This window comes from Rhodomicrobium lacus (assembly GCF_003992725.1).
In the GTDB taxonomy this organism is placed as follows: domain Bacteria; phylum Pseudomonadota; class Alphaproteobacteria; order Rhizobiales; family Rhodomicrobiaceae; genus Rhodomicrobium; species Rhodomicrobium lacus.
On record NZ_RZNF01000012.1, the window covers coordinates 742,656 to 798,535 of the forward strand.

The window sequence follows — 55,880 nt, forward strand, 5'->3', positions numbered from 1 at the left end:
TGACAGCGTGTATGGAACCTTGGCTAGAAACGGGGCGCGGACGGGCTTGCTGGTGCCCAAAGCGAGGCCACCGTTCTGAGAACTGAATACAAACTTGAAACGCGAGTTACACGAAAGCCCGATCTTCACGGACACAGACCCACTCTTCGAAAGGTCACCGAAATCGATAACCGGACTGGTGTTTGAAATCGAGCAGGAGGGCTTAACAGTGGTAACAACGGTGATCGCGATGTCTTGACTGCCGCCCTTCGCGTCTGAAACGGTCATCCCCGCGCAACTGACACCAACAAGGCCGACGGCCATCGCCACGCGAGGCGAACGAGCGGCTCGGCCACTGCGGCCGATTATCTTGCTCGATGGGCGTCGGCATCCCGACATAGCGACGCTGGCCTTTCTGCTTGAGCGAACCGATATCGCCAGGGAGCAGCTTGCTCCCTGACCAAGGTAGCTGAGCTGAAGGACATGTCAATGAGCGCTGTCGCCTCAGCAGGCGGTGCCTCAATCTGGCCTAAATTGAGATTGCCGACGTTTTCCACAGCCGCGCAATCCGCTTTTATAACAGCGCCTTACGCCGCAGGTGGCCGGATTTAGGCGAGAATGTGGCGACTTTCGGGCAAAAATTCGGTTGTCAGCATTTCGAAAAAAATTTAACGGTGTTGATAGCGACACACCGAAGGAGGGAGCAGTGAACAATGTAATCAAGCATTCGCAACGTTTTTCTTGCGTGAACCAACTGAGCATTTTCGACCTGGTTCTCGCCACCCGTTGCGCCCAGTGAAGCTATACGGACAGCCGTTAGCGTTGCTCTTCCTCACTACTTGACGAATACCCGCCATAACCCGCCATTTGCATCGTAATCTGCCACGTTCTCAGCGTAAAGGGAACGATAGGTCTTGCGTACGGAGTTGACATGAAGACCGAAGCCTCAATGTACACATCCGCCAGCTTCTTCGGACTCGCGACTGCGAGCGTGAAGGACGACAACCTGCTCACGTGGATCAAAGATGCAATCTCGTCCGACTGTGATCCTCATATGCAGCAGCAAGGTATGCTCTCCGAGGGGCTAGCGGGCGAATGGATATTCAAAGTGCGAAATGGAGAGGCCAGCCGAAATCTTGTCTCTTTATCAGAACATCTGTGGGATGAAGCATTCCTGATTCTGGAAGCCATGGGCCGTATCGAGTTTGCGGTTGGGCTGATGCCCTGGCACGGAAATTTGCTTCTTGACGACAGCTCCTCACGAGCGATTGCCTTAAGATTGCGGATCGCCCGCCGTATTCTACAAATTGACCCGGAGGTGTTTTATCGCTCCTGCGGTCTGGAGTCAAAGACGGCCGCTGCGTTGGAGCAAGGCGATGCGCCGTCTCTAGAACAGCTGTTTGCCGTTCTGGATGCAGTTTCCGAGAATTACGACATCCCGTCTGATTGGCTTATGTCTGGCGAGGCCTGCGAAATCGAAGCCTGAAACCTTCAGGCCGGGCGCCACGGCTCACGATTTGCGGCCCGGCGAATTGAGGCTGCGCCCCCCCACGGTGCGCAGCCTCCCCCCTCGTAAACTCATCACCCGAGCAGGCGGCTGAACGGGCAGCAGAGCCATTCGCTATGCCTCGGATCAGCCAATACTCGCGAAATACTGAACGCTTGGCGCCAAGGCTCACGATTTGCAGCCCGGCGAATTGAGGCTGCGCCCCCCCACGGTGCGCAGCCTCCCCCTCGTAAACTCATCACCCGAGCAGGCGGCTGAACGGGCAGCAGAGCCATTCGCTATGCCTCGGATCAGCCAATACTCGTGAATACTGAACGCTTGGCGCCACGGCTCGCGCGTTGCGGCCCGGCAAATTGAGGTTGCGCCGCCCTCGGCGCGCAGCCTCCGTCCCAATGGACACGTCCCCCGAATAGCAGGCCGAACGGGCAACAAAGCCTTTCGCTATGCCTCGGATCAGCCGTTACTCGGGGTTACTAGACGCTTGCTGCCACGGCTCGCGATTTGCGGCCCGGCGAATTGAGGTTGCGCCGCCCACGGCGCGCACCCTCGTCCTCGTCAACTCTTCTCCCGGAGAGCGACCCGGGTGGGCATTACAGCTCCTCCGCAATACCCCAGATCAGCCAGTGCTCGGGAATGCCCGCACGCTCGGCATATCTTTCCAGAAGCTCGATCATCAGTTCATCGAGCTCAAGTTTCCTGCTCGCCGCGCTTTTCGCCAGGCGGGCCTGAAGACTGGAAATATCGAGGGCCATTGCGGCCGGCTGCGCAGCAGCGGCGCGCAGAAGGCTGAGGCGCACGAGAACGGCTCCGGGCGAGAGAACATCCGGCAGAACGTCGCCGTTCCAGACCCTGAGGTCGGGCTGCGCCCTGACCAAGCCGCGCGAGCCCAACCCTATGAAGACATCGTCCCACAAGGCTTCCGGTATCGGGCCCGGATAGCTGACCGTGTTTGCGTTTTTCAGCGTAGCAATCTGCCATTCACCAGCGACATAGCCAGCCGAAAGCGGCCTCTGCCGCAAATGTGGCATCCATCCGGCAGCGGTGGCACCCTCTATCCATGCATCAGCGTCGATCGCGTATTTATTAACGCTGGAGCGAGTTGAGTGCACATGAAAGCCGACTTCATCGGCAAAAGCGGAAATGCGGAGAGACATGCTTTTTTTTCGCGTTTGAGTGACCAGAACTCGACATTGATAAGCTAGGTTGAACGCATTACTCGTCTGTTAGAAGTCGACAAATCTTCCATTAGTTTAGCGAGCACATTCACCAGTCGTTTACTTTTATTCCATTCTTGGGCGACACCGTTTCTCTCACTACTTGCTGCGGCAGTCCGTTGTGCTTTATGTTTTGCACAATCTGTGGTTCATTGGGGGTGGCAAAGAGGCAAGGATGACGAGTGCTCCATTTTCGGGAGTCGACGTTTTGCCCCTCACAGCAACGTTGACGAACCTCCCGTTCCAGTCGATCGCCCTGCTCGCGCTCGGTGCCTATATCGTTGTTGCCACTTTGAAGGTCCTTTGGGAGTGCCGAACGATCATTCTGATGATTACGGTCGTCGGGCTTCTGATGGCGAATGGTGATCGTGGGCAACTTCGTTTGAACGACTTGAGCCAACAAAGCCTTTCTCAGTTATGGGAGAAGCTAACGCGACCATGACGGTTCACCTCGTGGTTTGGCAACTGGTAATGCACGTATTGCACAACTTACGATTGATCCTAGTTGAACGAGCGAACGAGATTCCCGACCAGAAGATTCCAGCCGTCGATCAGGATGAAGAACAGGACCTTGAAAGGCAGCGAGACCGTAGTTGGAGCGACCATCATCATGCCCATGGCCATCAGCACTGTTGAAGCGATGAGGTCGATCACCAGGAACGGAAGCATGATCAGGAAGCCGATTTCGAAGCCGCGCCGAAGCTCGGAGATCATGAATGCGGGGATGAGCATCCTGAGGGTGGGCGTCCCCTCGGGGCTCGCTTGCCGAGACATTCCCGAGAAGAGATCGAGATCCTTCTGGCGCACATTCGCCATCATGAACTCCCGGAACGGATCGGTAATCTTGTAGAAAGCCTCATCCTCTGAAAGCTTCTTGTCCATGAAGGGCCTGACACCCGTTTCCCAAGCCTTTTCGAAGGTGGGCGACATCGTGAAAGCGGTCATGAACAGCGCAAGGCTCACGAGGATGATGTTGGCGGGGGTGGACGGCAAACCGAGACCGACCCGCAGGAAAGACAGCGCAATGACAAAGCGGGTGAAGCACGTCACCATGATGAGGATCCCGGGCGCCAGCGACAGCACCGTGATCACAAGCACCAGCTGAATGATGCGCGACGAGGTGCCGTCCGCTGTCTCCGGGAACAACGAAGCGAGACCACCGAGCGGACCGCCAGCTTGTTGAGCGCAAGCGCTGGCTGGCACCAGAATCAGCAGGATGAGAACGAGCGCCGCCGTTGCTCGCCTCCCTCGCCAGGTGGAGACGACGCCCGCACTTCCCCCAGTCAGAGGTGCTTCATGCGGATGCGGGCGCATGTCGCCCTCCGAATAGCCGATGACAGACGGTGCGATTGCGCCCTGCATCTCACTGCACCACGAAAGTCAGGATCAACAGATCCAGGGTTTTGCCGTTGCCGATCCGGGCGGCGCGCGACCGCAGATCGTTCTTGAGGAGTTGAAACCCGGTCGGCCCCTCTATCTCGCGGATCGAAACTGTTTTCAGAAATGTCACCAGATCGTCCGAAATCCTCGCGCTGATTTCCGCTGCCTCGGCCACGTCGGGCTTGAGAACGACCGCCGCCTCAAGCCGGACCGAGAGGTTCGAGCCGTTCGCCAGATTGGCGATGATGGGCGGAAGCACCTTGACCTCGCTTCTTGCTATCACCGGCTGCGGCGCGGGCGCAGGCGCGACCGGCGCCGACTGAAAAACTCCGGGCTCCATGAAGCCGAACGCGAACCCCGCCGCGGCAGCGACCAGCGCGCCGGTAACGGCTCCGAGCAGCATTTTTGGTCCACGTTCCGTCACGCCAGATCCTCTCGCGTCTTAAAAGGGCAGAAGCCAGTCGGTGACCTGCTGGCCCCAGGCCGGCTGTGCCACTTCCATGATGCGCCCGCGTCCGCCGTAGGAGATGCGGGCCTCCGCGATCTTGTCGTATGAAATGCTGTTGTCGGTCGCGATATCGCGCGGCCGGATGATCCCCGAAATCAGCAGTTCCCGCAGCTCGTAGTTCACGCGAACTTCCTGACGACCGGCGACAATAAGGTTGCCGTTCGGCAGCACCTCCGTCACGACCGCGCCGATCAGGAGGTTGATGCTTTCCGCACGAGAAATGCCGCCCTTCGCATCGGTGCTGGTCGTCGATTCCACCTTGGGGTCCAACTCGCCGCTGCTTTGCGTGTCCAGATGCTTGTTGAGCCCCGACCAACTCAGGTTGGCCTTGTTGGTGATATCCAGTTCCCGCGTCGAAGACCGCGAGCGACTGTTGTTGTTATCGATCGAGGCCTTGTCCTTGATGGAAATCCTGACGGTGATGACGTCGCCGACCTTGGTCGCGCGCGGATCCTTGAACAGGTCCGCTCCGTTGTCCTGCCACAGCGATGCTCGGGTTACATAAGACGCGGGTGTCGCCGGCATCGTGCCGATCGCCGTGTGAGACGGCACCAGCCCAGCGCCGACAGGCGTGAGCGTAGGCTCCCGACCGATCTCGTTCATCTTGTTGAGGCATCCGCCAAGCATCAAGGCAGTCCCCACTGCTGCCGCCGTGCAGATCTTCATGATTTTTCCTCGCTCTGCCGAGACGGGCTGGCCGACTTTGCGTTGTTCTTCCGGTTGGCATCGCCCAGAGCCGCAGCCGGGGCGGAACTATCCTGTTCCCTGACCGCGCCGATCATCACGGCCACGATCCGGGCCGCCTTTTCCGGCGGCATCTCATCCAGAATCGCGCTGGATTTCTTCGTGCTCAGTTTGATGAGCAGAGCCGAGGCCGCCTCCTCGTCCATGGCGGCAATCTGAGCGGCCGCCGCGTCCGGCTTCACCTTGGTGTAAAGCTCCACGAGGCTTTGCTCTGCCTTTTTCATGAACTCGTTACGGCGTTCGAGCCACACCTTGTATTCGGTCGTCTTCTCTTCGAGCAGAGCCGTGCGCCGCGCAAGCTCGTCATCGAGCTTCATCAATTCGGCTTTCTGGCTCAGATAGCGCGCATCCGCCGCCGCATCTGCGATATTCTCGCAGTAGGCCTGCGCAGCCCGCGAGTTGGGGGGCGGCACGGCCCCCGGCACCGGCGCAGCCTTTGCCGCATCAGACTCTTTCGCGCGAGCTTCACCCGCCTTTTTGGCGGCCTGATCGACGGAGGCGTCCCACTGGGGTTGCGGAGTGGCCCCGCGAGCCTTGCGCGCCGCTCCGCCCTCGTCTGGCCAGCCCCAAGCGTATTGCTGAGCTGCGGCCGGAGGCGTCGACATCTGCGCAACGGCGGCGAGCGCCATGAGGCAACTTGCGGATCGAACCATGCGCCTCATCATTGCACCACCAGTTCTGCCTGCAGCGCGCCCGCCGACTTGATGGCCTGAAGGATCGCGATAATGCCCTGGGGCTTGAGCCCCATCCGGTTGAGCCCCGTGACGAGAGACTGAAGGTTGGCACCGTTCAGCATGAAGAGCGTCCCATCGGGTTGCTCGGCGTTGACCGCCGTACGATCCTCGACTGCCGTCTCTCCACGCGAGAAGGGCGCGGGTTGGACGACCTTCGGCATCTCGGTGACGCGCACCGTTATGTTGCCGTGCGCAACCGCAACGGTGCTGATCTTCACGTCGCTCCCGATCACCACGGTTCCCGTGCGCTCGTCGATCACGATCCGCGCTGGCGCGTCCGGCTGAATGGGCAACTCGCTGATTTCACTGATAAAGCGTGCTGCATCGAGCCTTGGCGGACGGAGCAGTTCAATGGAGCGCAGGTCTTTCGCACGCGCGGACCGTCCGCCGTAGGTCGGCATGGTATACGCGTTGATCACATCGGCAGCTCGCGTCGCCGTCGAGAAGTCGGGGTTCAGAAGTTCGAGCGTGAATGACTTGAAGCGTTCGAGTTCGATTGGCAGGCGCCGCTCCACAAGCGCGCCATTCGCGATGCGGCCGGCGGTCGGAACGCCCTGCGTCAGCTTCTCCGCGCGACCGCCTGCAGCAAAGCCCGATACGCTGACCTGGCCCTGCGCGGCGGCGTAAATCACGCCATCCGCGCCCGAAAGCGGCGTCATAAGGAGCGTGCCCCCCTCAAGCGAGGTTGCGTTGCCGAGCGAAGAAACCGTGACATCAACCCGACCACCCTCACGGGCGAAGGCGGGCAATTCCCCCGTCACGATGACGGCCGCCGCGTTCTTTGTCTGAACCTGATTGTTGTTCGTGAGGTTGTTGCGGATGTTCACGCCCATTCGGTCCAGCATCGACTGGATCGACTGACTGGTGAAAGGCGAGCTTCTGAGATTGTCGCCGGTGCCATTCAATCCCACCACGATCCCGTAGCCCACGAGCTGGTTCGACCGGACATTCTGGATCACAGCAATGTCCTTGATGCGAGTCGTCGCATGCGCAGGCTGGACCATCAGAAGTGCGATCAGGAAACGTTTCACGGCTTAGTTCACCCGCACGCTGCCATCGGCCGCCACGACGCCGTGGATGACGACACCGGAGTCCGGATTGCGCGCGCTGATGGTTTCGCCGACGCTGCCGGATTGCAGCGCCATGGCGACGCCCGTAATGCGCACGGTGCCGGATTCATAAACGAGCGAAACCGCCTTGCCCTGGCGGACAACGACAGGCTCCCGGATCGCGACTTTCGGGATAGGCAGTCCCGGCAACAAGGTGCGTCGCGAAGTCTTGCCAATCAGGCCGCTCGCTTCGGTCACGAAAGAGCCCGCGTTCTCGCTCTCGGACAGTTGCTTCGAGGAGAGCATGTCCTCCGTAATGACGTCGCCGGGGTAGAGCGCGCGCTTCGGCACGGGCACGACCCGCCCCCCCTGCTCCGCCTGCGATGGGGTGGCGAGGAAAATCGGTGCGGCCAACGCCGCGGTGATCATGACGCCTTTCATGAAGCCACCCATCAGAGATTATTCTTCGTGAGAACCTGGAACATCTCGTCCGCAGCCTGAATGACTTTGGAGTTCATCTCGTAGTTTCTCTGCGCGGAGATCAGATTCGTGATCTCCTGCACCGGGTCTACATTCGAGCTTTCGACGTAGTACTGCTGAACCGTGGCGTAACCCTCGCTCCCCGGCACCTGAACCTGAGCGCTTCCCGAGGATAGCGTTTCCCGGAAGAGGTTGTTGCCGAGCGCCTCAAGTCCCGCTTCGTTTGCGAAATTGGCGATGGTGAGCTGTCCGACCTGCGTCATGACACCCGTGCCGGGGTCGACGTAGACTGTCCCATCGGTGTTGACCTGGATCGACGTTGCGTTCGTCGGGATCGTGATGCTCGGGATAACCGTGTAACCGTCCTGCGTCACGAGTTGGCCCGATGCGTTCTTGCTGAACGTGCCCGCACGCGTATAAAGCGTCTCGTTGTTCGCGCCGGTGATCTGGAACCACCCGCGCCCGCTGAGCGCAAGGTCGAGCGAATTGCCGGTCTTGGTGAGCGGGCCCTGCGTATGCAGACTTCTGATGGCGACCGGCTGCACGCCGAGACCGATCTGCGACGCCTCCGGTATCGGGTCGGCATCGCTTCGGTTGGGGACGCCCGCCGCACGCTCCGACTGGTAAAGCAGGTCGGCGAATTCCGCTCGCGACCGCTTGAAGGCAACCGTATTGGCATTCGCGATATTGTTCGCGATGACTTCGACATTCGTTTGCTGAGCAACCATGCCGGTCGCAGCGACGGAAAGGGCGCGCATGATGGCCTCGCTAGATCGTCATCCGGGTGAGTTCCTGATAGGCAGAGACGGCCTTGTCGCGCACGGCGAGGGCCGATTGCAGCGACAGCTCCGCCCTGGATACGGCTTGCACCACCTCCTGAGTGGAAGCACGCCCCTGGAGTCCGGCCGCAGCGACACTTTCGCCCGTCTTGATATCGGTCGCCGTCTGCTGCCCAAGCGCAGCCAGCACGCTGGAGAAATCCGCCGAAGCGATGCCCGCCGAGGCCGTCTTCTTTTGTAAAGCGGACGTCACCGAAGAGTCGGAAACGGCGAATGAGGCAAGCGAGGCAATCGTCATGATCAAACCTTGAGGATGTCGATGGTAAGGGTTTCGAGATGGCGCACCTGCTTGAGAACTTGCAGGTTCGCTTCGTAACTTCGCGCGCCTTCGCGGATGTCCGCGAGTTCCACGAGAACGTTCACATTTGGAAGCTTGACATTGCCTTGGGCGTCGGCCGCCGGATGTCCCGGAATGTTTTCGATGCGATAGGGAGACCGATCCGCCTCGACATCGCCGATGGTCACCAGTTCAGCCCCCGTTGCGGCATCGAGTTCCTGATCGAAGCTCAGGATCTTGCGTGTGTAAGGGAGCGCCCCCGGCGTCTTGCCGGTGGATTCGGAGTTCGCGAGGTTCTCGGTCGCGACGCGAATGCGCTGCGACTGCGCCGACAGGCCCGAACCCGCGATGGCAAGAGAGGCAGACAGATTGTCCATCGCCATCACCCCTTCGCCGCTTGAGAGATCATGCTGTGAAAGCTTTTCACGACCGCAGTGTTCAGCGCGTAATCGCGCATCACTTCCGAACTCTTGAGCATCTCCTGATCGAGGTTCACATCGCCGCCGGAATAGAACGTCGCTCCATCGGCGGCATCTTCCTGCGCAAAGGACGCAACCTGCGAAACCTCGGCCTGAAGGTGCGACGGGCTCGTCGAAGTCATCTGCAGCCCGATGTTATCCACAACGGCCTCGAACGGAACGACGTTAGCCGTCTTGTATCCAGGCGTATTCGCATTCGCGACGTTCTGAGCCAGAACCCGCTCCTTGGCGAAAAGCCATCGGCCTTGTAGAGATGCGATATCGAGCACGTTCGACATGTGCAAGCGTCCGTCCGTCGCGAGTTGGGTTCGACTCAAAACGCTTTACAACCTATTAATGGTTTAGGTTGCATTTCTTGCCTGAAGCTGTTCACGCTCGGCTCATGGCTCAACCATGAGCTAAATCGTTGAAAATTTTTAGATAATTTCTACTGCATGGGCGCTTGACGACTGGGGATCGCCCCGGATGCGCGCGGCCGCAGCGCAAGCGACTGCCCCTCTCAGGGCTGGTGCATGCCTCGACCGAAAGGGCCTCAGCGCCCCTTTTTGTTGATGTAGATGATAACCTCGGCCACCGCCTTGTAGAATTCCGGCGGGATAGGCTGATCCACGCGCACAGCGTCATGCAGCGATTTTGCGAGGGCCTTGTTTTCCACGACGGGAACGCCGTTGGCCTCCGCTATGCCGCGTATCCTCAGCGCGAGCTTGTTCTTGCCCTTGGCCAGCGTCTGCGGCGCCCGGTCCTGACCTCGAATATAGCGAAGCGCGACAGCATAATGGGTGGGGTTGGCGATCACGACCGTCGCGTTCGGCACGTTCGACATCATGTTGCGTCGCAAGCGCGCCCGAGCGATCGAGCGCGCGCGCGCCTTCAGCATTGGGTCGCCCTCGGACTGCTTGTGCTCGTCCTTCAGATCCTGTCGGCTCATCTTGAGCTTGCGGAGCCATCTTAAGCGCGTCCAGAAAACGTCGGCAGCAGCCAACACGCCGCATGCAAATGCGCAGATGAGGACGGCCTTGAAGGCAAGCCGCTTGACCAGTTCGAGCGTATTGGCGGCGTCCGTCTGAAGCACGAGCAGAGCGGCGGCGCCCCCTTCGAATGCAATATAGAACGCAACCGCAATGATTGCGAATTTGAGCAAGCTTTTCAGAAGGTCAACGAGACCGTCAAAGCCGAGAAGCCGCTTCAGCCCCTGCTGGGGTGAAATCCTCGACAAATCGGGCTTGATCTTGTTGAATATCAGCGTCGGCGGGTTCTGGGCGAAGGATGCCACCAGTGTGGCCACCAGCAGCATGAGAACAAGCGGCCATACGAAATTGAGGATCGTCAGACCCGCGAGCTTCAGAATAAAAAAAGCGTCGGCCCCGTTTTCGAGGCTGAAACCGGAGGGGTCCTCGATGAAGACAGACAGATTTTTCGCGGCGTCGCCGAAAAACGCCGGTGCGACTGTCATCAGGAAAAGCACAAGGGCAAACAGCGCCGCCGCGGAGTTCACCTCACGTGAAGACGGGCCGCCTTCCTTTTCGAGGCTGTCGCGGAGACGCTTTTCGCTCGGCGGCTCTGTCTTGTTGTCTGTTTCAGAGCTATCTGCCAAGAAACCGGCCTCCGCCCGTGGCGCGCCTCTTCAGCCCGAGGCGCATCGAGTTGAAGCGACACCTGCTTAATGCCGGAACGCTGGTTTAGAGCTTTGTGTTGTCGATCATTTCGGTGAGAGTGACGCCGAAACGGGAGCCTTCCTCGTCGAGCACCACGATCTCGCCCTTTGCAATGATTCGTCCGTTGATCATCACATCGACAGGATCGCCGACCTTGCGATCGAGAGGAATGACTGCGCCTCTACCCAACTTGGTCACCTGATAGATCGGCATGGATGCAGAGCCCAGCAGAACCTTGAGGGAAAGCGGGATCCGCAACACCCTCTCAAGGCCGCCGGGATCGCTCGCCTTGCCGAGACCAATCAGGTTCATCGCCGTCTTGCTGACTTCCTCAGCGACGTCATTTCCAGCCGCGAGAGCCTCACCCAAGACCATTTCTTGCGTCATCGATATCCCTTTCATTCGGTTGGTGTGAGACAAACGTCAGGTCACGCAGCCTTCGCCTCGGGCGCCGTCAGACTTTCCTCCACGCGATTGATGGTGGGGCGTTCATGGGCCGAGATCATTTTCCGCCCGTGTTCGACCGCGACCGAGGCCATCGCGCCATTCATGAAGGCAAGGAATGTCTGCTTTACGAGCATATAGAGGTGAAGCCGCTTTTCCCGAACGGTCTTGAGCTTTGTCGCGATGGGCGAAACCACCGCATACGATAGGAAGATACCGGCGAAAGTGCCAACCATGGCAGAGGCGATGAGCGCACCCAGCACTTCCGGCGGCTTGTCGAGCGCCGCCATGGCCTTGATGACGCCGAGAACTGCCGCGACGATACCGAGAGCGGGAAACGCTTCCGAGACAGCATGGAGCGCATGGTAGGGCTTCAGGCCGTCGTGTCGGATGGTCTGGATTTCCTCGTCCATCAGCGCCTCGATTTCTGCGGGACGCGCGTTACCCATGATGTGGAGCCGTGCATAGTCGCAGATGAACTGCGTCAACTCCGGATTCGCCAGCACCTCGGGATATCTCGCGAAGATCGCCGACTTCGATGGATCATCAATGTGCTTCTCCACCTCACTTTTCGGCTTGTTCTTGAACTCCCGCATAAGCGCATAGAGAAACCCGAGAACAGCAAGGTATTCCGCTTCCTTGGGCTCGGAGTTCCTGAGCGCCTCCACGATACCTTTGCCCGTATCCTTGATAACCTTCATGGGATTTGCCACGATGAAGGTACCGATGGCTGCACCGCAGATGATCAGATACTCTGCAGGCTGCCAGATGACGGCCACATGACCGCCCATCCAGACGTAGCCGGCGAGCATGCAACCCAAGGTGACGAATAATCCAAGAGCGATGACCACAATCTTAATCCTATCTAGGTTGCATCATGAGTGAGTCGCTTGTGCGGGGCTGACCCTTCGTTCGCTATCGCCAGGAACCGCCAAGCGAAAGTCCCTGCACGCTGGAAAGAAGGTCGACGCCGATCGACACCACGCCGCCGCTGCTGGACGATGTTCCGAAGAGCGCATTGACGTAGTCGCTGGCGGTGTCGTTATTCTTGGCGTCATACAGGGAGGCGAATTTTGCGATAAAGCTTGTCAGCTTCTGCGGATCCTGGAAGTCGCTGATATCGAGTGCCTTGGTAAGAAGCGCGGCCTGCCGGTCGATATCCATCGCCGCCGTGTATTCGGAAAGACCGAGCGCGGTGTAGACCGTTGTAAGAAGCTTCTTGTCGGCCAGAATGTCGTAGACACTGTCGATCTTCGATGCATTGCGATAGAAATAAAGCGCCAGCTGCGCGCCCTCGTTCGATTCGCCCTGCTTCTCTTCAAGCTTCTGAGCAATATACTGATCGACGACACCGGTCTGAACCGCCTCTGAAGTTGTGGTGGATGTGCCGTTTTCCTCGAAGTTGAAAGTCTTTGCTAGTTCAAGGGTTCCGAGGTTGCCAAGTTTGGCCCCCAAACTTTTGCTGTCGGCCCCTTCGGACAGCACTTGCTTGTAAAGTGCCTTTGCGTAAACCTGATCTCCGAGGCCGTAGGCCGTAAGCGCATAGGAAAACAACTTGTAGTCGTTGACGAGTTCATCCGGGGACGTGACGCTGGCGATGTTGGCCTTGTAATATTCGGTCTGGCTCGCCACGGTAGGGTCAGCCGCCGTCAGTTCGATCCATTTGCTGTAGTTGTTCGTGATCGAAAGGAACGTTGTAAGCGTGGAAGTCATGATGCAAGCCTCCTAAAAGAGCTGGACGTCGGCAAAGGTCTCGGCGGCTGGTTCCGTCGCGGTGCGTTCGATCGGGAGGCCGGTCGCATCGGCGAAGCGTTCGCGCATTTCGCTCAAGCTGAATGTCCCGGCGATCTCCTTGAGCAGAATCGTCGCGTGCGGAGGAGCGGCGGACATTCGCGTTTCGGCAAGCCCTTCCTTTACGAGGTCTGCGTTCCTGTCGGCGAGAAGAGCAAGCGCGCCGCAGATGTTCTGGATATGCTGGGTCACACGGTCCTGGAATTGGAGTTCCCTCACCGCGCAGGCAACCGCATCCTCAATGTAGCGCGACGAAACCCCGGTCGTGGAAAGACTGCTCGCAATTGCGGCGTTCTGATCGAGCAGCCGGTCGACCATGGCGCGAATGCGTTCCTGGGCCTTCTCCTTCTCGTGCGACATGTCGATGGAAGAAATTTCCTTGAGCAGCAAATCACCGCGCTGAACTCCCACCGCAACCTCGGACATCTGGCGCTTGATGGTGTCCGACAGCGTGTTGACGCTGCGCGCGAGATCCCCGATCTCTGTCGCTACGACCACGAAGCCGCGCCCGGCGCTGCCCGCCCGCGCTGCCTCGATCTTCGCATTGAGCGAAAGCAGGTTCGTCCGCTTGTTGATTTTTTCGATCTGCGCCAGCGACTTCTGCATCGACTGCACTTTTTGCTGCACATCGTCGAGCGCTGAGACAAGGGCCGTAGCCCCCGATGACAGGCGGATGATCTTTTCGAAGAGCTGGTTGAAGATCGAAGCGATGTTCGTTGCCAGTTCCGGAAGAGCGACGGTTGCCCCATTCAGTTCGATGGAGCTTTCAGCGTCGAGCATCTCCTGAACGGACTGGATCTGCCCCCGCGCTGTGGAGGCGATGTCCTGGAAGCGTCCGACGAGAGTTTGCACTGTCGTTTCGATGTCATGCGAGGTGTCGGACAGCTCACTGACCAGAGCTTTCAGCGACACACCCTGCACGGCGGCGGAGTCGAGCGCTTTTCGGAGGAAGCCGTCCTCGCGATCGTCGCTGGCAGCTTCGAACGAGACAAGCGTGGCGGGGCTGGTGCCATGTGATGTCGAAAGGGTCATTTCGCGTCTCTGCTGTTCGAGAAAATCTCATGAGAATGGCGAGAGGTGGCGGGCTTTCGACGGCCTTCGCCGCTCAAGAGCGCCATGATCTGCCCCGCCATATCGGCGAGCGCGATTTCGGCCTCGACCGCACCGCGTTGGAAAGCAACTTTAGGCATGCCGTAAACGACGCAGCTCGCTTCATCCTGGCCGAGCGTACGGGCGCCGTTTGTACGCATGGCAAGCAGGCCGTCCGCGCCATCCCGGCCCATTCCCGTGAGAATTACGCCAATCGCCTTAGGCCCCGCCTGCTCCGCAGCGGAGAAAAACAAGGCGTCGACCGAGGGGCAGTGACCGTTCACGCGGTCATTGCCTTCGACGATGCAGACATAGTTCGTCGCGGATCGCCTGATGCGCAGATGCGCGTGACCCGGAGCGATATAGGCGTGCCCTGGGAGCACCACATCGCCGCTCTGAGCCTCCTTCACTTTCACCGCGCAGACGTCGTCGAGCCGGCGTGCGAAGCTCGCTGTAAACTTGGGAGGCATATGCAGCGTGATGACGATGCCCGGGCTGTCTGCCGGCATCGCACGAAGGATATGGTTGAGGGCTTCCACGCCGCCGGTCGATGCCCCGATGGCGATGATTCTGTCGGGTGAGTAAGGGCCGCATCTGACCGCAGTCTTCGAGGGCAACGGCATCTGACGAACACGTGACCGAGCCGCCGCCTTCACTTTGGCGATGATTTCGGCCTGCCTCTCCGCGAGCCCGATCTGGAGCGCGCCGTCCGGCTTGGTCAGGAAGTCGACCGCTCCCAGTTCGAGCGCCCGAAGCGTTACGTCAGCCCCTTCGCGCGTGAGCGACGAGAACATCACAACGGGCATTGGGCGCAGCGACATGATCTTCTCAAGGAAGGCGATGCCATCCATGCGCGGCATTTCCACGTCGAGGGTGATCACGTCGGGGTTCAGTTCCTTGATTTTTTCCCGCGCGGCGAAGGGATCGTTCACCGCGCCGATCACCTCGACTTCGGGATCGGAGGAAAGAATGCTCGTGATAAGCCGCCGCATCAGTGCGGAGTCATCGACGACAAGAACTCGTACGGGTTTGCGCTCGGCCATGAGTTCGCTCTCAGTCAAACAATTGAACATCGCCGCCGACCTGCTGACCTTCGAGGGTGATGCCGAACAGACGCTCCTCCTCGGCGACCTGCGCCTTCTGCGTGCCGCGCAAGAATAACCTTGCAACCTTGCCTGTATATGGGGTGTAGCAAATCCAGCGACCGAGAACGCCGCCGAGGTCGCTTGCCGCCAAATGCAACGCTTCATCCTTCACGTAACGACGCGCGAAACTCGCGTTCTTGTCGCCGATCAACGTCGCGCCGAAGAAATTCGCCCCACCGAACAGCTTGACCTCGAGTCTGGAGCGGTGAGCGCCTGCTTTCAGAACCTTGTTGATCAGTTCCTCCATCGCGAAGTTCCCGTAGCGGTTGGCCCCGCTCAGCATATCGCCCCACTGGCCTGTCTCGCTTTCGGGGAGCATGAAGTGGTTCATGCCGCCGATGCCCGTTTTCACGTCGCGAACGCAGGCGGAGACGCAGGAGCCAAGAACAGTGACGATGGATTCATCCTTGTCGGCCGCGACATAGGTCTCGCCCGGCAGGATCCGGACCGCATGCGTGCCAAGCCGATGAACGAAGACCCTCGATCGCGGAGGGGAAACGGAGCGCCTGAGTGCTGTCATTGTCCGATCTTTCGATAGACGGTGCGTCCGCAGAGTTTGAAGCGCGCCTGGTGGTCGAGCAGCGATTCGGAATGGCCGACGAACAGCCAGCCGCCCTCCTTGAGTTGCGCATGAAACCGCTCGATGAGCGCAGCCTTTGTTGCAGCATCGAAGTAGATCATCACGTTCCGGCAGAAGATCGCGTCGAATTTCCCATGGAAAGGCCACGGACTCAGCAAATTGAGCTGCCTTATGGACACGAGATCCTGGATGTTGCGCCGAACCTGAACCGTGTTGCGATCTTCGGGACGCCGTTCGAAGAATGTCTCGCGCATCGCAGCCGGAACATTTTCGAGGCACGCCCGCGGATAAATGCCCGCCCTTGCCTTCTTCACCACGTTCGTGTCGAGATCCGTGGCGAGCACGCGCAAATCCCAATCGGCCATTGCCTCGCGCTGAAGCGCGGCTGCGACCATGGCGATGGAATAGGGTTCCTCACCGGTCGAACAACCGGCGGACCAAAGGCGGATGTGTGAACGCTCGCCGTTTCGGCGCTGCGCCCCTGGCGCGAGCACGTGCTCCTTCAGAAAATCGAAGTGATGTGCTTCACGGAAGAATTTTGTGAGATTCGTCGTGATGGCGTCTATGAGGAAGCTGGCCTCGCCGTCACCTTCCCTGCTTTCCAGGAGCGCGCAATAATCCCGGAAAGAGCGCAGTCCCAGCGCGCGGAGACGCCGCGAAAGCCGCGAATATGTCATGTCGCGCTTGTGCGCGTTAAGGACGATGCCGCTTCGCTTGTAAACGATGCCGACGATAGTTTGGAAATCGGCCGCCGTGAACGGAAACTCTGTGGCGGCGGAGGAGGAACTCGTGTTTCCCCGTTCCATTGGCTCGACTCTTACTCGCATGGCACTATCTGTCTTTTGGAGGCTGATGCCGCTTCAGGTCGGCTGGATATCGATCTGTTTCGAAGGAGAGCCGGGGGGGTATCTCGCCCCCGACACTCGGGCGGTGGCGGGCTTTCAGGCCCGTCGCTGGCGACGATCAGAACTCGTGCCAGTCATTTTCTTCGCTCGATGCTTTCGAGCGCGTGGCGCAGTGTTGGCCGTTCGCACCGTTGGCGCGATAGGAGCCGTTCAGCTTCGTCTCGCCGCCCCGGAACGTCCGCTTCTGAGAAGCAGTCTTCGCACCGGCCGATCGCTTGTTGACTGACGCTTCCGCGTCGCTTCCCAGGCGGAATGCGGAGAGCCGCTCGAACATGGCCTCGGCCTCTGTCTGAAGGGTGCGGCTCGACGCTGCGGTTTCCTCCACAAGCGCGGCATTCTGCTGCGTCATCTGGTCCATCTGCGCCACGGCCTTGTTGATCTCGGAAACCCCGGTCGACTGCTCCTGTGTCGCCGAAGCGATTTCGGAGACGATGTCGGCGGCGCTATTGATTGAGGTGACGATTTCCTGAAGCGCCGTGCCGGTATCGGCGACGAGCTTCACACCGTCCTTCACCTGGCGCCCGCTTTCGACGATGAGCGCCTTGATGTCCTTCGCGGCGACCGAACTGCGCTGCGCCAGCGAGCGAACCTCCGACGCAACAACGGCAAAGCCCTTGCCGGCATCGCCCGCGCGCGCCGCCTCGACCGCCGCATTGAGAGCGAGAAGATTGGTCTGGAAGGCGATCTCGTCGATGACGCTGATGATGTCCGAGATCTTGTTGGACGAGTGCTCGATGGCGGACATGGCGCTGACCGCTCTTGCGACGACGGAGCCGCCGTCGCTGGCAACCGTTCGCGCGCTCGCGCTGAACTGATTGGCGCGGCTTGCGTTGTCGGCATTGTTCCTGATCGTCGACGCCATTTCTTCCATCGAGGCAGCCGTTTCTTCAAGGCTCGATGCCTGCTGTTCGGTCCGCTGCGAAAGGTCGTCCGTCCCGGTCGCAATCTCGGCAGTCGCAGCCGCGATCGTCGATGAAGCATGCAGGATAGAGCCGATGATGCCTGTCATCTCATCAAGGAATCCATTGATTCCGAGACACAGTTCGCGCATGTCTCCGCTTTTTCCATCGATCGGAATTCGGCGGGTCAAGTCCGATTCCTTCGCCGCCTGGATGACGCTTCGAATCTCCTCGACGGTTTTGACGAGCTGCACTTCCGCAATCTTCTGCTCGGTGATGTCCGCGGCGAATTCGACGACCTTCGTTGGTTTGCCATCGAAGTCGAGGATCGGGTTGTAGCTGGCCTGCAGCCAGAAAACGCGCCCATTCTTGCCGATGCGGCGGCCCTGCCCGTTGTAGGCTTCGCCACTACGGAGACGATCCCAAATGCCCCGAATTTCGCTCGATCCCCGCAAATCCTGATCGAGAAAAATTTCATGATCCCGGCCGCGGATTTCTTCGAGCGTATAACCAGTCACCTTCAGGAAATTCTCGTTGGCGTTCAGAACCTTGCCATCGAGGCTGAATTCGATCACCACCTGGTTCTTGTTGATGGCGGCGAGTTGCGCTTCGTAGTTGAGATTTGCCTTTTTCTGCTCGGTGATGTCCGTGACGTGAGCGACGATCTTCACGGGCTTTCCGAAGTGATCGAAAACCGGGTTATAGCTCGCCGCGATCCAGACTTCACGACCGCCCTTGGCGATGCGCTTTCCTTCCCCTCTGAAGAATTCTGCCTTCTCGAACTTCTGGACAAAGTTGCGATAGGCTTCAGTGCCGCGAATCTGGGGATCCACGAGCATGCTGTGATGCTGACCCTTGATCTCGTTCAGCGTAAAACCCATGATATTGAGGTAGTTGGCATTCGCCGTGATGACATGCCCATCCAGCGTGAACTCGATGATCGCGCGGAGCCTCTGGCTGGCTTCCTCATCGGCCTTCGCACGCGCAATGATGTCGCGGATCTCTGTCACATCAGCCCACTCGAAAGCGTTTCCGATATAGGCGCCGTCCGCTCCGTAGATCGCGTTCACGCAGAGTTCGAACGTGCTTTCGCCGGCCTTGACGTCCGCCTTGTGAGGCAGGCGCCACGGCTCATCGAGCAACCGTCGAATGTGCGACGGGTCCTTGTGGAAGATGTCTGCGGAGAGCCCCGTCATGTTATCGGGATCCAGGCTTTGCGCCCGAGCAGGCAAGCTGTCACGAACCTTCCGAATGAGGGCCTTCGACGCCTCGTTGACATAGATGATCTTGAAGTCGCGATCGATCATCATCAGCGGATTGGAAGCGACATCGGCAAGGCGACATATCTGGCTCAGCAGCGCGTGCTCCTCCTCGAGTTTCTTGTCCTTTCGGAACAGGCCACCTGCGATTTTTTTTGCTGTGCCACTGACATTGAACATGATGGAGCCTTTTTTCTCGGTAACTTTGATTGCTTTATTTGCGGGCGATGTCGAATTACTGGATTGCTGCATCTTCCATCTCCCGTAGCTGCTCCACTTCGTCTCGCTGGAAGAGGTGTTCGAGCGAAAGGACGACCACCATCGTTCCCTCGACGGACACGATGCCGGAGAGAAATTCCGCGACGGCGCCTCGATCCATTTCCGGAACAGGCCGTATCTCCGAAGTCTCGATCGTCAGGATGTCGGATACGGCGTCCACAAGGAGGCCCACGGTCCGTTCGCGAATCGCGACGATGATGACGATTTTCGACTTGGCCGCTTCCGTAGCACCGGTCCCGAACCGCAGTTTCAGATCGTAAACCGGGATGATCGTGCCTCTGAGGTTCATGACGCCGAGAACGTAGTCCGGCTGATTTGGCAGTGCAGTGGTGCCGCTCCACCCTCGGATTTCCCGGACAGCGGTGATGTCGATGGCGTATTCCTCGCCGCCGATGGAAAAACTGATGAATTGATGCGCTGCGTCGGCGCCCAATGATCTGTCTACTGATTTTTGTCTCGGGACTGCGAGTGCCGCTTCGGTCATGTTCGTTCTCTCTGCAACGGTATTCGGGATCTAGGCCTGCGTCTGCAAGACCGGCTCGGCGGAAGCTGAAGCCTGCGCCAGGGCGCTCATTTCGCCGGCGTCAAGAACGGCCTCATGCTGGTGTTCAAGCCCTGACTTCGAGTTGCGTTTCAGGCTCGCGCTCGCAATCGAGCAGATATCCTCGAGGTTCAGGATCAGGGCGACGCGGCCGTTCCCGAGGATCGTAGCTCCGGCGATGCCCGGCACAGGGTCCGCATTCTCGTTCAGGTTCTTGAAGACGAACTGCTGCTGGCCGATCAGTTCGTCTACCACGAGGCCGGCCTTGGTGCCGTTTTCGGTCTCGACCACCACAACGAGGGCCGGATGCGAATTCTCGCTTTCACCGGCGACGTTGAAAAGCTGGTGCAGGTAAATGAGCCGTATGTACTCTCCGCGAATGAAGATGACATCGCCGCCTGCAACGGATCGGATCTGGCGTCGGTCGGGGCGCAAGCTTTCAACGATGCTGGCCAGCGGGATGATGTATTTTTCCCCGCGGACCGCGACATGCATTCCATCAAGCACAGCCAGCGTGAGCGGGATGACGACAGTGAAGCTCGACCCCTGGCCCTTTTGCGAATTGGTATGAATGCGGCCGCCGATGCTCGCTATGTTACGTCTCACGACATCCATGCCCACGCCGCGCCCGGATACCTCGGTCACCTTGTCGGCCGTGGAAAATCCGGGGGCGAAGATCAATTCATGGATCTCTTCTTCGCTGAGATCGGCATCCGGTCGGACGAGCCCCTTGCTGATGGCCTTTGCCAGCACTTTTTCCGCGTCTATGCCCGCGCCGTCATCCTCGATGGTTATGAGGATGTTACCGGCGCGCTGGGTTGCGGAGAGGTGGATCACCGCTTCTTCCGGTTTTCCCGCCGCCAAGCGCTGTTCCGGCATCTCGATGCCATGGTCGATTGCATTCCGGATCATATGGGTGATCGGATCGACCAATTCCTCGACGATGGTCTTGTCTACCTCCGTCTCGTCACCCGAGGTGACCAGTCGCACCTTCTTGCCGAGCTTGTTAGACAACTCGCGCACGAGGCGGTTCATCCGCGCGAAGACCGTTCGCGCGGGCTGCATGCGAATGGCCATCACGCATTCCTGCAATTCACGGATATGCGCTGCAAGCTCATCCGCGCCCTGCACGCGCTGGTCCCGCAGATTCGTTCCAACCTCGGAAGGTTGCTGGGTCAGCATGGCCTGGGTGATGACGAGTTCTCCGACCATATTGATGAGGCGGTCGACGCGGGCCAGGTCGACGCGGACGAAGCTGGGGCTCTTCGCCTTGCGTTCCGAGGAAGCGCTCTTAGCGGTCGCAGCCGATCCGGGGAGCAGCGCTCGCGACGGCACTTTCGCTTCCTTGGGGGGTTCGGGAGAAAACGCCTCGATGACAAGATCGCAATCTTGATCTACGAACTCGAAAACCTCCTGGATATCAGCGCGCGAAGCCTTGCTCCGCAGGCTGAAGGAAAATCCGAGATAGGCTTCCTCTGGATCGAGGGTCGCAAGCTCGGGCAGCCCCGTCCTGTCGCAGCAAACTTCGAGTTCGCCGAGCCGCTTCAGTTCACGGATGATGAGCAGCGGCTCGTTGGCATGACGAAACAGCTCGCGGTGAGGGGTAAAATTTATGCGCCAGCTTTGCATCTCCGATACGGTGGGAGCTGAGGCCTTCTCTTCCGGAATAGCTGCGGGAGTGCCCTCCGGGTTGATCAGCGCCTCAACCTCGGCGAGGACGTCCGCGCCGAAGCCTTCGGGGATGTCCGTGCCCTTCTGGGCGGCTTCCACCAGGCTTGCAAGCACGTCGCCGGAACGGACGCAGACGCTTGCGACGTCCGCGCTGAGTTCCAGACGATCATCCCGCAGGCGGTCGAGAAGGGCCTCGAAGCCATGCGCGAATGTGACGAGCGACCGGAAATTGAACGCGGCGGCGCCGGCCTTGATCGAATGCACCGCGCGGAAGATCGCATTCAAGTTTTCACCATCCACCGCGTTTGCGTCGAGCGTAGAAAGGCGCGAATCCAGATCTGGCAATACTTCGGCGCATTCGTCGAAGAATGTCGCCCGAAACTGGTCAAGATCCAGCGCTGAAGGTCGGTCGGAAGACATCTGAGCCTCGCGTTACGGGCAAACCTTGTTTACGACTTGAAGCAATTTCTCGGGCGAAAAAGGCTTCACGATCCAGCCGGTCGCGCCAGCATCTCGGCCTTTTTGCCGCGTGTCCTCACTGCCTTCGGTGGTCAGTACGAGGATCGGGGTCGACTTGAATTGCGGCTGGGCCCGGACATGCCTGATGAAGGTCATCCCATCCATATTCGGCATGTTGACGTCGGTTATGATGACATCAACGTTGGCGCTACCGAGCACGCCGAGACCTTTCTGGCCATCTTCGGCTTCCACCACGTCGAAGCCGGCATTTTTGAGAGTGAAAGCGACCATGTCGCGCATGGTCTTTGAGTCATCGACGGTGAGGACACGCTTAGCCATCGGCCTTGCTCCAATCTGTTATTAACGAACCGCATCCGATGTCCGTGAATGCGGCACACAGCGCAGGGGACGGATCGACGAGAACCAGCCTTCCACCCTGCTTTTCGGCCGAACTGGCAGCAGCCATCAGCAGTTGCAGGCCAGGCGTCGTTGCTATGCCGACGCCGTTGCCGACAACGCGCAGGTCCGGTGAAGCGGCCAGCATTGCGATGAGGCTCTCTTTCAGCTCGGGAGCAGTCCTGATATCAAGGCTGCCCGGGAGTTCGATTGCCTGCGAATCTGTCGATTTCAACGAAGCCCCCCTTAGTCGGCGCGGATGGTCCTGATGCCGCCGCCCAATTGCGTTTCAACCTGTAGCAGGTATAACGCACACACATTAAAGGGTGGTTGCAACCGACTGATATCTTCGGTTGTTATTTTTTCTGCTGCACCCGCGTTGGTGAGATATCGTTAAGGTGTCGCCTATATATCCAACTCTACAGCAGGTTGCAGCCCGGAGAGCGCGCTCGTGTTGATGGCACCGAGGCCCGTCATTCCCGCACGCGAGCCTGATTGAAGGCATTGCTCCTGTCGGAAACGCCCCGCCATGTGCGGGGCGTTTTTGTTTGTGGGTGGCCAGCAGCCTGGGGACAATTTCAGGAGATTTCACGGTTCGGGCGATTACGCGGGTTTTGCGCAAGCTGAATCACCTCTGGGTTGAGTACGTCTCAACCGGTGGACCACTGTGACCGAAACGCTCATCATCGACCAAGAGCCCACGCGACAACTGAGCGGGGCGGAAAGGGCGGCCGCTCTTCTTCTTGCGGTTGGCTCTGAAAACGCGTCCAAGATTCTTCCGCATCTCGGGGAAGAGGAGATTCGCGCGGTAGCGCGCTCTGCATCCCGTCTTGGCGCCGTGCCGCAGGCAACGATCAACCAGATTGCAGGCGACTTTCTCCTTCAATTGTCGAATGAGGGAGGTCTCAAGGGCTCCGGCGAGGCCATCGAGGGGCTGTTGAGCCGCGTTCTTCCCCCGGGGCAAGTGCGCCAGATCATGGCGGACGTCCGCGCCAGAATGAACGAGGCAGTATGGCCGAGGCTGGAAGAACTTCCGCCGCACCTCATCGCACAGTTTCTGAACCGAGAGCACCCGCAGGTCATTACTTTCGTGCTGTCGAAGCTCAAGGTCTCCTTTTCGGCCGAGATCGTGCCCCTCATTCCGAACCGCAACGAAGTCATGCGGCGGATGCTGACGACCAAGCTTGTCACGCAGGGCGCCATGAGGCTGCTCGAACAAACCATCAGAGACGAACTTATCCTCAAGGTTGCGAAGGCAACGGGTCAGAACAGTCACGAGCGCGTGGCCAAGATCGTGAACCGATTGAACCGCAAGGCAATGGAGGACGTGCTCCAAAGTCTGGAAAATTGTCGTCCGAAAGAAGCGGAATTGGTCCGCAATCTCATGTTCACGTTCTCAGATATCGCAAAGATGTCGGAGAAGTCCCGGATCGAGCTTTTTGAAAACATCGAAGCCGACCAGATAGCTCCTTCGCTGATTGGCCTCGATGAGGGCATCAAGGAGTTGATTCTCTCGTCCATGCCCTCCCGCACGAGGCGCAACATCGAGCAGGAACTGGCGAATCCGCCAAGACTGACCGAGGAAGAAATCGAGACTGCAAGACGCGAAATTGCAGACATCGCTCTCAAGCTTTCGGAACAGGGCATCATCTCACTCAATTTCGCCGACGGTTCGAACTGATTATTGGAGATCGCATGGGAAACCAATCGCCCGACGCCGGGGCCGGTGTCGAGATCGTCGACAAGCTGAAAGAACTGACGAAACTCTCACTCGATCGCCTGCCGGTGCTCACGTCGATCTTCGAAAGCACAGCGACAACGTGCTGCGAAGAATTTCGTGAGTATTGCTCGCCCGCCGTCACAGCTTTCGTCAATCAGATCGTTTCCGGTGACTCCTGGGACCTGCTCGAAGCGTGTTCTGATGGCGTCTCGGTGATTTTTTACTGCCGTGAGTGGGACGCGCGCATTGTGATCGGGTTGGAACGTCGACTTGTCTTCTCCATCGTCGATGCGATGTACGGTGGAGATGGCAGTGAACTGCCGTATGAGGACAAGCGGCCCTTTACTACGCTTGAGACGAGGATTGGCCGCGTCATCTGCGAGTTTGGCGCGCGCTCGCTGGCGGAAGCGTTCCAGACAGTCGGTGAAATCACCCTCGTGCCCGAGCGTACCGAGACCGCGCTGGATTTCGCGAGCCTCGGCCAGCACAACATGATGCTGATCCACGCGCAGATTCTGTTCCAGGTGCTGGACTTCGGCGGCGTGATGTTCGTGCTGATCCCGCAAAACGTGCTGCTTCCCGTGCGGCAAAAGCTTGAGCGGCAGCGCGCTCCCATGCTTTCGTCCGTAGATCCAAGATGGACGAGCCTTCTGAGCCAGCGGGTTTCGCGCGCAGAGGTGGCGATGGATGCCGTCATTCTCGGCAAGGAGATCGAACTTGGCGAGATGTTGAACCTTCAGGTGGGCAAGACCCTGGAACTGGAAGGCACGGAACGGCAGATCTTCTTCGAGTACGAAGGCGAACGTCTCTTCCGCGGCTGTCTCGGCAGGGAACGTGGAACTTACACCATTACCATCGAAGAGGCCCTGTCCGATATCGACGTCGAACAGACCGAACCGCATCATCGGTCCTGAAGCTTTTAGCCCGATTCCGACATTTGCATCCGTTCGCAGCACGCTTGGGAGCAAATGCCGGAATCAAAAGGACCACGGCAACACCATGATTCTGGTGGAGCTTTTGAATTTGACATTTGAGCGGGAGCGCGCGGCAACCGGGACTCAAATGTCAAATTCGCTCCAACGGGCGCTCCGCGATTAACGCTCTCGGAACTCGTTGGCCCTCGCGAGTTCATCCCTGCCCAGGAAGTGCAAACTCGTGATAAAGACATCCTTGATGGTTGCGTCTCCGACTTTCGAGTTTGCGTTTTTCCTGATATCCTCGGCGAGCTGCTTGAGGCTGTCCTTGCTGAGATTGGCAAGGGCCACCCTGTTCTTGAAGAAAAGCGCTTTCAGCGCCTCGTCGGTGACGGCAAGCTCGATATAGTTGGCTGCATGGCCGCCTGACTTCACATTGGCCACCACCGACATCTGTACCAGCACGTAGCCATGGACCCCCGCATCCTCGATCACCGGTATCGTCAGCTGCTTCAATTTGATCGTAGTTTCTTCAGCTGCCTGTTCCACGGGCGGCGAGGAAACGGTGCGATTGGCGGCGACGCTACCGGCAAAGACTGCCCCAAGAGTGACGGCCACGATCCACGCGGCAATGGCGATTTCCCGAAACAAGAAGGCCCTCCTTTTATCGGATTGATCTGGAGTAGGTGCCATCCGACTCGGAATCGCAGATAGCGTGCATGATCGTCGTTGTGATGGCGCGCGCGGCGTCCAGATGCATCAGCAGCAGCCACTGATTGAGGTCGAGTTTTTGCCTCGCAAGGCTCACGAGCGGCTTCAGATCGTCAGGCAAAGTCTGCGCCGAGATGGAGATACCGATATGGTGAAGCTCAAGAAGGGACTCGGTCTTGGCCGCGCAAAACTCGCCGATATGCCTCGCATCGAGGGCGGCCAGCGCATTGTTCTCGGCGTCAAGAGTGCGAACGAGACGGTTCAACGCAACTCGCGCAACACCTATCGATGTATCCCGGTCAATCATATGGCCCTCCTTCAAAATGAATATTTGGTCAAACGGATCGGGCGGCGCGCGCGCCGCCGTTCTTTGATCGCTCTTCCAGGCGGTTCGCTATGCCGAGCGCGCCGGCACGGCCGCACGCATCCGCGAGCGACTGCGACATCATCGATTTCCAGACGTTGCCCGAGAAGCCGGCGCCAAACGCCGAAGCGCTTTTCGGCAGCATGATTTCGAACAGCGTGCTCAGCACGGAAATCTCGAACAGTTCGTAGGGAGATTTTCCGGTTGCCGCCTGCCCCGAAGTGGCGGGATGAAAAGCGGCGAGAGATGCGGCCCCCTGGCCAGCCAGACCTCTCGCCGCCTGCGCTTGCGGCGCTGAAAGCATCTCTTCCATCGAAGGAACCGAGCCGGTCGTTTCGGCCAGAAGTCTCAGTCGCTCCGTGGATTCCCTGACGCGTTGCGGATTTGCAGCGCGCATCGCATCCACGATAAGATCTGCACCTTGATCGACCATCATCCGTTTGTTTCCGAGGTAATTGTGTGGTTGCGGGTGTTGTTGCGGTCGGCTTGCTCGATAAACGCGTCGATCGCCTCGGCGAGCCACGATCTCAGTTCCATGCGAAATTTTTCGTCCTCGAACCGGTCAAGGCGCTTCTTGAGGAGAAGCTCTATCTTCGCGAGTTCCAGCGTCTTCTGAGAGAGACCGTCTAGGAGAATGGTGTTCCTCTGGACCGCATCTTCACAGGCGGCCAGCCTGCGAACGATGAGTAGCGGCGGAACGCCCCCTTCCACAGCCTCGTTCAGATAGCGCTCGGCTACCGCCACCTCTCTTTTGCTCTCTTCGATGAGAGATTTTATCTGCTGCGCCTCGATCCGTGTTGCCACTTGCAGTTGACGGTATGCATTCAAGAGGCGTTCTGTGCGTTCTAAAGAATTTTTCATGGGTCAGATCGCCCGAAGCCAGGATGCGAAGGCCCCCATGAACAGGATGAACATCTCTCCCGCGATGAAGTAGAACATCAGAAGCCCCCCGCCGACGACAAACGGCATCGACAGGAAGTAGGCGGGCGTCTGCGGAGCGATGCGGTTAAGTACGCCGAACATCAGGTTCACGAGGAAGGCGAACACGAGAAGAGGGGCTACGACCTGAAGCGAGATGAGGCACGCCTCTCTGAGAGTGTCTACAACGCTGGTCAGACTCTGTGAGACGCTGATACCGGTTCCGACGGGCAAGACCTCGTAGGATTGCAGAAGCGCCTTCAGCACCTCAAGGTGCTGGTCGGTTGCGAGAAACAAAAAGGCCGACGTCAGAGTAATGAAGTCGGCCAGCGGAGGCGTGGTTTCTCCGTCGTCTTCCACGGAATTGACCGGCGTAGCGAGGCCGATGGCGGCAGAGCCCGCGACAGCAAGAAATTTGAGGCTCGCGAAGAAGAAGCGAACCATTATACCGATGACGAGTCCCTTTGCGGTCTCGATCAGAACGAGGGACGCGAGCGAGGGCGTCGAGGACAACCCCTCCTGCACGCGCTCGAAATTTCCAAGAGAAAAGGCAACCGCAACGCTGATTGCGAGAGACACCATCAAGCGCACGCGCACCGGAATACGCGAGCTGCCGATGGCCGGCAGAACCATCAGGCATCCGCCGATGCGGCAGAACACGAGGAATATCGAGAGCACCCCGCCCGGAAGAGCATCGAGAGCCTGCGAGATCATGACACAGCCCCGAGCTGCACGATGGGAATGCCGCGCGCGATCTCCAGATGCGACAGAACCGGCAGGTTCGGGAAGGTGCGCTCCGTTATCATGCGGACGTAGAACCGGATTTCCGGGCCTGCAACCAGAACGAAATTGTTCTTCTTATCCATCAATTCGCGGACCTTCTCGGACAGCTCCAGTGCGAACTGCTCGATGAGGGCCGGACTGATGTCGAACTCAACGATCCCGCCCTTCACGTCACGGCGCAGTGCCTGTTGCATGGCCGTTTCCCAACGCTGGCCGAGACGGAGAATTCTGAGCGTCCCATTATCGGAGAAATCGGCGCAAATCTGTTGCGCGAGGCGCGTTCTGACGTGTTCGGCGATCAGTTCGACGCGCTTTGCGTGTGGTGAGATTTCGGCAACGGCTTCGAGAATGAGGCTCAAATTGCGGATCGAGATACGCTCCTGGAGCAGCCGCCGCAACACGGCGTGGAACGTCGAGTTCGACAGGCTGGAAGGAACGATTTCATCCATGAGCCGCTTGTATTCCGGCTCCAGCGTGTCGACGAGGCGACGATAGTCCTTATAGGAAAGCAGTTGAGAGAGATTGTTCCTCAATGTTTCCGCGAGGTGGGTGAGCAGGACGGACGTGCGGTCGATCGGCGTAAAGCCCTGCGCGCGCAGCTTCGCCGAGAACCCATCCGGCACCCATACCGCCTTGATGCCGAAGGTCGGATCGCGCGTCGCCTCGCACGGCACCTGAGGCACGAGGCCGTCTCCCGTTATCACGAGCACTTCTCCGAGGCGAAGTTCGCCGCTTGCGACGACAGCCCCATGGATCTTGATCTGATAAGCCTTGGGCGGCATGAAGATGTCGTCTGTAAGCTTTATCTCCGGGACGATGAAGCCATATTGTTTCGCGAAGTTGCGGCGTATGATCGAGACGCGATGGCTGATCTCCTGGAATTCCGGAAGGAGGACGCTTGAGATCTGCTTGCCGAGGCAAAGCTCGACGTCTGACAGTTTGAGCGACTCCTTGACTGAAAGCTTGGCCTGCGCCTCCGCTTCGGCGCGCTGGCGCTCGGTCGCGGCCGCCAGACGCGTTGCGACATCCGCCTTCCGCCGTGGTTCCGCATAAGCCACGAACATCAGTGTCGTGGCGAGAAGGGCGAATGGAAAGAACGGCAGACCTGGCGCAACCGCGAGCACGCATGAAACGACGCCTGCCACGAACAAAGCGCGTGGATAGTTGCCGAGCTGACTGAGAACCACCTTCTCCGCCGAGCCGCGCGTTCCGCCTTTCGAAACGAGCAGACCGGCCGCGAGCGAGACGATGAGGGCCGGGATCTGGGTAACGAGGCCATCGCCGACCGAGAGCTTGACGAAGACGTCGGCGGCGGACGCGAACGTCATGTCGTGCCTGACGACGCCGATCACGATACCGCCAAAAATATTGATGGCCGTTATGATCAGGCCGGCAATCGCGTCTCCACGCACGAATTTCGATGCGCCGTCCATGGCGCCGAAGAACGCGCTCTCCTCTTCAAGCTCGCGCCGGCGTTCCATCGCCTCCTTTTCGTCGATGTTGCCGGCGGCGAGGTCGGCGTCGATGGCCATCTGCTTGCCGGGGATCGCATCGAGCGTGAAGCGCGCGCCAACCTCCGCGATACGCGTCGCGCCTTTGGTGATCACGAGAAAATTGACGGTCACGAGGATCAGGAAAACGATCGTACCGATAAGGAAATCGCCGCTCATCACGAAATCGGCGAAACCGGCAATGACATAACCGGCCGCGGAATAGCCTTCGGCGCCGTGAGACAGGATCAGGCGCGTCGTTGCGATATTGAGCGATAATCGCAGCAACGTCGAAATCAGCAGCACGGTTGGAAAGGCCGAGAAATCGAGCGGCTTCTGAATCCAGAGCGCAACCATCAGGATCAGCACGGACAGGGCGATCGAGATCGCCAGGCCGATATCGATGATCACGGGCGGCAACGGGACGAAAAGCACCGTGAGGATAAACAGGATACCGAAGGCGAACCCGACATCCTGATTGCTCATTCCGGCGGCAATGGGTTGCACGCCGGTCGTCTGGGGTGACGACACGTTCGATCTCCGTGATAAGTTTAGAGAAAGCGGCTATCGGTTCAGAAGCCGTGCTCGATACGCGAATAAGCTTGCTCGGAAATCCCGAGCAACACGCTTCCGATGAACGACGCCGTCATCATGGCCACCACGAAGACGGCCACGATTTTCGGGATGAACGTCAGCGTCGCTTCCTGGATCTGGGTCAGCGCCTGAAACAGCGAGATGGCGATCCCGACCGCCATCGCCGCACCAATCATCGGTCCGCTAGCCATGATAACGGCCCAGATGGCTGACCTCACGAGATCCATGGCATCTGCCTGATTCATGGGCGCTACGAGATCACGACGCCGGAAGCCAACTCTATGGTGCTCCCATCGGCAAGGGTTGCAACTGAGCCCGAGGAGTTGATTTCAATCGACTTGATAACCCCGGAGACTGTGCCGTCCGCCGAAGTCACCGTCTTTCCGATGAGCGAAGCGCCCTGCGAAATCGCGTTTTGCGTCAGCAGCGTATCCAACCGCGAGTTCGCGTTGACGAGTTGTTCGACCGACGAGAACGACGCCAGTTGCGAGATGAACTGTGTCGGGTCCGTTGGGTCTGTCGGATCCTGGTTTTGAAGCTGCGCGACAAGCAATTGAAGAAAACTGTTATAGTCCAGCGTACTTGTTTTACTTGTTGAGCTGGTTGACGTTGATTCGTTCGACGTGGTCGCTGTGGACGAAGTGGTTGCCGGAACTGACATTTCTTTGTTTCCCTGCGTCTTTGATCTTGCCTTGGAGACACTCGGCCACGAAGGGCCTCAGAACTTTCAACGCATCGAAATACCGGCCGCCATCGACCAGTTGCTCGACCTGATCCAGGGCGGCAGCCAATTCGTGAGACGCACCGACACCCAACTCCAATATCATCTCGACAACGGATTTTTTGACGCTGTCCGCGCTTTTCGGCTCGATCAGCATCGCCTGAATCAAAAAATACAGCTGACGGACCGGGGTTGTCGCTCGCTCCGCCTGCATGACATAAGCTTCCAGCAGGAACGCGACATCGTTGAGAAACTCGACCGAAACCTTCCGGTCAGCCCGCAAGACCGCGCCGTTGATGAATATCCGTTCGCCCGGCTTCAGACTGACAGAAAAAGGGCGGCTCATTTGAGACCTTCTGCTACGGAACGAGAGACATCGATGATGAAGCCGAAATCGTTGCTCCGACCGCGTCGGATCGCCTCGATGCGGCGGAGCACAGCGATACCGATCGAAATCAGATCCGCGCGAAGCTTGTTCGGCAGCCTGCTTTCCGGCGATCCCAGTTGCTCAATGAAGAAGACCCAAAGTCGCTTTGTGTAGAGAAGGGCTTCGATTGCTTCTGCAGATCGCGGGCCTGCCTCGACACCTCGCTGCAGAAGCTCTATCGAGCGCAGGATCGCCCCGTGCTCGGTCCCACGTGCTGTTCTGACATCTGTCGCCAGCACTTCCTGATACGGCGAATGATACATCGTTGAAGTCCCGGCCTTGTTTAGGCGCTGATATAACTGACGAGCGACAGGCTGTAGATCCGATTGGTGAGTGCGTATGACGTGTCGAGAAGCGTTTGAAGCTGGGCGAGCTTCGTCGATGCCTCGGTCGGGTCTGAGTCGCCCAGCTCGCTCGACCAATTGTCGACCAGCTTCTTTTCCGTGGTGAGCCGTTCGTTCGTCGATGTGATCTGGGATTGCGACACGCCGAGCGTGGATTGCATGCCGCTGATGCCCGCCATCGCGCTGTTCACCTTGTCAAGCGCTGCGGCGATAACCGTTTGCTGCGTTCCCGTATTCAGATTGTCGAGCCCGAGGTCCGAGATCATCGTGTAGGCTTCGGCGAGCTGACGGAATGCTTCTTCATTCGCGGAAACGGACGTCGTTACCGTTTGCCCATCGGAGATCCGGGCGGTTCCCCTCGTCGACGAGGCGTTGGACCAATTGCTCGACCACGACGCATCGTCGAACAGCGCGGAAAAATCGCCGGACAGGAAAGATGTCATGTCGGCGGGTGTTATCGAACTCGCCGAAGAGTCGGACTGCGTCATGCCGAAAGCCGTAGAAAAGGCGCTCGCGGTCGCGGCCTTTGCCGAGTCCGAATAATCGTTCAAAGGCGTAGCTCCGGTGTTGGAGCCGCCAAAAACATAAGCGCCTGCTGTGGCGGCATTCAGGGAGGTGATGAGGGATTCCAGCATTCCCTTCGCCTGCGCCGAGAGCGCACTTACATCCCCGGTGCTCTTCGCGGACAAGAGGGCGTTGCTGAGCTCTTCGGCATCGCTGTAGATCGACGTGAGTGCCGTGGTCGAGGTCGATATCTTGTTCAGCACAACCGAGTTTGCGGTGATTGTACTCGTCAGGCTCGTCGATTTTGCCTGAAGAGATCGATAGAGCCCATATTGGCTTCCAAGACTGGATACGGGATCCGAGATCTTTCCGCTTGAGGTCTCGGTCGTAATCTTCGCGATTTTTGCCTGGGCGTCCGCAACTGCGTTGGGCGCAATTGAATAGAGGACTGAAGTAGAAACTGTGCTTACCATGGTTCGTCCTCCGGCTAGATCGCGTTGAGAAGATCGGAAAACATCTGATCGACAGCAGAGACCAGCTTCGCGGCGGCGCCATACGACTGTTCAAGCGCGAGCATTTTCGAAAGCTCTGTATCGATGTTCACTCCCGTCGCATTCGAAAGCGCGGTGGCAGCGGTGCTTTTCACGGTGGCGCTGTAGGCGGCCGTGGACGATGCAGCTTGCGACTTGACACCGAGCCACGAGGCTGAGGCAGCAGCATAATCAGCAAGACTGAGAGAAGTTCCGGCGCCGGCAACGGGGTCGAAAGCCTGGGCGGTTTTAAGGCCGCTGACCAGCTCATTCAGACGATCCGTGTATCCGGTTTCGCCTGGATTCGGATTGTATACATAAGGATCGGCGCCATTGGTCGAGATGCCGCCATCTCTCAGGAGGGTCGGTGTGGCGACAACCGAAGCCGCGACCGATATCCTTGACGCAAGCCCCTCGGAAACCGTTCCGGAGGTTGGGACGACAAGGCTTCCGGCGTCGGTGAACAGGCCAGCCTGCGGCGAACCCGTGCCACCACTTTGATCGGTTTCCTGGAAAGCGGTGATCAGGCCGCGCGCGATCTCGTCGAGCTGGTCCTGATAGGTGACGGCGAGATCGTCCCTCACCTCTACGAGCCCGGCGAGGCGCCCGCTCTTGATTTCGTAAGAGGCACCCGAAGTGGTGACGGGCACGCCGTCGACATAGACGGCGTTCCCCTGCGTGGAGGCCGTAAATGTGGTCTTGGCCTCGAAGGTGACAGAGCGGGCCGTCTTGTCGAACAGCGTCACGCCGCTGTCGGTGTAGATGGCCATGTCGTTGTTTGAGCGCGTCACCGTGGAGATGCCGATCTCGGCGCTCAGGCTTTGCAGGATACTATCCCGCTCGTCGAGCGCATCGGTTATGTCCGCACCGGCGACCGTTCCCTTGACAATCGTTTCGTTGACAGCCTGGAACCGCGTCAGGAGATTGTTGATGGTCGAGACAGAATCGCCGATCGCGGCGTCAGCATCCGCGCGCACTTGCTGCACGGTATCGGCGGCGCTGTTGAGCGCGCCGGCGAGATCGCTCGCAGCCTGCACGGCGTCTACGGACGCCTGGGATTCAGGCGAGGCAGCATATGTCGACAGCGCATCCGACAAAGCTGCGATCAGAGCGGTTGGCGACGTGGTATCATCGACGGTGGTTGCGCCAACCGTGCTCTGAAGCTGCGTGAGCGCGTCCGAAACCGCTCCGTCGCGCGCGTCGTCGGCATTTGCAGTCAACAAGCTCTTCAGAGCGGCCGCATTTGTAACGCGCGTAATGGAGACGACCGACGGCAAGCCGTTGATCGTGACCACATTCGCGAGCTTGCGACTCGCTCCGTCCGTCTGCTGATTCGCCACATTGCGCGCAACGACGGCGGTTTGAGAGGAGGCGACGGAAACGCCCGCGGAGGCTGTATTCAGCGCAGAGGTCAGCGACATCGGTCAGCCCCCTAGGTATTCAGATTGACGAGAACTTTCAGAAGGTCGGACCCCGTCTGAAAGACCTTGGCATTGGACTGATAGATGTTCTGGGACTGGATCATTCGCGTCAGTTCCGTCGCAAGATCGACGTCCGAATTCTCAAGCGTATAGTCGCTGATCGTCCCAAAGCCATTCGTTCCAGCGATGCCGATCTGAACGCTGCCCGATTCCTGATTGGGCAGATAGGCGTTGCCGCTGATGACGGTCATGTTGTCGGGACTGGCGACGGTTGCGAGCGGGATGGTGTAAGCGGCGACCGTCGATCCGTTTTCATAAACGACCGACAGCGTACCGTCAGACGAAATCTCGACCGACTTCACCGCGCTCGCCGCGTTGCCGTTCACGTCCGCCGAAAACGTGTAGGCGGAATCGAGCTGCGTCGATTTCGAAATATCGAGCGTCAGAGTGCCGCCGTTGGGCACCGGAACCGAAAGGCTCGTTGGCGTAGAGAGCGCGTATGTCGTGGAGTCGAACGTCAAGGTTTCGGTGACAAGCGCGGCGCTCGAATAGGGAAAGCCGCCATTGGTGGCGTCAGCCTGATTGTAGACGGATACTTCCCACTCATTGTCGGCCGTCTTCGTGTAATAGACGTCGAGATTGACCGAGGAGCCGGCATTGTTGTAGGCGGTGAAAGAGGTTTTTTGCGTATAGGTCGCATCTGCCGCGTTGTTGGAAGGCAGCTTGGTCGTATCCGTGACTGCCGTCGCGCCTATGGGCAGATTGAAAGTGACGACACCTTCCGTCGAGGGGACCGCCTTCATCGCAAGGTCGCCGACGTTTACCACTTCGAGGCCCGCATAGCTGTTTGCAGACGGCGTCGTACCAACGGGATACCCAAGAAGCGTATATCCTGCCGCGTTTTGCAGAGTGCCGTCAGCCTGCTCCACAAATGCGCCCGCGCGCGTCAGAACCGGGGTGCCGCTCGGGCCCGACACGATGAAGAAGCCGTTCCCGTTCACGGCCAGGTCCGTCGCACTGGTCGTCGATGTCGTGGTGGATTTGCCGCTGATCGCCGTGCGCACATCGGTATCCACGCCGCCCGACTGATAATCTCCGGATCCGCTGCTCGTCACGAGGGTCGAGAACTCTGTCGACGAGCGCTTGTATCCCGTTGTGCTCACATTGGCGATGTTGTCCGCCACTGTGCTTAGAGCCGTCGACTGGGCGGCCATGCCCGCTGCACTGGTGTTAATTAGTCCGTAAAGGCTCATTGCGAATCGCTCCCCCAACCTATGCGCCTAATTGGTTGTAGGCTCCTTAGCTTGTGCGGACCTTGGATCGAAGGGTGAACAGCGCCGACTTCGAAAACGCTACGACAGTCAGGAAGCGCGCAGCATCAGGCGCAGCATGTCATCCAGCGCTTCGCCGGGCCGAAGGTCTTCGGCGCTTTGCGTCAGATAGCGGTATACGGCGGGAACGAGACGGACAGCCTTGTCGAGTTCGGCGTCGTTGTTCGGCTTGTGGCCGGCAATCATCCGAATATCTCGGGTCTCCTCGAACCTCGAAATGAGCCCCTTGAGTTCCCGCACCGCAGACTTCTGGTTCGGCGTCCAGACGCGGGGAGCAAGACGCGAAACCGAGCCCAGAACGTCGACCGCCGGAAATCTCCCCTGATCCGCGATGGCGCGGTCGAGCACAATGTGGCCGTCGAGTATGCCGCGCAGCGTATCCGCCACCGGATCATTATGGTCGTCGCCGTCCACGAGGACCGAGAAGACGCCCGTTATCGATCCTGGGCCACTCGCGTTGCCGGCCCTTTCAAGCAGCTTCGGCAGGTCCGTGAAGACGCTTGGCGGATACCCCCGAGAGACAGGAGGTTCTCCCGCTGACAATGCGATTTCTCTCACTGCGTGCGCATAGCGGGTGACGGAATCGAACACGAGAAGCACCCGCTGTCCTTCATCGCGGAAATATTCCGCCACGGCGAAGGCTGTTTTCGCAGCCAAGCGCCGCATCATCGGGCTTTCATCGCTCGTGGAAACGACAAGAACGGCCTTGGCCATTCCGTCCTTGGTCAGGGTGTCGTCGATGAATTCCCTGACCTCTCGCCCACGCTCGCCGATGGCGGCAAAGACGGTCACGTCGAAGGAACTGCCGCGCGTCAACATGGACAGAAGCGTCGATTTTCCGACGCCCGATCCGGCGAAAATCCCGATCCTCTGGCCGGCACAGAGAGGCGTGAAGACATCGATGACGCGCACGCTCGTAAGTACGGGCTCGCTGACACGCTGTCGCTCGAGAGCGAGCGGCGGCGCCTGATCGACTGGAATGAGACGCGCCCCGCGCCCCAGGGCCGGGCCGTTGTCGATGACGCGGCCAAGCGCATCGATCACGCGGCCTTTCCAGGTCTCGTTCGGGCGAAGCTTCAGCGTCGAAGCAAGCCTGACCGGGGCGCCGAGAAAAGGCTGATGACGCTCTTCAATGGTGCGCACCAGAATCGTATCGCGCTCCACCCGTAGCGTTTCGGCGAGGGCATCGCCTTCGTCGGTCGCAATGGACACCCAATCGCCGAGCTTCGTGAACTTCGACAGCCCATCGACGCGGATATGTTCCGTCGAAAGCTCCACGACCTTGCCGCTCACAACAGCGAGCCGATCGTCGAGAGCAGCCTCGAAGGCTTCGGCGAGAGTTGTGAGAGCGGTGCGACCGAAGCGCGGCAGAACGCCGTCAAAATCGCGATGCGGCTGTTCAACCATCAGGAAGTCGGCGACCCGAGCGCTTGAATCGCGGATTTCAAGCCCGATTCGACAGACTGGATCGTCGATGCCGCCTCATCGAATGCGCGTTGCACATAAATGAGTCTGGCCGTCTCCTTGATCGCGTTTACGTTCGATTCCTCGACATAGCCCGATGCTATGTTGCTCTTCGCCGGGTCTGTCGCGGCGATGGCTGGCTTGTCGGAGACGAAGCCGCCTTCGACCCGCGAAAGCTTCGCGTCGGAGCCGAACACGAACACGCCGATCATGCCTATGCGTTCGTTATTCTGCGTAATCGTGCCGTCCTCGGCGATCTGCGGCGTCGGACCGTTGGGATCGACCTGCAATGGCGCGCCGCCAGCATCGAGCACCGGATCGCCCCGCATCGAAACCAGCATGCCGCTCGTCGTCATCTGCATGCGACCGTCTCGGGTGTACATCCTGCCAGCGGGAGTCTGGACGGAAAGCCAGCCTTGCCCTTTGAGGGCGACGTCAAGCGGATTGCCCGTCTTGACCAACCCGCCTGCGCCAAGGCTGACGACGCTGTCTTTTGACGTAACGAAAGCTGTCATCTGCGCATCGGCAGCCGACAGAACGCTATCGAACTTCATTTCAGTGCCCCGATAGCCAACGGTATTGGCGTTCGCCACGTTCTGGGCAACGGTATCCAGGCGTTTCTGAAGCGCCACCTGAGCGGAAAGCGCTACATAGAGCGACGACTGCATAAACGTCTCCGGTGGGGCGTGCTGAAAGATGCGGGGATGGGAGCAGGAGACACCGGGCGGGCCGGTGTAGCGTCAGGCGGCGGCGGCTTTTGCGACAGCAAGCGCCTTGTCGATCTTCTCCTTGAGTACGGGAGCGCTGAACGGCTTCACGAGATATTCGTTCGCGCCCGCTTCCTTTGCCGCCGCGACGTTGTCCGCTCGCGATTCTGCCGTCACCAGGATGAAAGGGATCTGCGCCGTCGCCGCGTTCGAGCGAACATAGCGGAGCAAATCGTAGCCTGACATCGGCTCCATGTTCCAGTCGGAGATGATCAGGCCATAGGAATTCTTCTGTATCAGCTCCAGCGCCATTCCGCCGTTGGACGCCTCATCGACATCATCGTAGCCGATTTGCTTCAGCAACTTGCGAACTATTCTGACCATAGTGCTGTAATCGTCTACGACCAGAATCTTTAAACCGGCTGTCATTGTGTCGTCTCCTGCTCGCGGGCGGGCGCCCAATCTTTTTCCATTCTTGCTGAAAAAGCTTATGCGAGACTATCCGCGCTACAACCTGACTGCTATTTTGATTGCGGTGCCGTCTGGAGCTTCTCCGAGGCGCAAAATTCCGAAGCCTGAGGCGTCCAGGCCCCGAAGCCGCTTTGAACGAGGCGATCCAGAACGCGGCAGACGTAACGCTTTTGTCCTTCCTTGTTGTTCTTTCCCGCGTTGTACCGGGCCACCGCCACAGTCCACGTGCTTTCCTGTTGCTTGAGCGCCTTCAGGAAACGCGCCGCGTAGTCGACATTTTTGTGTGGATCGAGCATTTCGTCGACGGACGCGAAATGCTCGCCGTGGAAATAGTAGTTCAGCTGCATGCAGCCCACGTCGATGAGCTTCAACCCTTCGCGGCGTGCGGCGTGGAAACGCTCGATCGCCTGCGCCTTGTCGAGCGAATATATGGCCTTGCCCTCAAGGTTGAGCGAGAACGCACGCAGATTGCCGTTTATGCCGGTTTCCGTAAGCCCCACGGCGTAAAGAACGCCCAGCGGTATCTGATACTTGCTGGCCGCCGCAACCATCTCGCGCTCGCACAGGTTTGGCTCGACCGATTCGGCTGGAACGAGGCTAGATATAAAGAGCAGTGCGGTTGAGATGGCTCTCAGCTTGCCCATGCTCCGATCCCTCTCTCAGGCCCCGATTGCCGGGCTCCCCCCTGTCCTTCTGACCGCTTTGTCCCATTCCGTCCGACCCGGTGTCTGTCGAACCCGATAGCGACTGATCGCTGGAAGCAGTGGGAGTGCCGGTGGCGGAAGCCGTTACCGGCTGAGGCGCGAGCTGAACCGAAATGGTGTCGACCTTGTATCCGGTGGAGCGAAGCAGCCCTTCGAGAACCTCCTGATCCTGTGCCAGCAACTGGGCGGCCTCGGGCTTCTCGACGCTGAGGACGACGGAAAGCTTGCCGCCGTTCATGGACATGCGCACTGTTACTTCGCCAAGATTTTGCGGCGTGAGGCCGATGGTAAGCGTACGCAAGGGCTGCGTGGCCTCCGCAGTCGGAAGTGCGACACGGGATGTGGATTGCGACGCATCGGACGAGGACGTCGATATCGCGTTCGAGACCTGCTGCGCGAGGGTGCCGGAAGCGGAGGAAGCGGACGCGGAAAGAACCTCGCCCTGTGCGCTTGCATCTTGCGCGGGGACCATGGTTGCTCCGTCCGAGCCAGACGCAGCGGGGGCGGACGGGAAAGCGCGTTTGCCGGTGTTCGAACTGGAGGCATCCCCGGCGCTGTTCGATGCCGTTACCGCAGGGCTGCCTGACGCGCCCGAGCCGGCGACCGATGTGGGATCGCCCGCGAGTGCGGCAGACGTAAGCGAACGTTGGCGAAGGGCTTCTGTTTCGGACGCGGCCGACGGCGCCGATGAGGACGGCGAAGGTGCACTCGCTGCCGATAGCGACGCCTGTGCGTTCTGCGACGAAGTCGAGCCACTCAGGACTTGGGAGAGACGCGCCGCAGAGTCAGCGTATGGCTGAAAATGCGTTTCGGACTTCAGGACGCTGAACGGGAGGGCTTGTCCGCTCGATGAAAGCGCGTCGTTCATGGCGGAGAGCGGCGCGGAATTCTCGCCTCTCGTTGCGGCGGTCCGAGGTCCTTCCGCTGTCGCCCCCGTTTCAAACTGGAGGAGCACCGGAAGAAGCTGCCCCGACGTTGGGATAACACTCGTGGAGCCCGCAGCACTTCCGTCCGTTTCGGAGGCGTCTGCTGCATTCGTCGCGGTGTCGTCCAACTCGAAAAGAGATCCGTCCTCAATGTCGCTGCCAGCGAGTTCAGACAGCTCCGAATCGATTGCCTCGGTGCGGCTTGCGTCGTCGACGGAGCGGACATCTTTCCCTGTGCTTCGCTGCCCGGCGCCCTGAATTAGCGCGTCCGCCAGCGAACCGGAAAACTTTGTTGTTGCGCTGACAGAGGCTTCAACGCCGTGGGAGCGCGAATCCGGTGCTTCACCCTCGGACGCGGTATCGAGGAAGGAAGAAAATTCCGCTCCTCCCTTGTTTCCTCTCTGCTGGCCGAGCGTCTCAGCGCCCAATATGGCGGACGTCGAGGATGCCGCAACCGCCGGCTGCGCTATCGCTGTCGCTGTCATCTTTCTTTTTTCAGGACCAGATCGGCGTTCGCGATGGCCACTTGCGCTTCCATCATCCGTTTGCCGCCGACAAAAGTTCGGTCCCCCCCCCGTTTCCCTGCCAAAGCCACCTCATTACCTATTAACGGCTTGGGAGTTTCGTGGAGCTTGCGCGCCAACTGTAGCGAAGCAGAAAGCAGCGCGGCGTCATCTGCATCGAAAACTGCGGGGTCGAGCGAATTGAGCGTGGCGTTCGCCTCTTCATACTTTTCGGTGACGATGTCGACTGCCGCCTGGTACAAGAGAAGACGCTGTTTTCGGGCCTGATCGTTCTGAACGAGCGAGAGGCCCTTGCCGGCAGCGAGCGTGACGAGCGACCGCCGCCCGGAAAACACACCGCGTTGCGCAACATCCGTGAGCAAACAGGCAGGGCAGCGTCCAAAACCCAGCGGCCTCGCTTCCAAGAGTTGGGAGAGCGTTGCTACACCATCGGCGTCATCAAAGCGGGGAAGGTAACCGACGATTCGCGCTTCCGCATCGGCGGCAAATGTCGATGTTTCGAAGCGTCGGATGTAGCTCAGCGCAGCCTTCGAAAACTCCTGCACCCGGAGCTTCTCGCCTGCGAGAACGATACTCTGACGCAAAGCTGCTTCTTCCACGAGCGTACCCGGCAGCAGAAGCCGGGCGAGAGTGTAATAGGAGAAGGCGCGTTCGGTATCCGTTTGGGCGGCGAGCAGCGCTTGAACGAGGGCAAGGTGACCTCCCAGAACCGGCTCGAACCGGCGGGCATCGATCGACAGAAGTATCGAAGAGGCTCGATTCGCGTCGCCGCTGCCATGCGCAATGATCCCGCGGATCAGATTTCTTTCCAGCTCGCTGGACTGATCTTCTCTCCACGGCTTGATCAGCTCGACGCTGCCGCCGCTCAAAACGAAGATTTCCGCGAATCTGAGAAATTCCTCGCTCGTGAGTTTGAGGCTTTCAGCCTCGCGCAGATGGGCCTCATATCGCTCGCGGGCTTCGGCCATCTCCAGGGAAGAGGCTTGTGTCCTTGCCACTTCATCGAAACGGCGCACATCCTGCCGAAGATCCGCAATCAGCGTTTGCTCGCGCTCCGCGCCGCGCGCCACAGAGCCTGCCATCAGCAGCAAGGCCCCGAGCAACGTTGCAATTGCCGCCCTCATTTGTCCTTGTCCTTGAGCAGGACTTCGATACGGCGGTTTTCAGGGGCCAGGGGATCTTCGGGATTGCGTGGCTGTCGATCCGCATACCCCTCGATCGATAGCACTCTTCCATCGCCGATCTTGCCTCGCGCCAGCATCAGGAACGCCATGCGCGCCCTTTCGGAAGACAGCGACCAGTTTCCGTAGGGATCACCCGCGAAGGGGCGCCCGTCGGTGTAACCCCGGATGATGATCTGACCCGGATACCTGGAGATGATATCGCCAATCCTGGTCATCACGAGGACAGTGTCCGGCTTCGGCATCGCGGAGCCCACATCGAACATGCTGCGCTTCGTGTCATCCATCAGACTGATCAGCGTTCCTTCCGTCACATTGGCGACCGAGACCTGAACCCGAAACGACTGCGGGAGACTGCTTTGAAAATTTTCGATTTCCTTCAAAATCTGCGCTGCCAGGGGAGCAGGAGTCTCCGTCGGCTCTTTCTCGGCGATAGTGACGGATTTTTGCGGTTTGGCAGGCTCCGGGTGATCAGTGGATGACCGTGAAGCCGGCTGCGTGATGTCCTCCGGCTTCGCAGATTGGATCAACCGCGGCTCGGCGATAAAGGGGTCGCGCGAAAACTCGCTACCAGACTTGCTTGAGACGTTATCTCTGGAAGCGATGCGCAGAGCTTCTTCAGCCCGGGTCTCCAGTTCGGTCAGCACGCCGAAGGGATTGCGGGTAAGCTCTTCCTCTGAGACGATTTGCCGATCCTGCGGATCTGCGGCAGCGGCCTTAGCCCGCCGCACTGCCGCCTCGGAAGGGTCTGTATCAAGCGCTTTCGGTATGGCATCAGCGACGCCCTTCGCTGGCGGCGTCTCTTCACTGAGCTTTATCGGATTGAAGTAGTTTGCTATCTGGGACAGGCGCTCCTTCGAGCTGGAATTCACCAGCCACATCACGAGGAAGAAGGTCATCATCGCGGTCATGAAGTCCGCGTAGGCTATCTTCCATACGCCTCCATGATGGTCCCCCTCCCCCTTGTACAGCTTCTTGCGGACCACGATGTCCGCGTGCGCCGGCGCGTTCTTCTTGTGTCGCGTCATACTCATGAACTCCGATACTCATTAACCAGCGACCAAGGCTCGTCTCTATTACGGTTCTATCGACGGAAACCGTCACGTCACATGCCTTCGTGATCACCGTCTCGACTGTCACTGCCTCATCGAGGCGCTGGGCCAGTTCGAAAACCAGATCCGAAGGACCGCAGATCTTTAATTTTATGACGCCTTCGTCTGAAGTTAGCCTTTGGATTTCCGCTAAAAGTCGAGCTATAGCTTCATCAGTCAGGTGGCGTTCGACAATGGGAGTCAGGATCCGCGCAGCAACGTCGCAAATCTCGGCCTGCATTGCAGCCAGCGACTGAAGCAGCAGGGTCTGGAGACGATCCGCCTCGCCCTCGACCCATTGTTTTCTTGCCGATTCCATCTCGGCTTTATGGCTTGCCTCACTCTCTGCGAGCATCTTCGCGGCGACCGCCTGGGCTTTCGCTTCGCCCTCATCCAGCCCCTTCCGGTAGGCTGCGGCCACTTCGAGTTCCCGCGCCTCGACGTTTTCGCGCGCCAAGGGAGCCCCAAGACGGGCAAGAAAATCCGGCAAAGGCAGGCGCCCCGAGGCTGCTTCCACGTCAACCCTCCCTGATCCAGTCGATGAGAACGGCAGCGGCTTTCTCCTCGTCCCGAGCGATGGCTTTCTCCACGGATTTCAGAGGCGTATCCTTATTGCTGGTGCCCAGCGTTGTGAGGGGCGGGACATCCTCAGCGAGAGCATCAACCGGCGCGGCAACGGTGTCGAGAATCGGTGTGTTTCGCTTGTCGGCGGCGATTTGTGGCGCGGGCTTGGGCTTGTTTTCAAGGATCATCCGCAGCGAGGGACGAAGCCCGATCACCACAAACAGGATCGTCGAGAGAAGTATGGCAGCGGCAAGCACATAGCTTCCCAGTCCTTCCATCACATGATCCCAGAACGCGGGCGCCGGCGCCGGCTCGAACTCATTGCCACCAGCGAAATCGAGTGCGACGACAGTAGCCTTGTCGCCGCGCAGCGAGTCCAGCCCCGCGGCTGACGAGACAAGCCGCTCCACGACCCGTAGCTGTTCATCCGGCGCGGTCTTGGCGCTCTCGGCCGCAGCGATGAGCGGCTTCCTGTTCAAAACCACCGCCACGGCGATGTTTTCCACCCGGTAGCCCTCGCTGTGTGTCGTGACGCTTTTCGAACTCACCTCGTAATTTGTCGTCTCTTCCTTTCTTTCGCTCGCGCGCTTCGACTGATCGGAAGGCTTCGTGTTTTGCTGATCAGCGGGAATGTTCTGCTCCACGCTGACATTCCATTTCTGATTGGTATTTTGAGAGTTGCTGCTCTCTTTCACCGTGCGGGTGGAGCGCTCGGCCTTGGATTCGGGGTCGAAGGCAGTCTCGTTGATCTGCTTCTTGTCGAGGTTCAGCCGGACAGTGACGCTCGTCTCGAAGTTTCCGAGCCCGATGACGGGTGTCAACGTCTTGCGAATATTGTCGTTTATTTCGCGGGAGACCTGCTTTTCGAGTTCCAGCATCTTGCCGCTGGCAACGCCAGGACCGTCATCGCCGGCGGAAAGGATGGTGCCATCGGTGCTGAGCACCGCCACATGATCCGGCTTCATTCCCGGCACAGCCGACGCCACGATCTGGCGAATGGCGGCTGCGGAGGGCGGCTGCGCTCCCGATTGTTTGACGACCACCGACGCCGAAGCAGGCTGTGGCTCGCGCCGGAAGGAGCCGGCGTCCGACATGACGAGATGAACGCGCGCTGAACTCACGGACCGCATGGCTTCGATAGTGCGGGCGATTTCGCCTTCGAGCGCCCGGACACGGGTGACATTCTGCATGAAGGAGGTCAGCCCCAGCGACCCGAGCTTGTCGAACAGCTCGTAACCGGCCGTGGCGTTGTTGGGAAGACCGCGCTCGGCGAGGATCATGCGGGCCCGCGCGGTGTCACCCCGGTTCACGAAAATCTTGTTCGCTTCCGAGCTGGCGTCGAAGGAGATGCCAGCTTCCTTGAGAGCGGCGCCGATGCGAGAGACATCTGCAGGCGTGAGCCCGACATACAACACATCTTTATCCGCCCGGCTGACATAGTAGCTGCCGATTCCGATGATCGCCACAATTGCAATGCCCACCGCCGCCAATGCAGCAAGGCGGCGTGCGCCCAAGCCCAAAAAGCTCGCCGTCAACGCGTCAATCTGATCGCGAATCGCCATGTTTCCCCAACCCCGTTGCGAAGCAGGGCGGATCATCGGCTCGTTACCTTGCGCGTGGCAGGAGGCCTGGGTTGCAGGCACTCCCGCTACGCGGTTCGGTTTACTGGAAGAGCTTCAGGATCGACTGCGAGGACTCATTCGCAATCGAGAGGGCCTGCACGCCAAGCTGCTGCTGGACCTGCAGGGCCGAGAGACGGGTCGATGCTTCGTTCATGTCGGCGTCGACGAGCGAGCTCACGCCGGCATCCACAGAATTCGTAAGCGAATCAACGAAGTCCTTCTGGCTTTCGATGCGCGACTGCGTCGAACCGAGCACCGAAGACGCCGCCGTTACGGACTTGATCGCCGCTTCAACCTGCTTCTGGTAGGCATTGATCATCGCCAGATCGGCGCCCTCATCGGTCAGCGCCGAAATGTCGAGGTTATAGACGCTCTTGCCGTCCGCTGTAGCCGTCTCGGTAGTGCCGTCGGCATTGGTGAAGGAGCCCGTCGTCGTGCTGTCGACCTCGTCGAGGATACCGCTCTGATCGGCAGCATCGAAGAGTTTCGTGTCGGTCTTGTCGAAGGTGATCGTGCCGTAAGCTACCGTGCCGTCCGAGGAGCGCGACAGCGAAGCCACGAACGACGCCGTTGCGTTGAAGCCCGCTGCACCGGAATCAACCGAAAGGAAGTTTTGGCCGTTGAGGCTGGCGCCCTCGGCATACGTCTTCAACTGTGCCTGATATGTAGCGATTTCACCCTGAATCTTGGTGCGGTCGGCGCCCTGGGTTTGGGCGGTGATGAGCGAGTTCTTGATCTTCGAAAGCGTGTCGGAGATCTTGCTCATCGCATCCGTCGCGGTAGAGAGCGTCGCATCGGCGACGTCGAGCGAGTCGGAGATCGTCGAAAGAGCCGAGCTGTCGCTCTTCAGCGAGGTCGCGATCGAATAGTACGACGCATTGTCCGCCGCCGTGCTGACGCGCAGACCGGTGGAGATTTCGCTCTGAGTCTTGTCGAGGTTCTTGACGGTGTTCTGGAGGTTCAGCAGAGCTGTGTTGGCGGCGTTGTTCGTCAGAATGCTGGTCATGGAAGTGTCCCTTGGTCGGATTGCATCTTGGGACATACCGGACTTGAACCGGCACGCGGAAACGGCATCATGCCTGCGATGGTGCTTCGCATTTGTGCACCTCGCTTCCACGTAACTACAGTAAACAGGAAAAATGCTAATTTTTCGTTAAGAGTAGCCGGATCGGGATAACTTGAAGAATACCAATAACTATTCAATCGATCGCCGTTGATTTTTCAATTGTGTGGGCTGTGATTCGCCTGACAAATCGCGAGCGATAACAGAAAAACCCCGCCGCAAGGCGACGGGGTTTGTCAATTTGTTTCGCGCTTTAAGATGTAGTCAGGCGTGGATTTGCTCCGGCGCGCGGTGTGCTGGCTCGAATCCACTGTTGACTGGCGGCAGATACTTGGCGCCATCGTCGTCAGTATTGATGACGTGGACGAATTCGGACATGCTCTTCGATAGCCTCGACGTGATATCGGAGAGGCTGGCAGATATCCCGGACAACGCCGCCGCCTGTTCCCTCGTCTTGCCCGCGACGACAGAGACGGAGCCCGAGCTTTTCGCCGCCTTCTCGCTACTTTCAGCGGCGAGAGAAACATTCTGCGCGATTTCCTGAGCTGCTGCGGTCTGCTCTTCCACAGCTGAGGCAATCGCACCAGTGAAGCTATGAATCTCCGATATCCTTCCGGCCATCGACTGTATGGTGGCGATAGCCGCCGTGGTATATTGCTGGATCGACTGAACCTGATCGGCGATGGCATCGGTCGCCTTGGCCGTTTGTGCGGATAGTTCCTTGACTTCCGAGGCGACCACAGCGAACCCCTTTCCGGCATCTCCAGCACGCGCGGCCTCGATCGTGGCATTGAGCGCGAGCAAGTTTGTCTGATCGGCGATAGTGCGGATGATTTCAACGATGGAGCCGATTTCCTCGGTTGCTGTCGTCAGATTCTCGACGTCCCTGTTCGTCCGGTGGGCTTCTTCCGTCGCCACTTCCACAACGGCGTTGGTACTGTGCGCCTGCTGCGAGACATCCCGGATCGAATAGCTGAGTTCCTCGGTCGCAGTCGCGACAGCATTCGAATTGTCGGCGGCGCTCGCGGAGACTCGCGCGGCTATCTCCGCTTCGCGGGTCGATGTTTCAGCCGCATCCGAAAGGGTTTCCGCCGATTGCCGCAGTTGGCCGATTTGCCGTTTCAAGCCCTCGACCACGCCAGCCATCATCTGTTCGAACTGAATTGCTTCGAGCCTCAGATAGTGCTCGCGCTCCTTTTCGCGGTCTCGTGACCGGGCGACCTCTTCCCGAAGAGACCACAGTTCTATCAAATTGCGGCGCAGCGCTTCGACAGCTCGCGCGACCGGCCCCAAGGGAGCCTTCTCACCGAACGGGAGGTTCGCGGGCTGCACATTGCCGTCTGCGAGGCTCGTTATGGCGCGCCCGATATCGAGGAGCGGGTTGAGAATGGAGCGAGCGATCCACCATACAGCCAGCGCTAGGACCGCCAGAAGGCCACATACGATAGCGCCATGGACGTAGAGCCGATAAAGGAAGGCTTCATGAAGGCTTGCCGCATCGGCGCTCACTGAGACAAAGCCCCCTATTTCCGGCGCGGCCTGCACGAATGTTAGTTTCGGGGTCCAGGAATGGCGCGCGACGATTTCAGGACCGTGCGCAAAGCCCGCGCCCGCGGGGCTTTTCGCGATTGCCGCGTAGGTCTCCGGCGACTTCTTGAGATTCTCCGGCCCTGCTTCCGGCGCATTCTTTCCCGACTGGGAGGGAGTGCCATGACCGAGCGCGACGCCATTGAGGTCATATGCGAGGGCAGTCGTCACACTATCTTCGTCCTGAAAGCGCGCGGAACGGATTACACCGAGATAAGCTTCTCGACCGACCTTTGAGGCTGGTCCCCCCGCCGTTACCATTTGCGCGCGAGCAACGGAAAGCACGAGATTTGTCCAATTTCGCAGCTCGCTTTGCTTGTCCTGCACCATCTGCCAGTGCAGGAACCAGAAGCTCACCAAGGCAGTCACCCCATAGGCGAGCAGGGCGAGGGCCACGATCATATTGATCCGGGTTAAAATTTTCAGACGGGCGGCCATAGATGCATACTCCACTCAAAACTCCCGTAGGTTGTACACGAACAGCATTAAGGCGGAGTTTCCAGCCTACGAGGTTTGCGAAATGTGTGTAGCGGGAGATGCTCGGAATATTCGTCGCGATTTACATAAAAGTGGATATGCCAGCTGGGCAGAAAAATTAGTCTGACTACGGGATAGTACCCTCGAAATCAGGAACAGGTTGCAATGTCGAACGCACTCCCCCACCCAACTTTCGGTCAGACTGAACCGCTGATCATGGATCTGATCGCGCGTGCGCCGCACCTCATTAATCCCACATCCGGCATCGCGAACGATTTTCTTAATCAATACAATGAGGCGTTGCTCCTCATTGAGAACTTGCCCGTATTACTGCCCGAGATGATCGATGAACTACTGGCTTGGAAGCCGAAGTCGTACGTGGCGTACTTCGAAAGTTCACCGCTGAGTGGCGGCGACATCGCGATCACGGTTTACCAACTGATCGATGTCGATTTCAGGAATGCTTTCGAGAAGCAACTCGCTCTCCTGAATGCGATCACACAGCAGGCGATCTATCTCATTCGAGTCATGCAGTCAAAAGCGGGGGAACTTACATCGGAACATGTCGAGGGTTTCTGCAGAGTCATCGCCAAACGCCTCAGGATCGAGATCGAGAAGGCTGTCGATCTCGTCAATCACGGTATCGATCAACCTAGCGAAACATCCCAGGTGATGGCCGACCGCCTGATGGCAGCCGCCACTGATGTCAAGTCCTTATAGAGTGTATTGCCATGGATGAGTTGCTGAGCGATTTCCTGAGCGAGGTGACCGATCACATTCAGGAAATCGAATCCCATGTGGTCGTTTTTGAGAAGAACCCCGACAATTCAGAAGCTATCCGCCAGATTTTCCGGCTCTTTCACACGATAAAGGGAACGGCGGGCTTTCTGGGCCTCACCCGTCTTCAAAGCGTTTCGCACTCCGCGGAAACACTCATCGATGGGCTCCGCAGCGGACGTGCCCCGGTATCGCCAGCAGCCTCGTTGCTGTTGAAGGCGATCGATCGCGTCAAGAGCCTGCTCGAAAGCGTCGCGGAGCTTGGCGAGGAGCCGGCTGGCGAGGACACCGATATTGTCAGCCGCATCGAGAACTTTCTCGATCGGGGCGATGACCTGGAAGCGGGCTCCGCTCTCGCCGCCACGCCGGTGACGCCGAAGCAAGAGGAGACCTGCGCGCAACAGGCGTCGATTGACCGTCAGGAAATCGCGCCCGAAACACCGGGCACTGTCGCTGGGAACTCTCCGCAAGCTGACGTGGCGCCTTCCGTCGCTGAGGCCATTGCCCAGTCGCAACCGTCTCCTTCGCAGAAGGTCGAGGCCGACCAGACGTCGTCCAAGCCGACGTCCGGGAAGGAGGTGGGACAGGAGACGCTTCGCATTCCAACGGCGGTCATCGAACGTATCATGGCCCTTGCCACGGAATTGGTGCTGTCGCGCAATCAGATCATGAACCTGTCGCGGCGGCAGGACATGCATCAGATGAAGATGCCGCTGGAGCGGCTCTCCGGCCTCACTTCGGAATTGCAGGATGCCGTCATGCAGGCCCGCATGCAGCCGCTCAGGCGCCTGTTCGATAGCGTGCCGCGGCTGATCCGGGATCTCTCGGCGGAAACCGGCAAGGAATTCAATGTCGTCATCGAAGGGGCCGACACCCGTCTCGACCGCCAGCTGATCGAATCCATTCGCGATCCGCTGATGCACCTCGTGCGCAACTGTGCCGACCACGGCATTGAAAGTCCGCAGGAGCGCGCGGCCCGCGGCAAACCGGCGGCCGGCCTCATTTCCATCGTCGCAAGTCAGGATTCAGGCCAGATCGTCATCGAAGTGTCAGACGATGGCCGGGGCTTCGACAGCGAACGGATTCGGGCGAAAGCCGTCGAGCGAGGCCTTGCGGAGGCAGACGCGGTCGCGCGCATGACCGACGAAGAGGTGTACCGTTTCATTCTGGAACCGGGGTTTTCCACCGCACAGACGATAACGACGATATCGGGCCGTGGCGTCGGCATGGACGTCGTGCGCGCGCACCTCGAAGCGATCGGCGGAAGCATCGGGCTTCATTCGACCAAGGGCGCCGGTTCGCGCTTTCTGCTCAGAATTCCGCTGACGCTTGCCATCGAGCCCGCGCTGATTGTCCAGGCCGCGGGCCAGCGGTTTGCGTTGCCGCAGAAATACGTCGTCGAGGCGCTCGATTATTACGACGGCTCGCATGTGATCGGCGAGATGGAGGGGCAGCGCGTCCTGCGGCTTCGCGATGAAGTGTTCCCGGTCGCTGCGCTGTCCACGATGTTCGATCTGGACGACAGCGACGCGTCTCCCGACAAGGTCGTGATCGTCTTGCGGCTTGGCGCCAGAAAGCTCGGCCTGATCGTCGACGGCATCGGCGACATTCAGGAGATCGTGGTCAAGCCCCTGAGCCGGCTCTTTCAGAAATTTCGGATCTTTACGGGTTGCACGATCCTCGGAGAAGGGTCCGTCATCCTCATTCTGGATCCGGCCGGAATGGCCGACTTCATGAAACTCGATCAAGAGCCCGTCAAGAGCGGGCCGCCAGTGGAGCGCGCGGTCGAACGGACGGAGACGCCACTCATTCTTTTCAAAGCTGGCAACGGCGCCACGAAGGCGGTGTTCCGCAGGGTCGTGTCGAGAATCATCCGTGTGGATGCGACCGACATCACGCGGGCGGACGGACGCCTCGTGCATCGTTATCAGGGTCGATTGATCCCGGTGCAACCTCTCACGGACTCACCCACCGGTAAATCGGTGCTGATCCTGATCCTGAATGTCGGGGACGAGACATTCGGTCTGGCTATAGACGCCGTGATCGACATCGTGTCGTCTCAAGCCGTCATCGAACTCGAAGCCGCCACGTCCGGTCTCCTCGGCACCGTCAGCATTGCGCGTGATGCGGTCGAACTGATCGACCCCGAGCACTTTCGCCAGCTTGCCTTTTCGAGGGAGAACGTACTTGGGGTGAACGAGCCCGGAGCGGAACTCGCTCTTCATGACGACGATGCGGGCGTGACGGATCGCGCAAAGGGTGACTACGCCATGCCTGAGCCGTCCAGCAACCATGCAGCAGCCGGAGCGATTGAAAAGGATATGTGCCATGCAGGCTGAACCCGGACTTGTCACGACACATCGCCGAGAGCCAGCTTCCATGGCGACGTCCGACATTCGCACCAGTTTCTTCACCGTGTTTGTGGCCGACCAAGTTTACGGAATAAGCGTCGGCGATGCTCCGACGATTTTCACCCTTGGCGAGGTTACTCCCATGCCGTCGGCGCGAGGCGGATATATCGGGCTGACAAACCTGCGAGGGCGCATCGTGGTGACGGTGAGCCTTCGCAAATGGTTAAGCCTCCGTCCGAAAGAGGGGGGAACCGAAAAATATGCAATAGCGCTTGAGGTTCAAAACGAATGCTTCGCTTTGCTCGTCGACAGGATCGGCGATGTGCTGACATTGCCGGAAATCAGCCGAACCGGTGTTCCCGCCCATTTTCAGAGCCGCAAGACGAATTTCGCGCGGGACATGTATTTCTCGGACATCGGTCTCATTCCGATATTGGACAAGACGCTTCTGTTCGATCAGCTCATGGCTCAGGTCGCGTCCTCAACGTCCGTCGAATGAGCCAGGGCCAGAGGAAGCGGGCGCGCTATCACACTGATAAAGGTCAGGTCGCGCGCCTCACCAGGAATGGTATTCCGATGACTTCGCCGCCCTCAGCGCGTCGTGATCTCGCTTGCCGCTGTCCTGAAGGCGAAAGCATCGTCGCTCCGAGATTGTCGACGGCTGCTCGCAATCATGACTTAAGCCTTGCCAGATCCAGCGCGATCGCCTCGCCATAGGCAACAGGCTGCGCGAAATGCGTCAGCAGCGGCACACCCTCGACGATCGCGCGAAGCACACGGATCGCGCCGGCGTGGGTGATCGCAAGCACGGTGTTTGAGTGGCCCCCGTTTTCGCCCGAGGTTTCGCCCCCCGCAGAGGCAGAACCGAGCGACATGTCCGCGAGCCAGTCCGAGAGGCGCGCGGCCATGGCGGTCAGCGCCTCCCCGCCAGGCGGCGCGGTATCGGGCAGGCCGTTGGCCCACGCATCGAAGTCCGGCTGCGCGATTGTGTCCCAGCGCACGCCCTCCCAGGCGCCAAAGTCGAGTTCCTGCAAACGCGGATCGATACGAGCGGCTGGATCGACACGAAGGGCGAGATCAAGGCACCGCCGCGCGGGGCTCGTGCAGACGAGTGCGCCGCTGGCATGTGGCATGAGCCGAGCCACCGCCGCATCCACCTCATGCGCATCGCAATGGAGAGCGAGCCGCCCGTAACACACACCCGCCTCGACGACCGGCTTCGGGTGGCGCGCGAGGATCAGACGCATGCCGCCAGCGCCAGCAGGAACGCCAGTTCAAAACTCTGCTCGAACGCGCCGAGAACGTCGCCCGTATAACCGCCGATCAGCCTTTTCGCACGCCAGCCCATGAACAGCACTGCGGCGACGCCCGCCGCCAGTCCAGCCAGTGCGAGCGGCAGCGGCAGCAGCGCCAGCGGCGCGAGGCCGAAGACGGAGGCGACGGCGAGCCCGCGCGTGGTCACGCTCTGCCCGGCGGGCTTCATCTTCCCTGCCTCGACGGGTTTCGCGTACGGCAGCACCGGCATCGTCGCAATGACCGCAAGCCGCCCGCCCGCGTGAATCGCGATGAGGGCGGCGGCGGCGACTGTTACCGGAAGGGCGGCCAGGGCGAAAACCTTCACGCCGAGGTTCAGCACCGTCGCCACCACGCCAAAGGTGCCGAGGCGGCTGTCGGTCATGATCGCGAGGCGCTTTTCTTTCGTGCTGCCGCCCATGGCGTCGAAGAAATCCGCGAAACCATCCTCATGAAAGGCACCCGTCGCAGCAACGCCAGCCGCGACCGCCAGCAGCGCGGGGAGCGGCCCGGTCCACACGAGCGACGCGGCCAACAGCACCGCCGCCGAAATGCCGCCAACCACCACGCCCGCCAGCGGGAAATATTTCACGCTGCGGTCGAGCCAGGCATGGTCGAAGGCGAACAGCCCCGGCACCGGCAGCCGCGTGAGAAACTGCACGGCGCTCAGGAACAGGCAAAACTCCGTGCGGACGAAGGCGATCATGTCGGGTTCGGCCTCACTTGGCGTGCGTCGGATGCGGCCCGGGCAGGTCGGCCATGGTGTCGAGCATCGCCTGCGCCATGCGCAGCATGGGCACGACGAGCACAGCGCCAGTGCCCTCGCCAAGCCGCATGCCGAAGCTGAAGAAGGGCTCCGCGTTCAGCCATTGCATGAGCGCGATGTGCCCCGGTTCGGCCGACTGATGCGAGAACAGCAGGTAATCGCGCAGGTTCGGGTCGATGGCGACGGCAGCGCAGGCGGCGGCGGTGGCGATGAAGCCGTCGACAATCACGATCTGGCGCGCGTTGGCCGCACCGAACATCGCGCCCGCCATCATCGCGATTTCGTAGCCGCCGAACTCGCGCAGCGCGTCGAGGCCGGTTTCGACCGGCGCGCGGGTAAACGAACGCGCGAGCACATCGCGCTTGTGTTGCAGGCCCGCTGGCGGTGCGCCCGCGCCGGGCCCCACGACGATATCGAGCGGAAGCTTCGTCACGCAATGCGCGACAAGCGCCGCCGAGCTTGTGTTGCCGATGCCGATCTCGCCGAGCGCCAGCATGCCGAAGCCTTGCGCCCTCAGATCCCCCGCGATCTCGAATCCCGCGCGCAACGCCTCGCTCAGTTCATCAGGGGTCATGGCGGGTTCGTGCAGGAAGTCGCGCGTGCCGGGACCGATACGCCGCGACGTGAGGCGCGGATGCGGCGGGTGCGGCTGGCGAAGCCCCGCGTCGATCACGAACACCTCGACGTCTGCGCCCTTGGCTGCGATGTTGCCCCCGGCCTTGCCGTCGCAGGCCATGCCGGTGACGAGTGTCGAGATTTCGGCCGGGTACGCCGTCACGCCTTCCGCGACGACGCCATGATCGGCCGCGAAGATCGCAAGCGCCGCGCGACCCAGATCTGGTTTTAAGGATTGCGTTATAAGACCGGCGTGGATCGCCAGCGTTTCGATGCGGCCGAGCGAACCGACCGGCTTCGCCTTCTGGTCGATGGCGGCGCGAAGTGAGGGTTCAAGGTCGCGCGAAAGCGGCGTGACAGAGGGAAACCGTTCAGCTTTATGCATGGGATCACTGTTATAAGAGGCAAGCGATGAGCACTAAAGATCACACGGGCGGCGAGCCGGTCAATGCACCAATCTTTCCGAAGCCGCCAGTCGTGCTGCTGCTGTTCCTTGCCGCTGGCTTCGTGCTTCAGCATTTCGTTCCATTGCTCCAGGGCGAGCCGGACGTCGCGAGCATCGTCGCGGGCAATGCGTTCATGGTAGCCGGGTTTGTCATCGCCGTGCTTGCCGCGCGCGAGATGTTCCGCGCCAGAACCGCGATTTTGCCCGGCGAGAAGGCTGCGGCGCTGGTGCAAAGCGGCGTCTTCACGCTTTCTCGCAATCCGATCTATCTGAGTTTCATTCTTTTTATGGTCGGACTCGGCCTCGCACTCGCGAACCTCTGGTTGATCCTGCTCGCACCCTTTCTCCTGCTGTATTTGCAGGAACGCGTGGTCAAGCGTGAGGAAGCCTATCTGGCTGCGCGATTCGGCCCTCAGTTCTTCGATTATCGAAAGCGCGTGCGCCGCTGGATATAGGCGGTGCGGCTCTTCGCATCACGACATCGTTTTTTGATAACCGCCGAGCGCGGGGAACGGTCTTGATCGCACGCGATCCGGCCCGAAAACGGCCTTGTTGCGGTGCAACTCATCATCTACGGACGAATCAACCCGCAGAGGTTGCATGAGGCCCGGCGTTTTTTGCAGCCTTGTTAAGTTCCGGCCGACCTGGAAGCTCGAGTCTTTCTAAATATTCATGATATCGCGTCATTCCTCCGTACCGGAACCTTTCCTATATGCGTGTGTCTTACCACCCGTGTTTCTTGACACGGCGAACATGGAGTTTCCCGAATGAAAACGACTCTCACGGCTGCCGCGGCTTTGATGATCGCTATCAGCCCCCTCGCAGCACAGACGACGGCGCCGGCGGCTACGGCCCCTGTCACCTTTATCGAACAGCAGACGAATGAAGAAGTGCTTGGCACCGACTTCGTCGGCACCCCCGTCCTCGCGAAGGACAACCAGCAGATCGGCAAGATCGCCAACCTCGTGTTCGACAAGGACGGCCGCATTGCGATCGCGGTGATCGGCGTTGGCGGCGTGCTCGGGATCGGTGAGAAGGAAGTCGCGGTTCCGTTCGACGCGATCAAGTCCGAAAGCAAAGACAACAAGCATGTCTTCACGGTCGACGCGACGAAAGAGCAGCTCAAGGCCGCTCCCGCCTACAAGACGCTGAACGATCAGGCGTTCAATCAGCGCGTTGCCGAGTGGCGCCAGAAGGCTGCCGAGAGCTGGAAGCAGGCGAAGGAGAAGGCCGGCCAAGCCTACGAACAGGCCAAGGAAAAGGTCAACGAGAAGATCAACGAGAACAAACCCGCAGAAACCCCCAAGTCCCAGTAACGCGGGGACAATCGTCAGGAAGGAGGCTTCGGCCTCCTTTATTCTGATTTTGCTTTCGCCAGATTTGGCTTCAGTCGCGCTCCCGGCGGAAGCAACAGGTTCACACCGTTGGGCGTAACGACGTCGAACAGGGCGAGGAAGCGCGCTGCATCGTCCCTGCTGCCATTGATATCCACACCTTGGGCGAGCTTGCCGCTCATCGCCGTTTCAAGGATCGCCGCTTTCGGCCCCTTTAGCGTCACGACGGCTGCGGGCAGTGCGCCTTCGGTGAAAGCCGCAATGCGGTTGCGAACCTCGAAGCCCGCCTTTTCGCCCGTGTCGGTCACGTCGAACTGTACCGCCATTTTCGCGTCCTTCGCCCGCTCCGCGTTCAGGCGCACGCCCATCGTTTTCAGGAATTGCGTCGTAGGCAAAGCGGCAACAATGGCGGGATCGGCGAAGTTCCAGGCTTTCGAACGGTCCAGCGTGCCGTTAAGCTCGCCGGCGCCCGAGAGGCCATAGGCGCGCCAGTAGATGTTCGTTTGATTGTACGCCCATTGGCGGAGAGCGTCCGCTTTCAGTTCGCGCGCCTGCATGTCGTTAGGATCTGAACGCGTGGCGTGTGTCAAAACCTCAGACGCCCAGCCGTAATTCTTTGCGTCGAGCGCCTTGCGCGCTTCGTCCAGCACCGCATCGCGGCCGCCCATCACGCGCACATATTGCTTCGACAGCTCGATGAAGCCGGGCCGTGCGAGCTGTGTTGCGTCGCCCTCCCACCAGCCGAGATAGCCGTTGTAGATGTTGCGCACCGAATGCGCGACGGTGCCATAATATTCCTGAAGCCACGGATCGCTCGCGAACGGTTCGGGCAGAATGACCTTC

General features: G+C 59.5%; 61 protein-coding genes (2 of these 61 cut by a window edge). 8 read left to right on the forward strand and 53 right to left on the reverse strand.

Annotation, left to right across the window (positions count from 1 at the left end; genetic code table 11):
* Positions 1-303: the 5' portion of a spore coat protein U domain-containing protein gene (locus EK416_RS12820; protein WP_127078084.1), read on the reverse strand. 216 nt of this gene lie to the left of the window's left edge; 303 of the gene's 519 nt are visible here — the first part of the coding sequence; it begins with the start codon at positions 301-303; its stop codon lies beyond the left edge, outside the window.
* 607 nt (positions 304-910) lie between these two features.
* Here EK416_RS12820 and EK416_RS12825 point away from each other — a divergent pair.
* The gene (locus tag EK416_RS12825; protein ID WP_127078086.1) at positions 911-1,465 is read left to right on the forward strand and encodes a hypothetical protein; all 555 of its coding nucleotides are present in this window, start codon (positions 911-913) and stop codon (positions 1,463-1,465) included.
* 611 nt (positions 1,466-2,076) lie between these two features.
* Here the strand turns inward: EK416_RS12825 and EK416_RS12830 are convergent.
* From EK416_RS12830 to EK416_RS12950, 25 genes are all read right to left on the reverse strand, one after another.
* Positions 2,077-2,640 (reverse strand): hypothetical protein, encoded by a 564-nt coding sequence (locus EK416_RS12830; RefSeq protein WP_127078088.1) that lies wholly within the window; start codon positions 2,638-2,640, stop codon positions 2,077-2,079.
* 109 nt (positions 2,641-2,749) lie between these two features.
* Positions 2,750-3,100 carry a hypothetical protein gene (locus EK416_RS12835; protein ID WP_127078090.1) on the reverse strand — a complete coding sequence of 117 codons (351 nt, stop codon included), beginning with the start codon at positions 3,098-3,100 and terminating at the stop codon, positions 2,750-2,752.
* Positions 3,101-3,201: 101 nt separating this feature from the next.
* Positions 3,202-4,062, reverse strand: coding sequence for a flagellar type III secretion system pore protein FliP (gene fliP, locus EK416_RS12840; protein WP_245434050.1), 861 nt, complete (start codon positions 4,060-4,062; stop codon positions 3,202-3,204).
* A 1-nt stretch (position 4,063) separates the two neighbouring features.
* Entirely contained in the window at positions 4,064-4,504 is a 441-nt protein-coding gene (locus EK416_RS12845; RefSeq protein ID WP_127078092.1) for a flagellar basal body-associated FliL family protein, read from the reverse strand.
* An 18-nt stretch (positions 4,505-4,522) separates the two neighbouring features.
* A complete protein-coding gene (gene flgH, locus EK416_RS12850) occupies positions 4,523-5,254 on the reverse strand; it encodes a flagellar basal body L-ring protein FlgH (RefSeq protein ID WP_127078094.1) in 732 nt (243 codons plus the stop codon).
* Positions 5,251-5,985, reverse strand: a complete 735-nt coding sequence (locus tag EK416_RS12855; RefSeq protein ID WP_127078096.1) for a MotE family protein — start codon at positions 5,983-5,985, stop codon at positions 5,251-5,253. The genes flgH and EK416_RS12855 overlap by 4 nt, the downstream gene beginning before the upstream one ends.
* 8 nt (positions 5,986-5,993) lie before the next feature.
* Positions 5,994-7,097, reverse strand: a complete 1,104-nt coding sequence (locus EK416_RS12860) for a flagellar basal body P-ring protein FlgI (RefSeq protein WP_127078098.1) — start codon at positions 7,095-7,097, stop codon at positions 5,994-5,996.
* Positions 7,098-7,100: 3 nt separating this feature from the next.
* Positions 7,101-7,556 (reverse strand): flagellar basal body P-ring formation chaperone FlgA, encoded by a 456-nt coding sequence (gene flgA / locus EK416_RS12865; protein WP_164730014.1) that lies wholly within the window; start codon positions 7,554-7,556, stop codon positions 7,101-7,103.
* Positions 7,557-7,567: 11 nt separating this feature from the next.
* Complete coding sequence (gene flgG / locus EK416_RS12870; RefSeq protein WP_127078102.1) at positions 7,568-8,353, reverse strand: flagellar basal-body rod protein FlgG; 786 nt, start codon at positions 8,351-8,353, stop codon at positions 7,568-7,570.
* Between the two features lie 10 nt (positions 8,354-8,363).
* A complete protein-coding gene (gene fliE / locus EK416_RS12875; RefSeq protein ID WP_127078104.1) occupies positions 8,364-8,672 on the reverse strand; it encodes a flagellar hook-basal body complex protein FliE in 309 nt (102 codons plus the stop codon).
* Positions 8,673-8,674: 2 nt separating this feature from the next.
* Positions 8,675-9,094 carry a flagellar basal body rod protein FlgC gene (gene flgC, locus EK416_RS12880; protein WP_127078106.1) on the reverse strand — a complete coding sequence of 140 codons (420 nt, stop codon included), beginning with the start codon at positions 9,092-9,094 and terminating at the stop codon, positions 8,675-8,677.
* On the reverse strand, positions 9,094-9,468 hold the full coding sequence (locus EK416_RS12885; protein WP_127078108.1) for a flagellar basal body protein: 375 nt from the start codon (positions 9,466-9,468) through the stop codon (positions 9,094-9,096). Before EK416_RS12885 ends, flgC begins: the two co-directional genes overlap by 1 nt.
* Positions 9,469-9,722: 254 nt before the next feature.
* Positions 9,723-10,784, reverse strand: a complete 1,062-nt coding sequence (locus EK416_RS12890; RefSeq protein WP_127078110.1) for an EscU/YscU/HrcU family type III secretion system export apparatus switch protein — start codon at positions 10,782-10,784, stop codon at positions 9,723-9,725.
* Between the two features lie 85 nt (positions 10,785-10,869).
* A complete protein-coding gene (gene fliN / locus EK416_RS12895; RefSeq protein ID WP_164730095.1) occupies positions 10,870-11,157 on the reverse strand; it encodes a flagellar motor switch protein FliN in 288 nt (95 codons plus the stop codon).
* 116 nt (positions 11,158-11,273) lie between these two features.
* Complete coding sequence (gene motA / locus EK416_RS12900) at positions 11,274-12,140, reverse strand: flagellar motor stator protein MotA (protein ID WP_127078114.1); 867 nt, start codon at positions 12,138-12,140, stop codon at positions 11,274-11,276.
* 64 nt (positions 12,141-12,204) lie between these two features.
* Positions 12,205-13,002 carry a DUF1217 domain-containing protein gene (locus EK416_RS12905; protein WP_127078116.1) on the reverse strand — a complete coding sequence of 266 codons (798 nt, stop codon included), beginning with the start codon at positions 13,000-13,002 and terminating at the stop codon, positions 12,205-12,207.
* Positions 13,003-13,014: 12 nt separating this feature from the next.
* Entirely contained in the window at positions 13,015-14,112 is a 1,098-nt protein-coding gene (locus EK416_RS12910; RefSeq protein ID WP_127078118.1) for a methyl-accepting chemotaxis protein, read from the reverse strand.
* Complete coding sequence (locus tag EK416_RS12915; protein WP_127078120.1) at positions 14,109-15,212, reverse strand: protein-glutamate methylesterase/protein-glutamine glutaminase; 1,104 nt, start codon at positions 15,210-15,212, stop codon at positions 14,109-14,111. The genes EK416_RS12910 and EK416_RS12915 overlap by 4 nt, the downstream gene beginning before the upstream one ends.
* A gap of 10 nt (positions 15,213-15,222) precedes the next feature.
* Entirely contained in the window at positions 15,223-15,834 is a 612-nt protein-coding gene (locus EK416_RS12920) for a chemoreceptor glutamine deamidase CheD (protein ID WP_127078122.1), read from the reverse strand.
* Positions 15,831-16,700, reverse strand: a complete 870-nt coding sequence (locus tag EK416_RS12925; RefSeq protein WP_127078124.1) for a CheR family methyltransferase — start codon at positions 16,698-16,700, stop codon at positions 15,831-15,833. The genes EK416_RS12920 and EK416_RS12925 overlap by 4 nt, the downstream gene beginning before the upstream one ends.
* A 157-nt stretch (positions 16,701-16,857) precedes the next feature.
* Positions 16,858-19,137 carry a methyl-accepting chemotaxis protein gene (locus EK416_RS12930; RefSeq protein ID WP_164730015.1) on the reverse strand — a complete coding sequence of 760 codons (2,280 nt, stop codon included), beginning with the start codon at positions 19,135-19,137 and terminating at the stop codon, positions 16,858-16,860.
* Between the two features lie 55 nt (positions 19,138-19,192).
* On the reverse strand, positions 19,193-19,720 hold the full coding sequence (locus tag EK416_RS12935; protein ID WP_127078128.1) for a chemotaxis protein CheW: 528 nt from the start codon (positions 19,718-19,720) through the stop codon (positions 19,193-19,195).
* A gap of 30 nt (positions 19,721-19,750) precedes the next feature.
* The gene (locus tag EK416_RS12940) at positions 19,751-21,868 is read right to left on the reverse strand and encodes a chemotaxis protein CheA (RefSeq protein ID WP_127078130.1); all 2,118 of its coding nucleotides are present in this window, start codon (positions 21,866-21,868) and stop codon (positions 19,751-19,753) included.
* A 12-nt stretch (positions 21,869-21,880) separates the two neighbouring features.
* On the reverse strand, positions 21,881-22,246 hold the full coding sequence (locus EK416_RS12945) for a response regulator (protein ID WP_127078132.1): 366 nt from the start codon (positions 22,244-22,246) through the stop codon (positions 21,881-21,883).
* A complete protein-coding gene (locus tag EK416_RS12950) occupies positions 22,239-22,538 on the reverse strand; it encodes an STAS domain-containing protein (protein WP_164730016.1) in 300 nt (99 codons plus the stop codon). Before EK416_RS12950 ends, EK416_RS12945 begins: the two co-directional genes overlap by 8 nt.
* A gap of 432 nt (positions 22,539-22,970) precedes the next feature.
* Between EK416_RS12950 and EK416_RS12955 the strand changes: the two genes are divergently transcribed.
* Both EK416_RS12955 and EK416_RS12960 read left to right on the forward strand, forming a co-directional pair.
* Positions 22,971-23,984: a flagellar motor switch protein FliG gene (locus tag EK416_RS12955; RefSeq protein ID WP_127078136.1), complete on the forward strand. Its 1,014-nt coding sequence runs from the start codon at positions 22,971-22,973 to the stop codon at positions 23,982-23,984.
* 14 nt (positions 23,985-23,998) lie between these two features.
* On the forward strand, positions 23,999-24,937 hold the full coding sequence (locus EK416_RS12960) for a FliM/FliN family flagellar motor switch protein (protein WP_127078138.1): 939 nt from the start codon (positions 23,999-24,001) through the stop codon (positions 24,935-24,937).
* A gap of 180 nt (positions 24,938-25,117) precedes the next feature.
* Here the strand turns inward: EK416_RS12960 and EK416_RS12965 are convergent, their stop codons facing one another.
* The 23 genes from EK416_RS12965 to EK416_RS13075 all read right to left on the reverse strand — a co-directional run bounded on the left by EK416_RS12965 (position 25,118) and on the right by EK416_RS13075 (position 47,432).
* Entirely contained in the window at positions 25,118-25,588 is a 471-nt protein-coding gene (locus EK416_RS12965; protein WP_127078140.1) for a hypothetical protein, read from the reverse strand.
* A 13-nt stretch (positions 25,589-25,601) separates the two neighbouring features.
* Positions 25,602-25,955: a hypothetical protein gene (locus EK416_RS12970; protein ID WP_127078142.1), complete on the reverse strand. Its 354-nt coding sequence runs from the start codon at positions 25,953-25,955 to the stop codon at positions 25,602-25,604.
* 28 nt (positions 25,956-25,983) lie between these two features.
* On the reverse strand, positions 25,984-26,448 hold the full coding sequence (locus EK416_RS12975; protein WP_127078144.1) for a hypothetical protein: 465 nt from the start codon (positions 26,446-26,448) through the stop codon (positions 25,984-25,986).
* Entirely contained in the window at positions 26,445-26,840 is a 396-nt protein-coding gene (locus EK416_RS12980) for a hypothetical protein (protein ID WP_127078146.1), read from the reverse strand. The genes EK416_RS12975 and EK416_RS12980 overlap by 4 nt, the downstream gene beginning before the upstream one ends.
* Before the next feature lie 36 nt (positions 26,841-26,876).
* Positions 26,877-27,644 carry a flagellar biosynthetic protein FliR gene (locus tag EK416_RS12985; protein ID WP_127078148.1) on the reverse strand — a complete coding sequence of 256 codons (768 nt, stop codon included), beginning with the start codon at positions 27,642-27,644 and terminating at the stop codon, positions 26,877-26,879.
* Complete coding sequence (gene flhA / locus EK416_RS12990) at positions 27,641-29,689, reverse strand: flagellar biosynthesis protein FlhA (protein ID WP_127079770.1); 2,049 nt, start codon at positions 29,687-29,689, stop codon at positions 27,641-27,643. Before flhA ends, EK416_RS12985 begins: the two co-directional genes overlap by 4 nt.
* Before the next feature lie 86 nt (positions 29,690-29,775).
* The gene (fliQ, locus tag EK416_RS12995; RefSeq protein WP_127078150.1) at positions 29,776-30,042 is read right to left on the reverse strand and encodes a flagellar biosynthesis protein FliQ; all 267 of its coding nucleotides are present in this window, start codon (positions 30,040-30,042) and stop codon (positions 29,776-29,778) included.
* A gap of 5 nt (positions 30,043-30,047) precedes the next feature.
* A complete protein-coding gene (gene flgD, locus EK416_RS13000; protein WP_127078152.1) occupies positions 30,048-30,458 on the reverse strand; it encodes a flagellar hook assembly protein FlgD in 411 nt (136 codons plus the stop codon).
* Complete coding sequence (locus tag EK416_RS13005) at positions 30,385-30,864, reverse strand: flagellar biosynthesis repressor FlbT (protein WP_127078154.1); 480 nt, start codon at positions 30,862-30,864, stop codon at positions 30,385-30,387. Before EK416_RS13005 ends, flgD begins: the two co-directional genes overlap by 74 nt.
* Positions 30,861-31,208, reverse strand: coding sequence for a flagellar biosynthesis regulator FlaF (gene flaF, locus EK416_RS13010; RefSeq protein ID WP_127078156.1), 348 nt, complete (start codon positions 31,206-31,208; stop codon positions 30,861-30,863). The genes EK416_RS13005 and flaF overlap by 4 nt, the downstream gene beginning before the upstream one ends.
* Positions 31,209-31,228: 20 nt before the next feature.
* Positions 31,229-32,266 (reverse strand): flagellar hook-associated family protein, encoded by a 1,038-nt coding sequence (locus EK416_RS13015; protein WP_127078158.1) that lies wholly within the window; start codon positions 32,264-32,266, stop codon positions 31,229-31,231.
* A 14-nt stretch (positions 32,267-32,280) separates the two neighbouring features.
* Positions 32,281-33,744 carry a flagellar hook-associated protein FlgK gene (gene flgK, locus EK416_RS13020; protein ID WP_127078160.1) on the reverse strand — a complete coding sequence of 488 codons (1,464 nt, stop codon included), beginning with the start codon at positions 33,742-33,744 and terminating at the stop codon, positions 32,281-32,283.
* A gap of 11 nt (positions 33,745-33,755) precedes the next feature.
* A complete protein-coding gene (locus EK416_RS13025) occupies positions 33,756-34,997 on the reverse strand; it encodes a flagellar hook protein FlgE (RefSeq protein ID WP_127078162.1) in 1,242 nt (413 codons plus the stop codon).
* Between the two features lie 108 nt (positions 34,998-35,105).
* Entirely contained in the window at positions 35,106-36,482 is a 1,377-nt protein-coding gene (locus EK416_RS13030; protein WP_127078164.1) for a FliI/YscN family ATPase, read from the reverse strand.
* Positions 36,482-37,207 (reverse strand): flagellar basal-body rod protein FlgF, encoded by a 726-nt coding sequence (gene flgF / locus EK416_RS13035; RefSeq protein WP_127078166.1) that lies wholly within the window; start codon positions 37,205-37,207, stop codon positions 36,482-36,484. Before flgF ends, EK416_RS13030 begins: the two co-directional genes overlap by 1 nt.
* A 72-nt stretch (positions 37,208-37,279) precedes the next feature.
* Positions 37,280-37,675, reverse strand: coding sequence for a response regulator (locus EK416_RS13040; protein ID WP_127078168.1), 396 nt, complete (start codon positions 37,673-37,675; stop codon positions 37,280-37,282).
* 92 nt (positions 37,676-37,767) lie between these two features.
* Positions 37,768-38,361 (reverse strand): transglycosylase SLT domain-containing protein, encoded by a 594-nt coding sequence (locus tag EK416_RS13045; RefSeq protein ID WP_127078170.1) that lies wholly within the window; start codon positions 38,359-38,361, stop codon positions 37,768-37,770.
* Positions 38,315-39,832, reverse strand: coding sequence for a flagellar hook-length control protein FliK (gene fliK, locus EK416_RS13050; RefSeq protein WP_127078172.1), 1,518 nt, complete (start codon positions 39,830-39,832; stop codon positions 38,315-38,317). The genes EK416_RS13045 and fliK overlap by 47 nt, the downstream gene beginning before the upstream one ends.
* Positions 39,829-40,941, reverse strand: coding sequence for a hypothetical protein (locus EK416_RS13055; protein ID WP_164730017.1), 1,113 nt, complete (start codon positions 40,939-40,941; stop codon positions 39,829-39,831). Before EK416_RS13055 ends, fliK begins: the two co-directional genes overlap by 4 nt.
* Positions 40,942-40,991: 50 nt before the next feature.
* Positions 40,992-42,086, reverse strand: coding sequence for a flagellar motor protein MotB (locus tag EK416_RS13060; RefSeq protein WP_127078176.1), 1,095 nt, complete (start codon positions 42,084-42,086; stop codon positions 40,992-40,994).
* Between the two features lie 575 nt (positions 42,087-42,661).
* Positions 42,662-44,305: a flagellar basal-body MS-ring/collar protein FliF gene (fliF, locus tag EK416_RS13065; protein WP_342634631.1), complete on the reverse strand. Its 1,644-nt coding sequence runs from the start codon at positions 44,303-44,305 to the stop codon at positions 42,662-42,664.
* Between the two features lie 64 nt (positions 44,306-44,369).
* Positions 44,370-45,335: a flagellin N-terminal helical domain-containing protein gene (locus tag EK416_RS13070; RefSeq protein ID WP_127078180.1), complete on the reverse strand. Its 966-nt coding sequence runs from the start codon at positions 45,333-45,335 to the stop codon at positions 44,370-44,372.
* Positions 45,336-45,656: 321 nt separating this feature from the next.
* Positions 45,657-47,432 carry a methyl-accepting chemotaxis protein gene (locus EK416_RS13075; protein WP_127078182.1) on the reverse strand — a complete coding sequence of 592 codons (1,776 nt, stop codon included), beginning with the start codon at positions 47,430-47,432 and terminating at the stop codon, positions 45,657-45,659.
* Positions 47,433-47,621: 189 nt separating this feature from the next.
* Here EK416_RS13075 and EK416_RS13080 point away from each other — a divergent pair, with 189 nt between their 5' ends.
* From EK416_RS13080 to EK416_RS13090, 3 genes are read left to right on the forward strand one after another with little or no spacing between them, the layout of a single operon-like run.
* Positions 47,622-48,176: a hypothetical protein gene (locus EK416_RS13080; protein WP_127078184.1), complete on the forward strand. Its 555-nt coding sequence runs from the start codon at positions 47,622-47,624 to the stop codon at positions 48,174-48,176.
* An 11-nt stretch (positions 48,177-48,187) separates the two neighbouring features.
* Positions 48,188-50,572 (forward strand): chemotaxis protein CheA, encoded by a 2,385-nt coding sequence (locus tag EK416_RS13085; RefSeq protein ID WP_127078186.1) that lies wholly within the window; start codon positions 48,188-48,190, stop codon positions 50,570-50,572.
* On the forward strand, positions 50,562-51,083 hold the full coding sequence (locus EK416_RS13090; RefSeq protein WP_210211000.1) for a chemotaxis protein CheW: 522 nt from the start codon (positions 50,562-50,564) through the stop codon (positions 51,081-51,083). The genes EK416_RS13085 and EK416_RS13090 overlap by 11 nt, the downstream gene beginning before the upstream one ends.
* Positions 51,084-51,255: 172 nt before the next feature.
* Here EK416_RS13090 and EK416_RS13095 read toward each other — a convergent pair whose 3' ends face one another.
* From EK416_RS13095 to cobT, 3 genes are read right to left on the reverse strand one after another with little or no spacing between them, the layout of a single operon-like run.
* On the reverse strand, positions 51,256-51,831 hold the full coding sequence (locus EK416_RS13095; RefSeq protein WP_127078190.1) for a histidine phosphatase family protein: 576 nt from the start codon (positions 51,829-51,831) through the stop codon (positions 51,256-51,258).
* The gene (cobS, locus tag EK416_RS13100; protein WP_127078192.1) at positions 51,822-52,583 is read right to left on the reverse strand and encodes an adenosylcobinamide-GDP ribazoletransferase; all 762 of its coding nucleotides are present in this window, start codon (positions 52,581-52,583) and stop codon (positions 51,822-51,824) included. The genes EK416_RS13095 and cobS overlap by 10 nt, the downstream gene beginning before the upstream one ends.
* Before the next feature lie 13 nt (positions 52,584-52,596).
* Entirely contained in the window at positions 52,597-53,643 is a 1,047-nt protein-coding gene (gene cobT / locus EK416_RS13105; RefSeq protein WP_127078194.1) for a nicotinate-nucleotide--dimethylbenzimidazole phosphoribosyltransferase, read from the reverse strand.
* A gap of 26 nt (positions 53,644-53,669) precedes the next feature.
* Between cobT and EK416_RS13110 the strand changes: the two genes are divergently transcribed.
* Positions 53,670-54,158 (forward strand): methyltransferase family protein, encoded by a 489-nt coding sequence (locus EK416_RS13110; RefSeq protein WP_127078196.1) that lies wholly within the window; start codon positions 53,670-53,672, stop codon positions 54,156-54,158.
* A 312-nt stretch (positions 54,159-54,470) separates the two neighbouring features.
* The gene (locus tag EK416_RS13115; RefSeq protein ID WP_127078198.1) at positions 54,471-55,019 is read left to right on the forward strand and encodes a PRC-barrel domain-containing protein; all 549 of its coding nucleotides are present in this window, start codon (positions 54,471-54,473) and stop codon (positions 55,017-55,019) included.
* A gap of 38 nt (positions 55,020-55,057) precedes the next feature.
* On the opposite strand, the gene EK416_RS13120 is transcribed toward EK416_RS13115, so the two are convergent.
* Positions 55,058-55,880 carry the 3' portion of an alkyl sulfatase dimerization domain-containing protein gene (locus EK416_RS13120; RefSeq protein WP_210211001.1) on the reverse strand. It continues 872 nt past the right edge of the window, so the window shows 823 of its 1,695 coding nt (coding positions 873-1,695); its start codon lies off the right edge, out of view; the stop codon is at positions 55,058-55,060.

Excerpts from the sequence above, each read along its gene's own strand:
- EK416_RS12825 (WP_127078086.1), top strand. The coding sequence starts at position 911 with ATGAAGACCGAAGCCTCAATGTACACATCCGCCAGCTTCTTCGGACTC.
- EK416_RS12830 (WP_127078088.1), bottom strand. The coding sequence starts at position 2,640 with ATGTCTCTCCGCATTTCCGCTTTTGCCGATGAAGTCGGCTTTCATGTG.
- fliP (WP_245434050.1), bottom strand. The coding sequence starts at position 4,062 with ATGCAGGGCGCAATCGCACCGTCTGTCATCGGCTATTCGGAGGGCGAC.
- flgH (WP_127078094.1), bottom strand. The coding sequence starts at position 5,254 with ATGAAGATCTGCACGGCGGCAGCAGTGGGGACTGCCTTGATGCTTGGC.
- EK416_RS12855 (WP_127078096.1), bottom strand. The coding sequence starts at position 5,985 with ATGGTTCGATCCGCAAGTTGCCTCATGGCGCTCGCCGCCGTTGCGCAG.
- flgA (WP_164730014.1), bottom strand. The coding sequence starts at position 7,556 with ATGAAAGGCGTCATGATCACCGCGGCGTTGGCCGCACCGATTTTCCTC.
- flgG (WP_127078102.1), bottom strand. The coding sequence starts at position 8,353 with ATGCGCGCCCTTTCCGTCGCTGCGACCGGCATGGTTGCTCAGCAAACG.
- fliE (WP_127078104.1), bottom strand. The coding sequence starts at position 8,672 with ATGACGATTGCCTCGCTTGCCTCATTCGCCGTTTCCGACTCTTCGGTG.
- flgC (WP_127078106.1), bottom strand. The coding sequence starts at position 9,094 with ATGGCGATGGACAATCTGTCTGCCTCTCTTGCCATCGCGGGTTCGGGC.
- EK416_RS12885 (WP_127078108.1), bottom strand. The coding sequence starts at position 9,468 with ATGTCGAACGTGCTCGATATCGCATCTCTACAAGGCCGATGGCTTTTC.
- fliN (WP_164730095.1), bottom strand. The coding sequence starts at position 11,157 with ATGAACCTGATTGGTCTCGGCAAGGCGAGCGATCCCGGCGGCCTTGAG.
- EK416_RS12905 (WP_127078116.1), bottom strand. The coding sequence starts at position 13,002 with ATGACTTCCACGCTTACAACGTTCCTTTCGATCACGAACAACTACAGC.
- EK416_RS12910 (WP_127078118.1), bottom strand. The coding sequence starts at position 14,112 with ATGACCCTTTCGACATCACATGGCACCAGCCCCGCCACGCTTGTCTCG.
- EK416_RS12915 (WP_127078120.1), bottom strand. The coding sequence starts at position 15,212 with ATGGCCGAGCGCAAACCCGTACGAGTTCTTGTCGTCGATGACTCCGCA.
- EK416_RS12920 (WP_127078122.1), bottom strand. The coding sequence starts at position 15,834 with ATGACAGCACTCAGGCGCTCCGTTTCCCCTCCGCGATCGAGGGTCTTC.
- EK416_RS12925 (WP_127078124.1), bottom strand. The coding sequence starts at position 16,700 with ATGGAACGGGGAAACACGAGTTCCTCCTCCGCCGCCACAGAGTTTCCG.
- EK416_RS12930 (WP_164730015.1), bottom strand. The coding sequence starts at position 19,137 with ATGTTCAATGTCAGTGGCACAGCAAAAAAAATCGCAGGTGGCCTGTTC.
- EK416_RS12935 (WP_127078128.1), bottom strand. The coding sequence starts at position 19,720 with ATGACCGAAGCGGCACTCGCAGTCCCGAGACAAAAATCAGTAGACAGA.
- EK416_RS12940 (WP_127078130.1), bottom strand. The coding sequence starts at position 21,868 with ATGTCTTCCGACCGACCTTCAGCGCTGGATCTTGACCAGTTTCGGGCG.
- EK416_RS12945 (WP_127078132.1), bottom strand. The coding sequence starts at position 22,246 with ATGGCTAAGCGTGTCCTCACCGTCGATGACTCAAAGACCATGCGCGAC.
- EK416_RS12960 (WP_127078138.1), top strand. The coding sequence starts at position 23,999 with ATGGGAAACCAATCGCCCGACGCCGGGGCCGGTGTCGAGATCGTCGAC.
- EK416_RS12970 (WP_127078142.1), bottom strand. The coding sequence starts at position 25,955 with ATGATTGACCGGGATACATCGATAGGTGTTGCGCGAGTTGCGTTGAAC.
- EK416_RS12975 (WP_127078144.1), bottom strand. The coding sequence starts at position 26,448 with ATGATGGTCGATCAAGGTGCAGATCTTATCGTGGATGCGATGCGCGCT.
- EK416_RS12985 (WP_127078148.1), bottom strand. The coding sequence starts at position 27,644 with ATGATCTCGCAGGCTCTCGATGCTCTTCCGGGCGGGGTGCTCTCGATA.
- flhA (WP_127079770.1), bottom strand. The coding sequence starts at position 29,689 with ATGAGCAATCAGGATGTCGGGTTCGCCTTCGGTATCCTGTTTATCCTC.
- fliQ (WP_127078150.1), bottom strand. The coding sequence starts at position 30,042 with ATGAATCAGGCAGATGCCATGGATCTCGTGAGGTCAGCCATCTGGGCC.
- flgD (WP_127078152.1), bottom strand. The coding sequence starts at position 30,458 with ATGTCAGTTCCGGCAACCACTTCGTCCACAGCGACCACGTCGAACGAA.
- EK416_RS13005 (WP_127078154.1), bottom strand. The coding sequence starts at position 30,864 with ATGAGCCGCCCTTTTTCTGTCAGTCTGAAGCCGGGCGAACGGATATTC.
- flaF (WP_127078156.1), bottom strand. The coding sequence starts at position 31,208 with ATGTATCATTCGCCGTATCAGGAAGTGCTGGCGACAGATGTCAGAACA.
- EK416_RS13015 (WP_127078158.1), bottom strand. The coding sequence starts at position 32,266 with ATGGTAAGCACAGTTTCTACTTCAGTCCTCTATTCAATTGCGCCCAAC.
- flgK (WP_127078160.1), bottom strand. The coding sequence starts at position 33,744 with ATGTCGCTGACCTCTGCGCTGAATACAGCCTCCGCGGGCGTTTCCGTC.
- EK416_RS13025 (WP_127078162.1), bottom strand. The coding sequence starts at position 34,997 with ATGAGCCTTTACGGACTAATTAACACCAGTGCAGCGGGCATGGCCGCC.
- EK416_RS13030 (WP_127078164.1), bottom strand. The coding sequence starts at position 36,482 with ATGGTTGAACAGCCGCATCGCGATTTTGACGGCGTTCTGCCGCGCTTC.
- flgF (WP_127078166.1), bottom strand. The coding sequence starts at position 37,207 with ATGCAGTCGTCGCTCTATGTAGCGCTTTCCGCTCAGGTGGCGCTTCAG.
- EK416_RS13040 (WP_127078168.1), bottom strand. The coding sequence starts at position 37,675 with ATGACAGCCGGTTTAAAGATTCTGGTCGTAGACGATTACAGCACTATG.
- EK416_RS13045 (WP_127078170.1), bottom strand. The coding sequence starts at position 38,361 with ATGGGCAAGCTGAGAGCCATCTCAACCGCACTGCTCTTTATATCTAGC.
- fliK (WP_127078172.1), bottom strand. The coding sequence starts at position 39,832 with ATGACAGCGACAGCGATAGCGCAGCCGGCGGTTGCGGCATCCTCGACG.
- EK416_RS13060 (WP_127078176.1), bottom strand. The coding sequence starts at position 42,086 with ATGAGTATGACGCGACACAAGAAGAACGCGCCGGCGCACGCGGACATC.
- fliF (WP_342634631.1), bottom strand. The coding sequence starts at position 44,305 with ATGATCCGCCCTGCTTCGCAACGGGGTTGGGGAAACATGGCGATTCGC.
- EK416_RS13070 (WP_127078180.1), bottom strand. The coding sequence starts at position 45,335 with ATGACCAGCATTCTGACGAACAACGCCGCCAACACAGCTCTGCTGAAC.
- EK416_RS13080 (WP_127078184.1), top strand. The coding sequence starts at position 47,622 with ATGTCGAACGCACTCCCCCACCCAACTTTCGGTCAGACTGAACCGCTG.
- EK416_RS13085 (WP_127078186.1), top strand. The coding sequence starts at position 48,188 with ATGGATGAGTTGCTGAGCGATTTCCTGAGCGAGGTGACCGATCACATT.
- EK416_RS13090 (WP_210211000.1), top strand. The coding sequence starts at position 50,562 with ATGCAGGCTGAACCCGGACTTGTCACGACACATCGCCGAGAGCCAGCT.
- EK416_RS13095 (WP_127078190.1), bottom strand. The coding sequence starts at position 51,831 with ATGCGTCTGATCCTCGCGCGCCACCCGAAGCCGGTCGTCGAGGCGGGT.
- cobS (WP_127078192.1), bottom strand. The coding sequence starts at position 52,583 with ATGATCGCCTTCGTCCGCACGGAGTTTTGCCTGTTCCTGAGCGCCGTG.
- cobT (WP_127078194.1), bottom strand. The coding sequence starts at position 53,643 with ATGCATAAAGCTGAACGGTTTCCCTCTGTCACGCCGCTTTCGCGCGAC.
- EK416_RS13110 (WP_127078196.1), top strand. The coding sequence starts at position 53,670 with ATGAGCACTAAAGATCACACGGGCGGCGAGCCGGTCAATGCACCAATC.
- EK416_RS13115 (WP_127078198.1), top strand. The coding sequence starts at position 54,471 with ATGAAAACGACTCTCACGGCTGCCGCGGCTTTGATGATCGCTATCAGC.